A 57,671-nucleotide genomic window follows, 5' to 3' on the forward strand; every position below is an offset into this window, starting at 1 on the left:
CTTGCGTCAATTGTGACGAAAGATACTAATTATGAGTTCCATCTGACGTCGAGTGGTTATATCTATTGGTACTGGCAGGTGAATACCTCTGGGTATCCGGCGTATAATCTTTACAGTGCAGGTACAGTGCCGCTGAATAAGTGGACGCACATTACCGTGACGTACGATGCAAACCGTCCGACTCAAGCAAAAATGTACATAAATGGTCAATTGAGTGCTTACTATTATGTACCTATCCATACACCTAGGTTGCTAACCAACAACTTATCTTTCCAAATTGGTCAAGATAGAGCAAATCGTGGCTTTGATGGTTTTATCGATGAAGTTCAAGTGTTCGATGCGTCTCTTTCCGCGGCTCAAGTTCTCGAGGTCTATAATCAACGTCACCTTTGTGCTGACCAGACGGTGGATCTTGCTCTAAGAATTACGCCCATTCGTGCCTCTGGTTTGGCATGTGACGGCATTCCCATTGATTTTTCTCTTATCGACAACAAGACAGGGAATGTGGTTGATGGACAAGGCCAGAGCCTGTTTGTCGAAACCACACCATTGTCGGGAAGCGACTATGCGTGTTGGAGTAGCAATGGTGATATTTCTTCAGATCGTTGTACCACCGATCATGATTATAACGCGCGTTTTCCCAGTAATGGCCCAGCCACGGTGCGCGGTTATATTCATAGTAAGTTCCTTAATCATTACAACATCACGGCTTATGTCGACAGTGAAGGGCTGTCTGAAACTGCTGGTCCATACATGTTCCTTGCGCGAGAGGCGAGTATAGTGCCCTCGGATGGTGTAGACGGGAATGATACGTTCCAAGTTGCTGGTCGGGAATTCCCATTTAGAATTATGGTTCGAGGAGCGCAAGGAGAAGGTAATCAACTAAACTGCCGAGTCATTGATATTGATGGTAGCGTAGTGGTGGATTTCTCAACTTCTCAAATGCCTACGAGTAGTTCGCATAGATTACAGATAAAGAGTGGTCAGCGAGGCTGGGAAGATGCAAACACGCACTTGCCGATCTCCTTTAAAGATGGAGTAGCGGGGGGGACGGAAACCGCTGCAGATGGCTCGCTGAAACTTCGTTTGGACGATGCGGGCATTGTAGACTTTACAGGATCAGGTGATTCTGGATCTCAAACATTAACCTCGACAAAACGATTCTATTTTCGCCCTTTTGCGACCACGTTTTGTGCGCAAAATGGCGCGTTACCCAACTATACGTCTGAATCGTCAGGTGGGTTTGCACCTGCAGGCTCGAATGTTGATGTGTTCCTAAAAGCGTTCAACTGGCAATCTGGATTAGACAGCAACAATGATGGGGTGCCTAATACCTCGGTCAAAGCGGACAATTTATGTAGCGCTCCTGTGACTGAGAGCTATTTTACCCACAATGGTTACGTGGCTGAATCAACCTTAGCATATGCTCTTCGCTACCCGTCTGGAGGCAGTTTAGGAGATTTAGTCCTTGATGGATTGCCGTTTGCAGGTCAGGTGATTGAGACAACCACGTCCAATATCAATCGTTCGCGAGCGTTAAATTGGAATGAGGTTGGGACTTTATCGATTTCTGCAAAACAAGACAGTTACCTTTCTCAATCTGGCTTTAACGTGCCTGCAGTTGTCGCTGACGTTGGGCGTTTTTACCCCGCGAATTTTTCCATTACTCGTGCTCAATGGCAGGCGGCGATTGGTCAGGGAGGTATCGCTTATTTAGACCAGCCCTATATGAGCGCGGAAGTCGAGGTGGCACCTTATCCGTTAGGCGCGACCACTCCCGTTAGCAACTATCACTTGTTCGACAGTGCATTGCAGGCAGGGTTTGGTTTGAAAGCTGATCCTGATATCCCAAATAGCCTTACTTTGGATACCCCTAGCGGAAGTTGGTCTGCTGCACTTGACGGGACATCGCGTTGGTTAGTGACCGACACGGATGCTGTGTTGGCGCGTCACTATGTTGCGTCATCACCTGCCCAAACTGTGGAAAATGGGCCCTTTAACACAGGTAGCGGTGCGTCAGTGGCCACTAAGTTTGGTCTCAACGTGGTTGCCAGCCATGATCCCGCCTCTTTTGATGCCACATCGAGCGTGAGTGAGCAAAACTTTCCGACCCAGCCGCCCGCTCGTTACGGTCGGATGGTGCTACAGAGTGCAACCACAACGATAGCAGACAGCGTCGCGATTCCGCTTAGGGTTGAATTTTGGAATGGCAGCACATTTACAACGAACAGTGAAGACAACGTGTCAGAGTTGGCCACAATGGCCAACTATGTGTGCAAAACGACCGTCTGGCCATCGGGAACCAACTCAAATTCTAAGCTGAGTGGTTCAGACACTGCCCCTTGGGAGCAAGTGACTAATGGTGAGAGCAATGTGATTCGGGCTGTCCCCGACGACTCTCATTCGATACGAGAGCAAGTACAGTTTTGGATGAGGTTGGGAAGCAATCGCCCTAATGGGGTTGTATCAGGCTGTGGAAGCACGTTGTCGCAACCTTGGCTTCAATACGATTGGCGCGGATTAGGTGATGAAGATCCTTCTTCTGTGGTTACTTTTGGTATTTTCCGCGGCAATGATCGAGTGATCTTCCGTGGTGAGCCTGGGTTATTCGGACAGTAAATTTTGTCATTTATCTGCCTATCGTTAGGAATCTGTTAGAAATTGCGGGTTTCAGCCCATGTTTACGCTTCAATGCCTTGCTGTAGTGGCAAGGCATTGGTACATTTAGTGCAATTTTCTATCTTATAATTCTTTCAGGACGAGCGAAGAATATGTTCAAAAAACTTCGTGGCATATTTTCAAATGACCTATCTATCGATTTAGGTACTGCCAATACTCTTATCTACGTTAAAGGACAGGGCATTGTTCTTGACGAGCCTTCAGTGGTTGCCATCCGCCAAGACCGCAACCGTGCGGGTAAAAGCGTTGCTGCGGTAGGTCATGCAGCAAAACAAATGCTGGGCCGAACGCCAGGTAACATTTCTGCTATCCGTCCAATGAAAGATGGCGTAATCGCTGATTTCTACGTGACAGAAAAAATGCTGCAGCATTTCATTAAACAGGTACACGATAACAGCGTGCTAAAACCAAGCCCACGCGTACTGGTGTGTGTGCCTTGTGGTTCGACTCAAGTTGAACGCCGAGCAATTCGTGAATCCGCACTCGGTGCGGGCGCGCGTGAAGTGTACTTGATTGATGAGCCAATGGCGGCGGCAATTGGTGCTGGCCTACGCGTATCTGAACCAACAGGTTCAATGGTTGTCGATATCGGCGGCGGTACGACAGAGGTTGCGGTAATCTCACTAAACGGTGTGGTTTACTCGTCATCAGTTCGTATCGGTGGTGACCGTTTCGATGAAGCGATCATCAACTACGTTCGTCGTAACTATGGTAGCTTGATTGGTGAAGCGACAGCCGAGAAGATCAAACATGAGATCGGTTCTGCTTATCCAGGTGATGAAGTTGAAGAAATCGAAGTGCGTGGTCGCAATCTAGCGGAAGGTGTACCTCGTAGCTTTAGCCTCAATTCAAACGAAATTCTTGAAGCACTACAAGAGCCTTTAACTGGCATTGTCTCTGCAGTGATGGTTGCACTAGAGCAATGTCCACCAGAGCTTGCGTCAGACATTTCAGAAAATGGTATGGTATTAACTGGTGGTGGTGCACTACTAAAAGATCTAGACCGTTTACTGACCGAAGAAACCGGCATCCCAGTCGTGATTGCTGAAGATCCACTTACCTGTGTCGCTCGTGGTGGTGGTAAAGCTTTAGAAATGATCGACATGCATGGTGGCGATCTATTTAGCGAAGAATAATCGTAGTACCTAGTGACAAGCTAGGGTCATAGAAATAAGGAACTCATATTCAATGAAGCCTATTTTTGGCCGAGGACCTTCACTTCAATTACGTCTGTTTTTTGCCGTTGTTTTATCAGCCAGCCTTATGCTGGCTGATAGTCGTTTAGGTGCGTTTGCTCAAGTACGCTACTTTCTTAATAGCATGGTTGCGCCGATTCAGTATTTAGCTGATGTCCCTCGTGTGATGTTTGACGGCGTTTACGAGCGATTCAATGTTCGCCAAAACTTTGTAGAAAGTAATCTCACGCTAAAACGAGAAGTATTGCGCCTCAAAAATGATCTCCTTCTTCTTGATCAATATCGAGAAGAAAATCAACGTCTCAGAAAGCTGCTGGGTTCCTCTTTTGTTCGTGACGAACGCAAAGTGGTGACCGAAGTGATGGCCGTTGATACTTCCCCTTATCGCCATCAAGTCGTGATCGATAAAGGTCAGATTGATGGTGTTTACGTTGGCCAACCAGTGGCCAATGAAAAAGGTATTGTTGGACAAGTGACCTTTGTCTCTGCCCACAACAGCCGCGTGTTACTACTGACCGACAGTTTGAGTGCGATCCCTGTACAGGTGATCCGCAATGATATCCGAGTGATCGCCTCCGGTAGTGGCAATATGGAGCGTATTAACTTGGATCACATTCCGATCAGTTTGGATATTCAAGAAGGCGATCTGCTCCTGACCTCTGGTTTGGGAGGGGTGTACCCTGAAGGTTATCCCGTTGCCCATGTGGCGAATGTTGAGCGCGACAACGCTCGTGAGTTTGCCCTGATTGAAGCGGAGCCTGTGGTTGATTTTGAACGTTTACGTTACTTGCTTCTGATTTGGCCAAGTGATTTGCGTCAGGAAAAAATTCAACAGGCTGCGCCGGAAAATATGCAAGAGGTAGTCTCGGATGGCGAATAGTATCTTTAAAGGACGCTTGGTTATTCTCTGTTCGTTCCTGATTGCGCTGACCTTGCAAACCATCCCGTGGCCAGGAACGTTAGATCTGATTCGTCCATCTTGGTTATTGCTTGTGACTTGCTACTGGGTATTGGCGTTACCTCATCGAGTAAATGTCGGTAGCGCCTTGATTCTCGGATTGCTTTGGGATCTTTTGCTTGGTTCCACGTTAGGCATTCGAGGTATGATGATGTCGGTCGTTATCTACCTAGTCGCATTGAATTTTTTGGTTATTCGAAACATGGCTCTGTGGCAGCAAGCGATCTTAATTGGTCTCTTTTCCATGCTACTCGACGTGTTAATTTTCTTTGGTGAATACTTAATTCAAGATGTCACCTTCAATCCCGTGTCTTTATGGAGCGGGTTGATTAACTGCATTTTGTGGCCGTGGATGTTCTTACTCATGCGTCGTGTTCGCCGTCATTGGCATGTGAGGTAGCGATGAACAAATCACTTATTTTGGCGTCAGGATCGCCGCGTCGCAAAGAATTGTTAGGCCAACTGGGTTACCCCTTTACCATTGTGGTGACTAACGTCGAAGAGTCACAGCAAGAGAATGAAACCGCGCAGCAATACGTTGCGCGACTTTCAAAAGACAAAGCGATGGCGGCATTAACGCTTCACCCTGATGCAGTGGTGCTGGGATCGGATACGATCGTTGTCTGCGACGAAAAAGTCTTGGAAAAGCCTCTAAACTTAGCAGATGCCAAACAGATGCTGATGATGCTGTCTGGCCGAGAGCATCAAGTGATGACCGCAGTCAGCGTCGTGAGTCAAGAACAACAAGAAACGGTCGTTGTATCGACCGACGTATGGTTCAAAATCCTGTCAGAGAACGAAATAGAACAATATTGGCAAACAGGTGAGCCGTGCGACAAAGCTGGCAGTTATGGAATTCAAGGAATTGGTGGGCGTTTTGTTACCCGTATCGAAGGCAGTTACCACGCTGTGGTAGGGCTTCCATTATTTGAAACTGACCAGCTACTGCAAAAATTTTTATAATTTACATTGAGGTGCGCTCATGAGTGCAGAGTTGCTGATCAACGTGACCCCGAGTGAGACTCGCGTGGCCATGATTGAAGGGGGAACCCTACAAGAAATCCATGTTGAACGTGAAGCCAAACGTGGCATTGTTGGAAACATTTACAAAGGTAAAGTGAGTCGGGTATTGCCCGGAATGCAAGCCGCGTTTGTCGATATTGGTCTAGAGAAAGCGGCGTTTTTGCACGCGTCCGATATTGTCCCGCACACCGAGTGCGTCGCGGAAAACGAAAAGCAGCAGTTTCAAGTCCGCGATATTTCTGAGCTTGTTCGCCAAGGGCAGGACATCGTTGTCCAAGTTGTCAAAGATCCGCTTGGCACCAAAGGCGCACGTTTAACGACCGATATTACCCTACCTTCCCGTTATTTGGTGTTTATGCCGGGAGCCAGCCACGTTGGGGTGTCACAGCGAATTGAAAGTGAAGATGAGCGTCATCGCTTAAAGAAGGTTGTGGGTCATTACTGCGATGAAAATGGCGGCTTTATCATTCGCACTGCAGCAGAAGGCGCGTTAGATAAGGAGCTCTCTCAAGATGCCGCCTTCTTAAAGCGCCTGTGGTCGAAAGTGATGGAGCGGAAAGCTAAGTATAAAAACCGCTCAACCTTATACGGAGAGCTTGGTTTATCACAACGTATCTTGCGCGATTTCGTTGGTACCGAATTAACCAAAATCTTAGTCGACTCGCGCCAAGAGTTCGAGAACCTCAAAGAGTTCACCTCCGAATACGTTCCTGAGCTGACAGAAAAGCTGGAGCTGTACGAAGGGGATAAGCCTATCTTCGATATGTACGACACCGAAAATGAGATTCAGCGTTCTCTTGATCGCAAAGTGGAGCTCAAGTCGGGAGGCTATCTGATTATCGATCAGACCGAAGCGATGACCACGGTTGATATCAACACTGGGGCTTTCGTTGGCCGTCGTAACTTAGAAGAGACCATCTTTAATACCAATGTCGAAGCCACTCAGGCGATCGCTCGCCAACTGCGTTTGCGCAACCTTGGCGGCATCATCATCATCGACTTTATTGATATGGCCTCAGATGAACACCGTAAGCGTGTACTTACTTCATTAGAAGCCGCATTAGATAAAGACCGCGTCAAAACCAATATTAACGGTTTTACTCAGCTTGGTCTCGTCGAGATGACGCGCAAGCGCACACGTGAAAGTATTGAACATATCCTTTGTTCTACGTGTCCAACTTGTGAAGGGCGTGGAAGCGTGAAGACGGTAGAGACGGTTTGCTACGAAATTCTACGTGAAATCACTCGAGTTAACCGAGCCTACGACGCAGATAAATTTGTTGTATACGCTTCCCCGGCTGTTGCGGATACTCTCCATGGCGAAGAGTCACATGCTCTTGCTGAGCTGGAAGTATTTATTGGTAAGCAAGTTAAGATTCAAGCTGAGCCTTTGTATATTCAAGAGCAGTTTGACGTCGTTATGATGTAAAGGTTGTATGTGAGCTCAGCAACAACGCGTTTAGCAAGGTTTGTATTATGGGTAGTCGTCACAGTGCTAGTGTTACTCGCTATCACGGTGACGGCTTTGCGTATTACGTTACCTCAACTTAACCATTTCCAAGAGCCGATAAAAAATTGGGTCAGCGACAGTACGGGTTTTGATCTCGAAATTGCTGAAATCAATGGTTTTTGGCGCAATACGCACCCTTCTATTTCGTTGCAAGGCGTCGAAGTGCATACCCCAAAAAGTAGCGGGATTGCCTTCAGTGCCAATCGGGTTGAAGTTGAATTAGACCTTTTCCAGTCTCTCGTTCGGCGCCAGCCTGTTGTTGCCGATCTGATCATTCATCAACTTGTCCTCGATATCACCTCAATTGAAACGGTAAAAACTGACGACGACAAAACGGTTCTAGAACCGAAAGGGTCACAAAAGAATGTGGTTGAGCAGCTCGATTCATTGCTGCTAAGGCAAATGGATGATTTTTCTCTGCTTGACTCGAGCATTCTCTTTCAAGGGGTTGATGGCTCAGAGCGTCAGCTAGAAATCGCTAAGCTGCGTTGGCAAAATAATGGCCGTCATCACCTTGCTGATGGTGAAGTGAGCTTTGCTGATAGCAGTATTAACTCTGCCAAAGTCAAAGCGAATTTCGTCGACTATGGATCGCTCAGTGATGTGAGTGGAGAGTTTTATTTATCGGCGCAAAATGTTTTGGTGACGCCTTGGTTGACCAAATACCTGAAGACAGAAACCGGGATAGAAAAAGGCCAGCTGAGTTTCAATAGCTGGCTCACGTTACGACACTCCAAACCCGTTGGCGCTTATCTAGAACTAGAAGCGTCAGAGCTGATTTGGCAAGAAGGTCAGCGCCATGATTTGATGATTGAATCGGGCGTATTTGAGCTAGAACCGACAAATGAAGGTTGGCAAGTAAATGCTCACTCACTAGAGCTTCGCACTGACGATATTCCATGGCCAGAATTGGACATGGCGTTCGATTGGCAGCCACAGCAGTGGCGATTAAACATTTCACAGTTGGATATCGCTGCGATCACGCCGTTCGTTAAGCTTGCGCCAGAATCCGTTCAAACGACCAAACTGTTAGAAACCTTGGCTATTGGTGGGCTGATTGAAGATGTGCGCATTTCAATGGGCGCAGATCTCGATAGTCTCAGATACTCGGCGGAACTGTCCAATGGCTCGATCTCTCAATGGGACCTGCTGCCAGGCTTGCATCATCTCTCAGCTTCCGTGAGCGGAAATCTTAATCAAGCGCGTGCGAAGTTAAATTTGATTGATGACACCTTACCATATGGTGACGTCTTTCAAGCGCCGCTGAATATTAAGCAGGGCGAAGTGGATATCGTTTGGCAACAAGACGATTCAGGCTGGCGTCTGTGGGCAGATAAAGTCACCGCAGCCACCCCCGATCTGCAGGTCTTGGGCGCGTTTCGACTCGACTTTCCTAGAGAGCGCAGTCCATTTCTTTCATTCTACGCTGAAGCCGATCTTTATAATGCGGGGGAGACTTGGCGTTACCTGCCGACGTTGGCGTTAGGACAAGATCTCACTGACTACCTTTCGACTGCAATCCAAGCGGGTAAAGTGGATACCGCCAAGTTGCTTTGGTATGGCGAGCTGGCGAACTTCCCCTATAAAAACAATGACGGCATGTTCCAAGCTTGGGTTGGGTTAAAAGACGCGAAGTTCAGTTTTGACACGGCTTGGCCGCCAATCACTGACTTGCAATTGGACCTCCTTTTCCAAAATGATGCGATGTATTTGGATTCAAGCAGCGCAACGCTTCAGGATGTGAAAGCGAGTCGAATTACCGGTCGCATTCCAGAGTTAGCCGAGGGCGGGCACATTGAAATTGAAGCGAGTGCTGTTGCTCAGGGCAATGCCGTTCGTGACTATATGAACACTACTCCATTGGTTGATTCAGTGGGTGCTGCGCTAACCGCGATTCAAGTTCAAGGTCCTGTCACATCGAGCTTTCAGCTCAATATCCCGTTTGACACCGACCTAGATGCACGAGCATGGGGTTACGCCGATCTTGCTGGTAATCATGTTGAAATAGACGCCCCGCCAATGAGCCTTGCAAATGTGACTGGACGTATCGAGTTTGATAATGATGTGGTCAAAGCGGCTGGCCTCTCTGCACAACTGCTCGATCAAGACATTGCCATCGACTTTAGCGGTGAAAATGTCGCTCAAGGTTATGGTGTTGATATTGATGTGGTAGGCGATTGGGACATCAAACCGATTGGCCCGTACATTGGTAGAAAATGGACTGATCCTTTACAAGGTCACGCGCCATGGCGAATGGGCGTCGACATCCAGCTCAACGACGTCGGTTTTACCTACCAAATTGACACAACGGCGGATTTACGTTGGATTGCTAGCGATTACCCATACCCACTTAACAAGCCAACTCAGCAGTCGGGTAAAGCTAGGTTGCAGGCATCGGGTAACCAAGAAAGTATTACCGCGCGCCTACAATTGCCTAACTTAAAGTATCAAGCTGAGATTGATATTCGCCCTGACACTCCGGTCTTAAGAGCGACCAACTTGGTGCTTGGTAAGGGGAGTTTTAAAATCAGTCCTGTTGCAGGTCATCATGCTCAAGTTAGGACCAATCACTTCGATCTCGATGGTTGGATTGAGTTTATGAACACGCCTGAGCCTGTCGCTCAGTCGGCAATCAGCGACATGAACACGCCTGAAATTCCAAAGCCGCAACGTATTGAGATAAATACCAAAGAGATGACCTTGGCGGGCATTGAGTGGAACGACGTCGATTTCTCTGCAAAGAAAAAGGGACTTGGCTGGTACATGAACCTTGAAAGCCAAGAGGCATCCGGTGAGGCAAGCTACTTAGCACCTTATGATCTTTCCGTCGCACTTGATCGACTGCATCTTTATATTCCGGCCTTGGACACCGAGTATAAAGACAAATCGTTGTTTCAACCTGAGGCAAAAGATCTACCATTAATCAGTGAGTTTGACCGGAGTTTCCATGAACTCTTGCCTAATATTACATTGACCATCGATGACTTTTGGTTGCAAGGGTATAAAGTGGGCAAAACCCATATGGATGTTCAGCGCCAAGGCGATTCGATCGAATGGAAAAAGCTCTCTTTTGAGAGTGGGACTAACAAAGCGGAAATGAGCGGTCGTTGGACGCTCGACGACACTCGCAGCCATACGCAGTTAAATATTCAAATATCGGGCGAGAACAACAGCGATGTGATGGAACGCTTTGGTGTCTCTTCAGGTATTCAGCGCGCACCATTCGACATCAGTTCGAACGTCGAGTGGGATGGGGCGCCATGGTCGATGAAAGTGGAATCTCTCCAAGGCGATGTGAACACGCGATTGGGCAAAGGGATGATCTCCGATGTCAGTGGGGCGGCAAGATTACTTGGATTGTTCAGCCTCGATTCGATTATTCGAAAGATGCAGCTCGATTTTACCGACGTTTTTGACAACGGTATGGCGTTTAACTCCATTACCGGCAGTGGTCAGATTAAAAATGGGGTTTTCCTAACGAATGACATCAAAATGGATGCGGTGGCGGGGGAGATGACGATTCGTGGTCTTGCCAACTTAAACAGTCAAACCGTTGATGCTGAAGTCAACTTCGTTCCAGATATCACATCAGGGATCCCAGTGCTTACCGCCTTTGCAGTAACCCCGCAAACCGCGCTGTATGTGCTGGCGATAACCACGGTTATCTCACCGGTGGTCGAGGTATTCACCCAAGTGAACTACGAAGTTAAAGGGCCGTTAGATTCGCCAGTGGTTAAAGAGCTTTCGCGTAGCAAAGGCGAGTTTGCGTTACCCGAAAAATTACGAGGATCCTTGGAATAGGAAGAGTACTCATGGAAAGAGTCGGTTTAATTCAGATGACCTCTGGGCCCGACGTCACTAGTAACTTGGAGTATATAGCCACTCAAGTTGCGGTGCTGGCTGATGCAGGAGCGTCACTCATCATCACACCTGAAAACTGTGTCGTATTTGGTGGTCGAGTGGATTATCACCACAATGCAGAAATCATGGGAGAGGGTATTGCTCAGCAGCGTTTCTCTCAACTGGCCGAGCAGCATCGCATCTGGCTGGTGATTGGAAGCATGCCGATTAAGCGTGCCCAAGGTGTGACGACAACAACACTGGTGTTTGACCCGAATGGAGAGTGCGTTGCTCACTACGACAAGCTGCACATGTTTGACGTCGACGTTGCTGATGGTCACAGCCGTTACCGTGAATCAGAAACCTTTACTCCTGGGTCACACATTGTTTCATTGCCAACACCTATCGGTCATCTAGGTCTTACAATCTGTTATGATGTCCGGTTCCCGCAGCTGTACAATGAACTGGCGCAGCGAGGTGCCAACATGATGCTGGTTCCTGCAGCGTTTACAGCGGTGACTGGGGAAGCGCATTGGGAAGCATTGCTCAGAGCGCGCGCCATAGAGAGCCAAAGCTGGATCGTGGCAGTCAATCAATGCGGTGTTCACCCATGTGGCCGAGAAACGTGGGGGCACTCCATGGTCATTTCCCCTTGGGGTGACGTGGTTGCAAGCCTTACGAATCAGCCCCAAAATCTTGTGGTGGATGTTGAACTTGCTCAAGTAGAAGAGCTAAGAACGACGATGCCAGTGCTACAGCACTCACGATTTCACAATCAATTAAAAGTATAAGAGCGAAGTATGACAATTAATCATGTAGAGGATGCGTTGCTAGGTGCAGCAGGTCTGACCGAGCAAGATGTAGCGGATACCCTTGCGAGTATAGCAACGCGTCAGATCGACTACGCAGACATCTATTTCCAGTCAAGCTGGCACGAGTCTCTGGTACTGGAAGACAGCATTATTAAAGATGGTTCTTTCAACATTGATTGTGGTGTTGGGGTTCGAGCGGTAACCGGTGAGAAAACAGGCTTCGCTTACTCCGATCAGATTCAGTTAGATGGGTTGAAGCAAAGCGCTATTGCGGCTCGTGGTATTGCCCAACAAGGTCAAAATGGTCAAGTTCAGGCGTTTAAACGCACGGATAACCAGACCGTTTACGGCGCCGTTAATCCTCTGGAAAGCTGGCAAAAAGAGCAAAAAACTAAGCTACTTAAAGAGCTGGATGCCTACATCCGAACCAAGGAACCATTGATCAAAGAAGTGTCGATCAGTTTAAGTGGCGTACATGAGCAAATGCTGGTGGCCGCGACAGACGGTACTTACGCGGGAGATGTTCGTCCACTGGTTCGTTTGTCTATTAGCGTGCTCGCTCAGCGCGGAGAACGTCGAGAGCGAGGCAGTTCTGGCGGTGGCGGTCGTTTTGGCTACGACTTCTTCTTATCCGAATCGCAAGGTAGCCAAGTTGCGTATCAGTTTGCGGATGAAGCGATTCGAATGGCGCTTGTGAATCTTGAAGCAGAAGCGGCGCCCGCCGGTGCAATGCCTGTCGTTCTTGGTTCTGGTTGGCCAGGAGTCCTTTTGCATGAAGCCGTTGGCCATGGTTTAGAAGGTGACTTCAATCGTAAAGAGTCGTCGGTATTCAGTGGTAAGGTGGGTGAAAAGGTCACCTCTGAGCTTTGTACGATTGTTGATGATGGCACGCTAAAAGATCTACGTGGCTCGCTCAACGTCGATGACGAAGGGGTTGTGGGTCAATACAATACGTTGATCGAAAATGGTGTGCTGAAAGGGTACATGCAAGACAAACTCAACGCGCGCCTGATGGGTGTTAATCCAACGGGTAATGGTCGTCGTGAGTCTTATGCTCACCTACCGATGCCACGTATGACCAACACCTACATGCTACCAGGACAGCATACTCCGGAAGAGATCATTTCAACCGTCAAGAAAGGGCTTTACGCACCGAATTTTGGTGGCGGCCAAGTGGATATCACCTCGGGTAAGTTTGTTTTCTCAGCGTCTGAAGCCTACTTAATTGAAGATGGCAAAATTACACGCCCAGTTAAAGGCGCCACATTGATCGGTTCGGGTATTGAAGCGATGCAACAAGTCTCTATGGTGGGTAATGATCTGAGCATCGATCGCGGTGTCGGCGTGTGTGGTAAAGCAGGTCAAAGTGTTCCGGTTGGTGTCGGTCAACCGACCTTGAAACTAGACTCTCTAACCGTAGGCGGTACAGAGTAAGTCGGCTATACGGCTCGCTATAAAAACAAAAAGGGTTGATGTGAATGCATCAACCCTTATTTTTTGCGTTGTGATTGACCCTAGATGCCATCGCGTTCGATTGGGCAACTCATACAACGAGCACCACCTCGGCCGCGACCAAGTTCGTTACCAGGAATGGTGAGAACTTCGATGCCCGCTTTGTCATACTTCTCGTTGGTATAAACATTACGTTCATAACCAATGACGACTCCAGGCTTGACCGTAAGAACGTTGTTCGCATCGTTCCACTGCTCTCGCTCTGCTTCGTAGCTATCACCACCTGTGGTAATGATCTTGAGGTAATCGACCTCGAGCGCTTCTTCAATTGCATGAATGTAACTTGGTACTTGCTCAACCTTCATGTCACCATCATCTTTGGCCGTTAAGCGCCAAGTGTCCAAGTCTTTTCGCATGATTTCTGGGTAGACAGAGAAAGTATCAATGTCCATGTGCGTCATCACAGTATCAAGGTGCATGCACGAGCGATGCTTGGGTAGATCAATTGCGATCACCTCTTTTGCCTGACCGTGTTTGAACAGATTGGCGGCTAAGTTTTCAACCCCTTGTGCTGTTGTACGCTCTGACATACCAATCAGCACTGACTCTTTACCGATAACCAACACGTCACCGCCTTCAATATTGGCGTTGTCATAATGGAGATCTTCATCGCCAAAGTACTTAATGAAATCTTGGCCTGCGAACACAGGGTGCCAGCGATAAATCGCGCGTAAGTGATTGGTCTCACGTTGACGAGCTGGCTTCATCATCGGGTTAAGTGATACACCGCCATACACCCAGCATGACGTGTCTCGAGTAAATAGATGATTAGGGAGTGGTTCAATGACAAAATCGAGAGGGCGATGCATTTTAGGCAGCATCGACGCAGATTTAATAGGGAGTTCAGAATAGGCTAAACCACCGAGTAGCACTGTTGCTAGGTGTTCGTTATCCATATCGGATAAGTAACTACGCAGGTCTCGGGCAAAGATAGGGCCGTAGCGTAGATCTGATATCTGCGTGTTGAGTAGCCATGTTTTGGCTTCTGAAACCGCTAAGGTCTCAACAAGTAGGTTGTGGAGAAGCAGAACTTCAACGCCTTGCTCGGTGAGGGTTTGGGCAAACTTATCGTGCTCTTCCCCCGCAGCTTCCACTGCAAGTACATCATCAAACAACAGTTCATGGCAGTTAGAGGGCGTTAAGTGAGTCAATGCTCGCTCTGGACGATTTAGCAATACACGTCGCAATTGGCCAACTTCAGAGCCTACATACAGCTTACTCATTTTGTATCCTTACACTATGTTCCAGCCAGTATTTATGACAAGGTTGTTATCAATATGCAAGCGTTCAACTTGGTCTTTAAAACTAACTTATGTGGTTTTGTTGGTTTTATATTTTGTTTATTGTGTTATTTTCTTGATTAAATTTCATTTGGATGAGTTTTGTGGCTTTGCCTTGGAGTGATTCCCTATTCGATAAAAAGAGTCTAACAATTCGTAGTTCATGGCGCATTACGGCATAGCTATTCACCTTAAGGCTAAAGCGGCGCACCAAAGTCATTTTTTATGCAATATTGCTTTGCTTCACAATATGCAGTAGAAAAAAATAAAAACGCAGAATGTTGTGGTGGGAACCTCCGAGCATCACAAAAGAAAGTTCTGAATCGTCAATTTGATAAAAAATTGTTAAATGAGTCAGGTTGTGAGCTTGATCGTTTTAGGGGCAAGGATAATCCGCGCAGAAAGATCAGGATCTCAGTGTATTCTAGGTAGTAATTTCGGTGGATCCATGCGATAGTCCGTTGCGTTAAATTACGATCATTTTTGTCACTATCTGGAGCACTATTTATGTCTCATGAAGATGAATATCTATCAGTCGAAGAATTAATTGAGATTCAAAAGGAAGAGACTCGCGACATCATCCAAGCCTTAAGAGAAGATGGCAGTGATCCAGACGCGTTGTATGAAATTGAACACCACTTATTCGCTGAAGATTTTGATACGCTAGAAAAAGCCGTGGTTGAAGCATTCAAAATGGGTTTTGAAGTGTTAGAAGCGGAAGAGACGGAAGATGAAGATGGCAACAAGCTATTGTGCTGCGATGCGACCATGGAATCTGCGCTTGATGCCGAAGCGATTGATGCTCAAGTAGAAAAACTGATTCATCTAGCGGAAAAATACGACATCATTTACGACGGTTGGGGGACTTACTACGAAGGCGAAGATGCCTTGTACCCTGAAGAAGATGACGAAGAGTAATTCGCGAAATGTGTTACAAATGCCAGCCTCAGAGGCTGGCATTTTTGTATCTTTCTTTTATTGCCTTGACTATAATCAGCTCTAATTTGATCTAGCGCAATTTTTGACTGGTACACTCTTTTATGCAGCTCTCTCTCGCCGGCCTTTGGCAAATCTCACCGCTGACCGATCTCTCTATCCCTCAAGATGATATTACCTTTCCGGCGCCGCTCAGCGATAAGCTTCCTGACTCTATGACAGAGCAACAAATCGCCGAGCAAGAGTGGCATCTAATGCATGATATTGAAGTGGATGATGCGATGCTGGCATTTCCTTCGGTAGATTTAGTTATTGGTGGCGTCGATTTTCACGCTGAAGTGCGTTTGAATGGCGTGGCCGTGTTCGATTGTGATGGCACTCAAAGTGAGTACAAAAAGGATATTCGTCCTTATATGCAAAGAGGTCGCAATCGCTTCGAGATTCTGTTTTTGGAAGAAGAGGAAGACCTTTTGTTTGACGATGAGCGAGCTGAACTGTGCTCATTGGGAGGCGAAGAAGTTGAACAACATGACTCGCGAATCGGGGTGTGGAAGACGCCGTATTTGCAGTTTATTCGTCATGTACGCTTAGAACATATCTCGACTGAACAGATTTGGCATCATGGTGGTGGCTGTGAGTTTCTCGTTGATCTCCATTACAAAACCTATTCTCCAGGTCTTGTATCGGCTTCAGTCAAATTCAATGGTATGACATTCCACTTACCCATTGATGTTCGTAGCAGTCACACCAGTGCATTGTTTCAAGTTGAAGCGCCCATTTATGCTGACACCAAGCAACCCAAGCCTGCGGACCTTTATCTATTGGAAGTGACGTTAGATGGTCAGACTCAGCGCTTCAATATTGGTCTTAGTAAAGACTTGTGTGTTACTCATTTCCCATTGTGAGATTCAGTTACCACTAGGCGTGAGCACCATGCCAACACGCAAGGTGTTGAGCGTGCTTACGTTGCCATACCTTTTCATGAAAGTAGTAGGCCACCGTATTAATGGTTGGCTCGATAGCTGCCATTACACCACCTACAAACGCATCACCTGTCAGTAAGTAGACCACGCCAAAAGCGACGCTGAAGTGCACCACTGCAAAGCTAGTGGTTTTGACTTTGGCCGAGCGAGCAAGCGCTTGCAGTGATTGACTACGGCTCCATACTCGCTCATGAAAGTAAAAGGCTACCGTGTTGACGGAAGGTTCAATCATCGCGATCAGACTACCAAGCAAGATGTCACCCGTCAGGATATAAGCAACGCTAAACGCAATGGTAAAGTGAAGTGCAGCAAAAGTGAGTGTCTTTTTCATCGGATAGTCCAATCGTGTTTGTTTCGATAAGACTATTATTGAGAATTATTCGTATTAAATAAATTGGATTGATTCTATCAGTTTGATAGGTGAAGACGATGAAAAAGGCGCTCATTGAGCGCCTTGTTGAAGTTGTTTTGATTAGCCTTGAGGCTTAATCACCATCACATTGATGGGAGAGTTTTGTACCACTTTACTTGCCACAGACCCAAGAACAACTTTGTCAATCTTTGAGCGCTTATGACTTGGCATAATAATCAAATCGGCACCAAGTTTTTCTGCGTAGTCGAGAATGGTCGAGTACGCTTTACCTTCGGCAACGTGCGCTTTGTAAACCACCTCTTCAGGGATGTGCGAAGAGGCAAATGCTTTGAGCTGTTCTTCGACATCAGAACGCATTTTTTGCGCGGCATCTTTAGGAAAGTAAGTGGCGACCATCGACATGTGGATACCAGGAAGAACGTTCAACAAATGAATTTGTGCGTTCGCGTGTTTCGCATGCCAGACAGCTTGCTCGATCGCTTTGTCAGAAAAGCCTTTGTCATTAAGATCGACTGGAACAAGAATTTGCTTATACATTGATTATTCTCTTTATCATCGCTTATGAGAAGCGGAATAACTGCATCCTTAGCTTAAGTATAGCCCCGCTGGAGTGGCGGGGCTGATTAACTTACGCGCTCAATTCGTCCCTACGAGCTCGTCTTCTTTGGTTCATTGCTAGACCAATCAGGATAAGAAGTGCAGGCACAAATACCCACTCTTTCATTGGTCGGTCTGCGTCAACAACAACCGAACGGATCTCCCAATCAAAATCAACACCAGCCGATTCTGCAGGGCTACCAAACTCAACCATATCGACAATCATGCGACCATTCGTATCGTTGAGCATCAGACCCATAGATGAGATACGCTCATCGGCGGTTGTTGCGTTATCGTCAAACGGCAAACGAACCGTTTTCGAAATGTAATCCCCTTCAAGGTTTTCACCCGCAACTAACAACTCGATTTCTTGACCAACGGGCAGAGTTTCGGCAATTGCGGCGATTTCAGTGCCCGGGTGCAGTACTTTTGCAGGGTAGATCTGATCCCACCAGAAACCAGGGCGGAAGAAGGTAAAGGTAAGCACAAGCAGTGCAACGGTTTCCCACCATTTATTCTTCGTAAACCACCAACCTTGAGTTGCTGCTGAGAATATCAGCATTGCGATAACCGAAGATATGATCGTGAGCATCAAATGCCACCAACTGTCGATCCCCATCAACAATAACTGGGTGTTGAAGATAAACATGAATGGCAAGATTGCGGTTCGAATATCATAGGTAAAACCTTGGATACCCGTACGGATAGGATCCGATTTTGCGATCGCCGCTGCGGCAAAGGCAGCAAGACCAACTGGTGGGGTGTCATCCGCGAGAATACCGAAGTAGAACACGAATAAGTGAACGGCAATCAATGGAATGATCAAGCCACTTTGTGCACCTAACGTCACAATGACAGGAGCCATCAAAGTTGATACGACAATGTAGTTTGCTGTTGTCGGTAAGCCCATGCCTAAGATCAAACTGATCACCGCGGTGAATAGCAGCATCAGAATGATGTTACCGCCAGAGATAAACTCGACGAAGTCTGTCATCACAAGGCCGATGCCCGTTAGTGTAACTACGCCAACTACTGTACCCGCCGCTGCAGTTGCAACACCGATACCGATCATATTACGCGCGCCTGTCACGAGGCTTTCTAGTAGATCAATGAAGCCTTGCTTGGTCTGCTCTGCAATAGAGCCTTGCTTCGACATCACTGCCATTAGTGGGCGTTGGGTAATCAAAATGAAGATCATAAATACCGTTGCCCAGAATGCCGAGAGACCTGGAGAGAAACGCTCAACAGTTAGACACCAAACCAGTACCACGATAGGTAATAGGTAATGCAGACCAGATTTGATTGTTGGACCAGGCTCGGGAACTTCCGTGAGCTCTGCGTCAATCTCGATCGCGCCTTCTTTAGCGTATCTAGCTGAAATACTCACAAGTCCAACGTAAGCAAGCAGAAGGGCAACGGTTACGATTGGTGTTGCGGCATCGCCAAACACATCTTTCGTCCAACCTACACCGTAGTATACCGCAGCGCTAATAACACATAGGCCGAGTATTGTTCCTGTAAATGACAATAGGCTTTGAACCACCGTTGGCACTCGGCGACGAGGTAGCCCCGTCATTCCCGCTTTACATGCTTCGAGGTGAACAATGTAAATAAGCGCAATGTACGAAATCAGCGCGGGTAAGATAGCGGCTTTGATAACCTCAACGTAGGAAATGCCCACATACTCAACCATTAGGAAAGCGGCTGCCCCCATGATTGGCGGTGTTAGCTGGCCGTTAGTAGACGCTGCAACCTCAACTGCACCTGCTTTAGTGCCTGGGAAGCCAACACGCTTCATTAACGGAATCGTAAATGTACCGGTTGTCACTACGTTAGCAATTGATGAACCAGACACTAAGCCAGACAAGCCAGAAGCGACAACCGCAGCTTTTGCTGGGCCACCTTTCATGTGACCAAGTAGTGAGAAAGCGACTTTGATGAAGTAAGCCCCTGCGCCAGCTCGCTCTAACATTGCACCAAACAGTACAAACAAGAAAACGAAAGAGGTCGAAACGCCCAGAGCAACACCAAATACCCCTTCAGTGGTCAGCCATAGGTGAGACATGGCTTTGTTTAGGCTAGCTCCTTTATGCGCGATAACGTCTGGCATGTGTGGGCCACCAAAGGTGTAAAGCAGGAATACGGCTGCGACAACCATAAGAGGTGGACCTAAAGCGCGACGTGTCGCTTCAAGGAGTAACACCATACCCATCACGGCAACCACGATATCCATGGTGGTAGGCGCACCAGAGCGACCCGCAAGTTGGGTATAGAAAAGATAGATATAGGCGGCAGCAAAGCTTCCTGCTAAAGCCAAAACCCAATCCACAGCGGGAATGCGATCGCGTGGCGAGTTTTTTAAAGCTGGATAGGCAGTGAAAGCTAGGAAAACGGCGAACATCAGATGGATAGAACGCGCTTCAGTATCATTAAGTACGCCAAAATCAAAAATGAACGGCAGAGGAGATGCGTACCAAAGTTGGAACAGTGACCAACATAGCGGCACAAACCATAAGATGCGACCAGGAATTCCACTTGGAGAACGGGCACCAGTATCGGCTTGAGCGACCATATCTTGCACATCTTGAGACGGAGATGTTGTCTTCGACATGTACTTTATCCTTGTTATATGTGGTTCACGTACTATTTGAGTTATGAACCTCTATTTTGCATCTTTCAGTTTAGTGAATAGATGAAATATTGCTCAATCGTGTGTTTTTCTTAGGTATAAAACGGAGAAGAGTTTCAAACATTGAAACTCCAAATAGGTGGTGACGGGTTCGTCACTTAGGTATTGACTAGGGAAGCCGATGCTTCCCTAGTTCAAAGAGCGCTTACTTAAGTAGGCCGATCTCTTTGTAGTATTTCTCTGCACCTGGGTGTAGAGGGATAGAAAGACCTGCTTGAACCATGTCTTCTTTCTTCAAGTTTGCAAACGCTGGGTGCAGACGTTTGAACGTGTCGAAGTTTTCGAATACTGCTTTTGCAACGTTGTAAGCAACATCGTCAGAAACGTTAGCTGTTGTTACCATTGTTGCCGCAACACCGAAGCTGTTCACGTCTTTGTCTGTGCCACGGTACATACCTGCAGGTACTGTGCTGTACGCGTAGTATGGGTTGTTTGCTACGATGTCGTCGATCTTAGCACCCGTTGCTGAAACCAGTTTTGCGTCACAAGAAGTCGTCGCTTCTTTGATTGATCCATTTGGATGACCAACCACGTAAACGAAGGCGTCAATTTTGTTGTCACAAAGTGCTTGCGAACGCTCAGAACCTTTAAGCTCAGACGCTAGCTTGAAGCTATCATTTGTCCAGCCCATCGCTTCCATCACAACACCCATTGTCGCACGGTCACCAGAGCCTGGGTTACCGATGTTTACGCGCTTACCTTTAAGGTCAGAAACGTTTTCGATACCAGCATCGCTACGAGCAATAATGTTGAAAGGTTCTGTGTGTAGAGAGAACATAGCGCGTAGGTCTTTATACGGGCCTTGTTCAGCAAACTTACTTGTGCCGTTGTAGCCGTGGTACTGCCAGTCAGACTGAACGATACCGAAATCAAGTTCGCCTGCGCGGATAGTATTCACGTTGTAGATCGAACCACCAGTCGACTCTACAGAACAGCGAATGTTGTGTTCTTTACGGCCTTTGTTAACTAGCTTACAAATCGCACCACCAGTTGGGTAGTAAACACCAGTTACAGAACCAGTGCCGATAGTTACGAATTCTTGCGCGTTAACTGCGCCAGCGCCCATTACAGCAGCTGCAATAGCGCCAACTTTAATAAGTTTGTTCAATGCCATGAATTTCCCTTCCTTTATTCATTATTAACCCCATTGCAAGTTTAGTTGCTTTGGGAGTTTCCTATTAATGGAAACGGCATCTTTTTCAATCCGTATGTTGAAAAAGTGGCTGAATAATACCAAAAAAACGGCAGATAATTACACGATTGTTAACGAATGTAGTAAAAAAGACTGAATATTAAATCCATGTGTATGAGGGTTTAATGCTTTTAAATTCTTTTAAATCAATATCTTACTGGTTAACTATTGAGCGTCGAAGATTTGTTTAAGATGTGATCTGAATCACGCCATAATATTGGCGGCGTGATTCTTATTTTTGAGATGAATGTGACTTAGCCTGCGTACTCAAACAGGTCACAAACCGAGTCGAAAAGTTGTTCTGTTGTGACGGACAGTGTTGGAGTAATGAAGATCGTATCGTCGCCAGCAACCACACCTAAAATACCTTCCGCTTTGCCAAGTGAATCGAGCAAGCGTGCAATCAACTGCGCAGCTCCTGGACCAGTATGAATGACAACAATCGCATTGTTGTGATCGATATCTAGAACAAGTTCACGAAGTGAGCTAGATACGGTAGGTACACCAAGTTCAGCTGGTAGGCAGTACACCATCTCCATTTTGGCATTTCGCGTACGTACCGCGCCAAACTTGGTCAGCATACGAGAGACTTTAGACTGGTTGATATTTTCAAAGCCTTCATTTTTTAGAGCTTCAACAATATCGCCTTGTGAGCCGAAACGCTCTTCTTTTAATAGGGCTTTAAAAGCGCGAACGAGATTATCTTGTTTTTCTGAATGGCGCATGGTTATTTCACCAGTAGTTTATAAAAAGCGAGTGAATATTCTCGCATAGCTATGCATTCTACGCCAAGACTAGAAGCCAATTATGTCTAAGATATCACTGTAAACTTACTTTTTATTGATAACAAAAATGGTAGTTAAACCTTTGTCATTAAAGGCAAACAAGAGGATAATGCGCACCCCATTTGTGGCACGTTTTTGTCGGATTGCGCAAGGTCGCAAAGCTGACGTTAATTGATTGTAATCAGGTTGTGATTGGTTTAGTTTTGTCACAGCAAATTACATTTCGCCCTACAAGATATATATAAGAGAATCATCTCAAGGAGAACTACGATGAAAGTAGCCGTTATTGGTGCCGCTGGTGGCATCGGTCAAGCCCTAGCTTTACTACTTAAGAACCGCCTTCCAGCAGGTTCTGATCTAGCCCTGTACGATATTGCCCCTGTTACACCGGGTGTTGCTGCAGACCTTAGCCACATCCCAACGCCAGTTTCTATTAAAGGTTTCGCGGGTGAAGACCCAACGCCTGCACTAGAAGGTGCGGATGTTGTTCTTATCTCTGCGGGTGTAGCTCGTAAGCCTGGTATGGATCGCGCTGACCTGTTCAACGTTAATGCGGGTATCGTTAAGTCTTTGGCTGAGAAGATTGCTGTTGTATGTCCAAAAGCACTTGTGGGTATCATCACTAACCCAGTAAACACAACGGTGCCAATTGCTGCTGAAGTATTGAAGAAAGCAGGCGTTTACGACAAGCGTCGCCTATTCGGTGTAACAACACTTGACGTGATTCGTTCAGAAACCTTTGTTGCTGAGCTGAAAGACAAAGATCCAGGCGAAGTTCGCGTTCCTGTTATCGGTGGTCACTCAGGCGTAACAATCCTACCGCTACTTTCTCAAGTAGAAGGCGTTGAGTTCTCTGATGAAGAAGTTGCTGCTCTAACTAAGCGTATCCAAAATGCAGGTACTGAAGTTGTAGAAGCGAAAGCGGGTGGAGGCTCTGCAACTCTATCTATGGGTCAAGCTGCTTGTCGTTTTGGTCTTGCACTTGTTAAAGCTCTTCAAGGTGAAGAAGTGATTGAATACGCTTACGTTGAAGGTGACGGTGAGCATGCCCCATTCTTCGCGCAACCAGTGAAGCTAGGTAAAGAAGGCGTTGAGGAAGTACTAAGCTACGGTCCTTTAAGTGACTTCGAAAAGGCTGCGCTTGACGGTATGCTAGAAACACTTAATGGTGATATCCAAACGGGTGTCGACTTCGCTAAGTAAGCATCTATTAGCGAGATGAATTTAAGCCGGCTTTCGAGTCGGCTTTTTTGATCGTTTTTATGGCTGACTCGTAACTCAATAAAAAGAGGAGAGTCGTCATGGATATTGGTCGCATCAAAAAAGGCATGTTGGTTGAGAGCAAGTATGGGGTAGGACGTGTGTTGGTGGTAGATGAAACGACCCAAGCCGTTCTGCTTGAAGGGCGCGAGTCTCAGCAACAATTTGCCGCTCATATTGATGAACTATTGGATAATCCGCAACTACACCAAGGGTGTGATAAGTACTACTAGTACCGAGACCGTTAAATAGAAAAAAGCGAGCCAAGGCTCGCTTTTTTCGTTTTGCTAAGACAATTACTTACGAACAGCAATCGCTTCGATTTCAATACCCACATCTTTTGGTAGGCGCGCTACTTCGACACATGAGCGTGCAGGGTAGTTAGCTACTTTGTGCTCATCGAAGAATGCACCGTACACCTCGTTTACCGTACCGAAATCGTTTAGGTCTTTAACAAATACTGTCATCTTAACGATATCAGTGACAGATAGGCCAGACGCTTCAACGACAGCTTTTACGTTTTCAAGAGACTGACGAGCTTGCTCTGCGATGTCAGCTGATACTTCACCTGTTGCTGGGTTAACAGGGATTTGGCCAGAAGTCAGAACCATGTTGCCTAGGTCTACACCTTGTACGTAAGGGCCGATTGCTGCTGGTGCTGATTCAGTGTGAAGTACTTTAGTCATTGTTATGTTCCATCTGTTTAGGGTTAGTGGACAGGAAACTCAGTTTGCCGTGATTTACGTGCTGGGTAAAGCAAAAATCCCCGCTGGAATAGGCGGGGATGGGTGAAAACGTGAGCTATTACCGCAGCTTATGCATTAACGCTCAGTCACAATTTCACGAGAGAAGACTTTTTCGCAGTATTTACATTTCAAACGAATATCGTCTTTCTTTTCGAATACTTTAAAGCTGCTCTCTACAGGCTCACCATGAGTAATACAGTTGGTATTTGGACATTCAAATACGTTGTTCACTTGTTCTGGTAATTCTAGCGCCAGTTTCTTTACCACTTGGTAGTTTTCAATCTGGTTGACCGTGGCGTGTGGCGCATACAAGGCAAGTTTGCTCGCTTGCTCTTCGGTAATAAAGATGTTTTCAATCTTGAGCAAATCTTTATGACCAAGTGCCGATGACGGTAAGTTCAGACCAACAGTGACACGCTGCTCTGATTTGTGCATCGAGAAAAGCTTAAGCACTTTAATACCAATTTGCGCTGGAATGTGGTCGATAACGGTACCGTTTTTAATTGCTTCAACCTGCAATTGAGTTTCTTTAGACATGGTAATTTTCCTCTCGATCACAGTGTTTCGTTAAGAACAAGCGCAAGCAGTGCTTGACGTGCATAGACGCCATTTTCCGCTTGTTCGAAGTAATAAGCGTAAGGTGTTTTATCAACGTCGACGGTGATTTCATCCACACGTGGTAGAGGATGAAGTACCTTTAGGTTGTCGCGCGCATCTTCCAGCAAAGCGGCGGTTAGGATGTAAGCTGACTTAATGTGTGCGTATTCTGATTCATCGAAACGCTCTTTTTGTACACGTGTCATGTAGAGCACGTCGAGTTCTGGGATAACGCTTTCCATGTCGGTGTGTAGGCTAAATTCTATGCCTGCTTCGTCTAACTCTTCACAGATGTAATCTGGCATCGCTAACGCTTCCGGTGCGATAAAGAAGAAGCGAATGTTGTTGAATTTTGCGAGTGCCTGAGTCAGTGAGTGAACGGTACGACCATATTTAAGGTCGCCGACAAACGCGACGTTGAGGTTGTCTAAACGACCTTGAGTTTCCGCAATCGAGAAGAGGTCGAGCAAGGTTTGGGTTGGGTGTTGGTTGGCACCGTCACCGCCATTGATGACTGGAACGCCATTGGAAAATTCAGACGCTAGGCGCGCTGCACCTTCTTGAGGATGGCGCATAACGAAAGCATCGACGTAAGAAGAGATCACTTGCACAGAGTCAGCCAGTGTTTCGCCTTTTTTAGCAAGGGATGTGTTACCGCCGTTATCGAAACCAATCACATCACCACCGATGCGTTGGATTGCCGTTTCGAATGACAAACGTGTACGGGTTGATGGTTCAAAGAAGCAGCTTGCGACCACTTTGTTTTTGATCAGCTCAGGCCTAGGCTCAGCTTTAAGCTCACCCGCTGTTTTGACAATCAATTCTAGCTCTTCACGAGAAAGCTCAGGAATTGAGATAATGTGCTTGTTGTAAAGCGTGTTTGTCATAATCATCTTCCCAGTCATGAATTTTAGGCACAAAAAAGCCCCCCATTACGGGAGGCCTTAGAAATCGGTGGAAATAGTAAAATAGAGCGCCGATAAGCTCATTGGCTTACCCAGTGTAATACGCTTTGTAGAGCACGAATTACGTGGCATATTTTTACTACCTCCAGACAAATTGCCGAGCATTATACGCTGAAGATTTGTTAACGCAAGCGATTACATCGAGGGTTTTCCTGTCGATATTCTACCTTGTTTAGCTACCGAGTGTGGCCACCATCACAGCTTTAATTGTGTGCATTCGGTTTTCTGCTTCATCAAACACAATGGAATGCTCGGATTCAAACACTTCGTCCGTGACTTCTAAGCCATTCATGCCGTACTTTTCTGCGACTTCTTTACCTATGGTGGTTTCATCGTTATGGAATGCCGGTAAACAGTGCATGAACTTAACTTGCGGATTGCCCGTTTTAGCAATGACGTCCATATTGACTTGATATGGTTTCATCATGGCGACGCGTTGATCCCACGCTTCTGGTGCTTCTCCCATAGAGACCCAAACGTCGGTGTAGAGGTAATCACAACCTTGTACGCCTTCATCAACATTCTCTGTTAGGGTGATTTTAGCACCAGTGCTGTTGGCGATAGCTAGGCAGGCGTTGACCAGTTCTTCTTCCGGCCAGTAGGCTTTTGGCGCGACGAGGCGGATGTCCATCCCCATTTTCGCTGCGCCCACTAACAATGAGTTGCCCATGTTGTTACGCGCATCGCCAAGGTAAGCAAACTTGATTTCGTGCAGCTGCTTACCGCGGCCATGTTCAAGCATGGTGAGAAAATCTGCCAAGATCTGTGTTGGGTGAAACTCATCGGTTAGGCCGTTCCAGACAGGCACACCCGCGTAAGCGCCAAGTTCTTCAACGATCTCTTGACCAAAGCCACGATACTCAATGCCGTCGTACATACGCCCCAAGACACGCGCCGTATCTTTCATCGACTCTTTGTGACCAATTTGAGAGCCAGATGGACCGATGTAAGAGACTTGGGCGCCTTGATCAAACGCAGCGACTTCAAACGCACAGCGTGTGCGCGTTGACGCCTTTTCAAAGATCAGAGCAATGTTTTTACCCACCAGTTTTTTTTGCTCGGTCCCTGCGTATTTGGCTTTTTTAAGATCAGCAGAGAGATCAAGTAAGAATTGGATCTCTTTGGGAGTGAAATCGAGTAGCTTTAGGAAGTTTCGGTTACGTAGATTAAAGGCCATGCTCCAGTCCTTGAATGTTCATTCTTTCAATGGAGTTAGTTAAACATATTTAACCAATGTTTGTGAATAATTATTTTAAATAAATGCCGAGATATGAATTATATCTCGGCAGAAGTGACTATAAATTCTCTTCGGCATATTCTGCAAGGCGACTGCGAACCACACCATTTAGGTGAATGTTGGCGCTGCCTTCGAAGTTCTTGAAGCGTTCGACCATGTAAGTCAAACCTGATGTCACAGGGGTTAGATAGTGGGAGTCGATTTGAGCCAAGTTGCCTGAGCAGACGATCTTCGTCCCTTCACCACAGCGGGTAATGATGGTTTTGATCTGAGAGGCTGTGAGGTTCTGACATTCATCAAGCAGAACGAAAGCATTTTGGATCGAACGACCGCGCATAAAGTTGATCGATTTGAATTGAATATTGGCTTTATCACAGATGTATTTGAGCGATCCTTCGGTGCAGTGATCATTCTTATGCAGCGCTTCGAGGGTATCGGTGACAGCGGCAAGCCAAGGCATCATTTTCTCTTCTTCACTGCCGGGTAAGAATCCAATTGCCTCGCCAATATCAGGCGTATTTCGCGTAACAATGATCTTATCAAATATGCCTTTCTCGATGGTCTGCTCCAGCGCTGAAGCAAGAGCGAGTAAGGTTTTACCACTACCAGCGGCACCGGTTAAGATCACTAGATCGATATCAGGATCGAGTAGCGCATCTAACGCCATACCTTGGTAAATATTTTTCGGCGTGATGTCCCAAGCTCTTCGGTGCATCATGCGCTCTCGGCTGAGATCCTTGATGGTGATTTTGTCTTGTTCGATCTCCTCAACTCGTCCAGCAAAATCACTCTCTTCATCAATGACGTATTGATTAATGTAGGTGGGTTCAAAGGGCGCGCGATCGAGTGTGTGGTAAGTACGGCCGGCAAGATTCTTACTTTCGACTTGTTCGACGTTACTCCAAAAATCCCCTTCAATTTGTTGGAAACCTTTTGTTAGGTATTGGACGTCATCGATCAATTGGTCTGTTCGGTAGTCTTCGACAAATCGAACTCCGGCACCTTTGGCACGCAAACGCATGTTAATGTCTTTCGTCACCAAGATGACTTCACGAGGTGCTCGTTTATTTTGCAGGTAAAGCACCCCGTTTAAGATTCGGTTATCGCCAGCTTTATCAGCGAAAGCTTTGACGGTTTCTTGCAATTCGAAATCGGCCAGAATGGCGATATGTCCAGTATTCTCTGAGTCTTTGTTAATCGGGATCCCTTCAGAGATTTCATCGGGGGTGGCGTCTTTAAACATGGCTTCGAGCGCTCGGATGGCGACTCGGGCATCACGTGCGACATCGCGTTTGCTGTCTTTAATTCGATCGAGCTCTTCTAATACAGTCATCGGGATGACGACATCGTGTTCTTTGAAGGAATAGATGGCTAAAGGTTCGTGAAGAAGGATGTTGGTGTCTAGAACAAAAAGTTTCCGGTCTGTGTCACCCATAAGCGTCTCCTTGCCGACATGCGGCTTGCTTACCCCTCATACTCTTGTATGAAGTGGTCTACCTGCGGATGCTTGCAGAAATGTAGCCCGGTAATCAGAGATCGCTGATGGTTTGACTACAAAAACTGCAAACCCGTGTTGATCGTCACCCTAATGAAATGCATCTCTTGTGCCAGCCAAATTGTTGACGGCGCAAGTGCATGTTCACCATTAAGTATAAGCCTGTTTTTCAACACTCCTAATTAGAAGTGCCACTGATTTCTTACACTTTGATGTCATGTACAGCTTTGATAAAAAATTGTTGGTTTTTGAGGCCTTTGTACGTGACCAATGTCACAGCTTCGAGTAAGATTAGCGACCTTTTTCTGCGCTGTAGCTGGCCACTCTTTTTCCTCGTCAGCTGCCTTTCAAGTTGCGCAAGAACAGCTAAGATTTATAGACCCATTTTTGAATTAAACAGATGAGGTAGTCGATTCATGACATTTGCTTTGGGCCAGCGCTGGATTAGCGATACGGAAAGCGATCTAGGTTTAGGAACCGTTGTAGCATTGGATGCTCGTACTGTGACATTAATGTTTGCAGCTTCTGAAGAAAATCGAGTGTACGCTCGTAATGATGCGCCCGTAACCCGAGTAACCTTTAACAGTGGTGACGTTATTGAATGCCAGCAGGGTTGGTCACTGAAAGTTGAGCAAGTTGTCGAAGAACAAGATCTGTTTACTTACATCGGTACGCGTGAAGATACAGGTGAAGAAGGTGTGATGCTTCGTGAAATCATGCTAAGCAACCAAATTCGATTCAATAAGCCTCAAGACAAGTTGTACGCAGGTCAAATCGACCGCATGGACAACTTTGTGCTGCGTTACCGTGCATTGATGAACCAATATGAGCAGCACAAGAGCCCAATGCGTGGCTTGTGTGGCATGCGTGCAGGTTTGATTCCTCATCAGTTATATATTGCGCACGAAGTGGGTCGTCGTCATGCGCCTCGCGTTTTGCTGGCTGATGAAGTTGGTTTGGGTAAAACCATCGAAGCGGGCATGATCATTCACCAGCAAGTGCTGGCAGGTCGTGCTGAGCGTATTCTGATCGTGGTACCTGAGACGCTGCAACACCAGTGGCTGGTGGAAATGATGCGTCGTTTCAACCTCCATTTCTCTATCTTCGATGAAGAACGCTGCATCGAAGCGTTTGCTGACTCTGATAACCCATTTGATACTCAGCAATATGTACTCTGTTCTCTCGATTTCTTACGCAAGAGCCGCAAACGTTTTGAACAAGCACTAGAAGGTGAATGGGATCTATTGGTTGTCGATGAAGCGCACCACTTAGAGTGGAGCCCTGAAAAGCCAAGCCGCGAATACCAAGTGGTTGAAGGTTTAGCGGAGCGTACGCCAGGTGTTCTACTGCTAACGGCAACGCCAGAACAGCTTGGTCGTGAGAGTCACTTTGCGCGTCTACGTCTGCTTGATTCAGACCGCTTCTTTGATTACCAAGAGTTCGTCAAAGAAGAAGAGCAATATGCGCCCGTTGCCGATTCAGTTAGCGCTCTATTCTCAGGTCAAAAGCTAGAGAACGACGCGAAAAACCAGATTACAGAACTACTTTCTGAACAAGATGTTGAGCCGTTGTTTAGAATCATCGAGAGTGATTCAGGTGAAGAAGAGAAAGCCGCGGCGCGCCAAGAGCTGATCGATAACCTAATGGACCGTCATGGTACTGGGCGTGTCTTGTTCCGTAACACACGTGCGGCAATCAAGGGCTTCCCTAAACGCAATGTAAACTTACTACCGATGCCTATTCCGCAGCAGTACACCACATCAATGCGTGTATCTGGCATGATTGGCGGCAAAATGAGTGCTGAAGCACGCGCTGTGAAAAACTTATATCCAGAAGAAATCTTCCAAGAGTTTGAAGGTGAAGATTCAAGCTGGTGGCAGTTTGATAGCCGAGTGAACTGGCTACTTGAGAAAATTACCGAAAAGCGTAGCGAGAAGATTTTAGTGATCGCTTCTCGCGCAAGTACCGCTTTGCAGCTTGAGCAAGCGCTGCGTGAGCGTGAAGGTATTCGTGCAACGGTATTCCATGAAGGTATGTCGATTCTTGAGCGTGATAAAGCGGCGGCTTACTTTGCGCAAGAAGAGGGCGGCGCACAGGTGCTGATCTGTAGTGAGATTGGCTCTGAGGGTCGTAACTTCCAGTTTGCCAATCAACTTGTGATGTTCGATCTGCCATTTAACCCAGACCTACTAGAGCAGCGTATCGGTCGTTTGGACCGTATTGGCCAAAATCGCGATATCGATATTCATGTTCCTTATCTGCAAGGCACTTCGCAAGCCATTCTTGCGCGTTGGTTCGATGAAGGTCTCAATGCGTTTGCCGAAACCTGCCCGACTGGTCGCACGGTTTACGACAAATACGCTGACCGCTTAATTGAAATGCTCGCTTCTGGTGATACAACAGAGCTTGATGATGTGATTGCTGAATCTGCAGCCATGAACAAAGAGCTGAAAGCGCAGCTGGAACAAGGTCGTGACCGCTTACTTGAGATGCACTCAAATGGCGGCGAAAAAGCGCAAGCGATTGTCGATAAGATCGCCTCAACAGATGGCGATACCAATCTAGTTACGTTTGCGTTGAGCCTGTTTGATACCATTGGCCTCGATCAAGATGACAAAGGTGAAAATGCTCTAGTGGTAACGCCATCTGAGCACATGTTGGTACCAAGCTATCCTGGCTTGCCTTACGAAGGGGCAACCATCACGTTTGACCGTGATACAGCGCTTTCTCGCGAAGACATGCACTTCATCAGTTGGGAACACCCAATGATTCAAGGCGGTATTGATCTGCTTATGAGTGAAGGCGTGGGAACGGCTGCGGTTTCGCTACTGAAGAACAAAGCGCTACCAGTAGGCACCATGCTGCTTGAACTTATCTACAAAGTGGATGCACAGGCACCGAAGCGTAGTGGTATCAGTCGTTTCTTACCAACGACACCAATTCGCTTGATGCTGGATGGCAAAGGTAATGACCTGTCTGCTCAAGTCGAGTTTGAAAGCTTTAACCGCCAACTGAGCCCTGTGGGTCGTCATATCGCGACTAAGTTAGTCTCTTCTGTGCAAGCTCAGGTGCACCAGTTAGTTGCGGCGGGAGAGACGCTTATCGTTGAGAAAGTGGAAGCGATTCGTAATCAAGCTCAGCAAGAGATGCAAGCTAGCCTTAACAGTGAACTAGAGCGCTTGCAGGCATTGAAAGCGGTCAACCCGAACATCCGTGATGAAGAGATTGATGCCATTGATGAGCAAATCAAAGAGCTAACGGGCTACATCGGCCAAGCTCAGTATCAACTCGATTCGTTACGAATGATCGTCGTATCACATAATTGATGCGGTCTTAGAACTCTTTAAACTAAACCCAGCGTAATGCTGGGTTTTTATTGGATGAACACAATGGCTATGACCGAATACAACCCGCCGCGCGAACCTTGGGTTGATATTGTATTTGAAGACGAACACATCTTGGTGGCAAACAAGCCGTCTGGATTATTGTCGGTGCCAGGCAGGTTGGAAGAACACTATGACAGCTTGTGGTCACGCTTAGTCGCAATTTACCCAGATATCCAAGTGGTGCACCGCTTAGATATGGATACCTCAGGGCTGATGTTGCTCGCAAAGCACAAAGAAGCCGAGCGTTCGCTCAAAAAGCAGTTTCAATATCGCCTTACTCACAAAGTCTATTACGCTCGCGTTTGGGGTCACCCAACCAATGAGCACGGAGAAGTCGATTTACCACTGATTTGTGACTGGCCAAATAGACCGAGACAGAAAGTGTGTTTCGACGACGGTAAGCCGTCAAAAACCTTGTATCAGGTCGTTAAGCGAGAGGAACGAACATCGATTGTACGTCTATTGCCGATTACAGGGCGCTCGCATCAACTGCGCGTGCATATGCAGGCGTTAGGGCACCCAATCGTCGGTGATGAGTTTTACTCAGAAGGGGAAGCGTTTGAGTTTTCTGATAGGTTGGAGCTGCATGCCGCAGAGCTCAGTTTTTATCACCCACACAGTGAAGCGTTGCAATGTGCGTTTGTTCCCTGTGACTTCTATCTTGAAGCAGAGGCAATGATCTTTAACTATTTTTCGCCTATGCGAGAATTACCGGATTATAAAACGCTGCCACGCCCATAACTGACTTACCAATAACTTGGCAGTGAAAGGAGATCCTATGTCGCTGCCAACTTCTGCTACCCCAACCGTTGTTTTTCTTGATCGTGCCACGATCCCCACTCAAATTGAGTTACCCGAACTGGCAGTAGAGCATAAGCGGATCGACTATGACTTTACCTCACCAGAGCAAGTTGTTGAGAGACTTCAAGGCGTTCAGATCGCCATTACCAACAAAGTCATTTTGGACCGCGAGTGTTTACGTCAGTTGCCTGAACTTAAGTTGATTGCGGTATCGGCGACGGGGTTTAACAATATCGATATCGACTATTGTGCCGACCATGGTGTTGCGGTGACCAACGTACAAGGCTATGCGACTCAGTCGGTGCCGGAACACGTTATCGCGATGATCTTTGCCCTTAAGCGCAATCTATTTGCCTACCATAATGATATCGCCGCTGGGGAATGGCAGCGTAATAAACAGTTTTGTTTCTTCACTCACCCTATCGGGGATGTCGCGGGCTCGACGCTGGCCATCATTGGCTCTGGCGCGCTGGGTCAAGCAACCGCAACTCTGGCTAAAGCGGTCGGCATGAAAGTCTTGTTTGCTGAGCGCAAAGGTGCCCCTAATTGTCGAGATGGCTTTGTGCCGTTTGAGGTGTGCTTGCAACAAGCGGATGCCATCTCTTTGCACTGCCCTTTAAATGAACAAACACTGAATCTGATTGGAGAGGGCGAGCTGGCAATGATGAAGTCTAGCAGCCTGCTGATCAATACGGGGCGAGGGGGGCTCGTTGATGAAGCTGCCTTGGTTAACGCGTTGAAGCAAAGAATCATTGCCGGAGCTGGGGTCGATGTCTTTACTCAAGAACCTGCAGATAGCTCTAATCCGCTGTTGGCGAACATGTCGCTACCTAATTTGCTGCTTACTCCACATGTTGCTTGGGGAAGTGACTCATCGATTCAGAATCTGGCTAATATTTTGATGGATAACATTACGGCATTTATCAAAGGCGAGAAACAGAACCGCATTGTGTAATTGAATTGCAGTACGGTGATTTTAACTTATTGACTTTAAAGTAAATAATCAACTGTGAGCTATGTCTATGCTTGGTTATTATTCTGACTCAATTTATAGACGGGATAAATAAAATGTAAGAAATTACGACATCAAAATAATTTATAAATCACGTCAGGAATTTTAGGCATGGACCAAAAACAGTTAACCAATCCCGTTTCATTTCATGGTAGGGGTGGGGAATTTTTCGGTATATGGATAGTTAATATCCTCCTTTCTATTGTTACATTAGGTATTTATTCGGCATGGGCCAAAGTAAGAACAAAGCGCTACTTCTACGGTAACACTCATATTAGCGGTGATAACTTTGAGTATCACGCCAAACCAATACAGATCCTTAAAGGTCGCATTGTGGCACTCGTCGTGGTTCTTATTTGGTCTATTAGTAGCCAATTTTTCCCTGTTGCAAGTATGGCGCTACTGTTAGCATTTTATGCTGCACTGCCTTGGCTACTTTGGAGCAATGCTCGTTTCGATTCCGCAATGACGAGCTACCGAAACGTTCACTTCTCCTTCACGGCTCCGCTTAAGAGCGCATACGTTACGCTACTTGGACGTGGCGTAGGTGCATTGCTCATCCTTGCGGTCTACATAGGTATTTCAATCGCAGTTGGTTCCGTTTCTACCGCAGCAGGAATCGCGATGTGGTTCGGTCTTTTTGCTGTTATGGCAGTGGTTTACGCGTGGGTTGTTGCTGGTGCTCACCGCTTTTTTGCTAATGGCTATCAATATGGTGATTGGAAGTTTAGCGCAGAAATTACAACAGGTTTCTTTTTGAAGACCTACTGCAAGGCGATGATCATCGGTGTGTTGTCTGCGCTGGCATTTGCTGTCGTTGCTATGCTCGTTGTGTTTGGTGGTGTTGAATTTAGTCAGCTGCATCTTTCTGATCTTTCTCAAGTCGGTCATAGTGCAGGGGCGTTTGCGGGTGTTGTCATTGTGTACGCGGCGATGATTGTTTTAACTATCGCGTTGACGGCATATACAACGACTCGTGTGCGTAACTATGTTTTCTCTCAACTGGTCGCTCAACAAGAAGAGCAATCAGAAACGGCCTTTAGATTCGCTTCAACCATGAGTGTCAGTAGCTACATGGGCTTAGTGATTTCTAACTTCTTGCTGCAAGTGATCACATTAGGTCTTGCGCGTCCATGGGTGATGGTGAGAACCAGCCGCTATCTAGCAGAGAGAACTGCGGTGGTGGGTAACATGACTTTATTAGTGGCGGTTGACCAAGATTCCGATGTGAAATCAGCGGTCACGGATGAAGTTGCTCAGGCATTTGACCTCGGTATCGGCATCAACTAATGCGTTTTCAAGGCAGTGCATTTCCGCCGAATAGCTCAGTTCGACTCGCAGCTGAGCTAGATGCGTCCAGTTCAACATCACTTTGTATCGTGACCGAAGAAGAAACGGTTTACTGCGAAGTGGCATGGGTTGAAGTCAGCGCCCCTGTTGGCAACTTGCCCATCCGTTTTAAGTTTGCCGATGGCTGGATGTTTGTCGCAGATAGGACGCCACAAATCAACGAGTGGCTAAAGCGAAACAAGCGCTCTAGCTTCGTCGAGAAGATGGAAACTAAATGGTTCGCTTGGTTGTTATCGGTAGTGTGTTGTATCGGTGTTATTGTCGGCAGTTATGTTTATCTGCTGCCTTGGCTCAGTGAAAAAGTTGCTCATGCCGTTCCAGATACGGTTGCTGTCGCGCTAGGGGATAAGGTGTTGGCGAGCTTGGACGAGCATTGGGCCCCCAGTGAACTGAGTACTTTGGAGCAGGAGCAAATTCGCACAAGAGTGTTCCATTATTTGTCGCAGATCGAGCCATTACCTTACTCAGTCGATATTGTATTTCGCTCTTCAGAGATGGGAGCGAATGCGTTCGCTTTGCCTGGTGGGAAAATTGTCGTTCTTGATCAAATGGTCAAGTTCGCGGCCAATGAGCAGCAGCTTGATAGCATTATTTTGCACGAGCTTGGCCACGTTCATCATCGTCATATGTTAAAGCGTCTTGTTCACTCAAGTATTCTTTCTGTTGGTGTCTCTTTGCTGACAGGTGAGAGCTCAGGAGTGATCGACAACATGGCTGGTGTCGGCGTCTTTTTCTTGTCAAATGGCCATTCACGGGAAGCCGAGATGGAAGCGGATGAGTATGCGAAACACAATATGCGTGTGATTTATGGCAGCAGTGAAGCAATGGCAGAAATGTTTGAGCAATTTAGTCAGCAAGAAGAGTTTGCTATACCGGAGTGGCTAAGCTCACACCCTGACTTCGATGAGAGAATTGAAGCTGCGAGAAATTAGCCACTAGCAAGAATAAAAAAAGCTGGTCGAGTGACCAGCTTATTTGTTTTTACTAGAGGCGAAGATTACAGCGCTGCAATCGTCGCTTTTTGCTCTTCTAGTTTCACTAGAGTCTCTTTGTAGCCTTCTAGCTTCTCACGCTCTTTAGCAACTACCGCTTCCGGTGCTTTAGCAACAAAGCCTTCGTTACCTAGCTTGCCTTCGATACGCTTGATTTCACCGTGAGTCTTCTTGATTTCGCCGTCTAGACGAGCAAGTTCCGCGTCTTTGTCGATAAGACCCGCCATTGGGATCATCAGCTCAGACTTAGCAACCAGTGCCGTTGCGCAAGCTGGTGTTTCTTCACCTGCTTCCAGTACGCGGACAGACTCAAGTTTCGCTAGAGAAACCAGAACTTGCTTGTTCGCTTCTAAGCGTGCTGCATCTTCTGCGCTCGCGGCTTTTAGCATCACTTCAAGCGGCTTACCTGGGTTGATGTCGTATTCAGCACGTAGGTTACGGATGCTAGTGATGAATGACTTCACCCACTCGATGTCATCAAGAGCTGCTTGGTTGAAGTTCGCTTCGTCGAACTGAGGCAGTGCTTGAAGCATGATTGTGTCACCTTCAACACCGTCAACCAGCGGCTTAACGCTCTGCCAGATAGTTTCTGTGATGTATGGGATCACTGGGTGCGCTAGACGAAGTGTCTTCTCTAGAACGGTGATTAGCGTGCGACGAGTACCACGTTGCTGAGCTTCGTTACCTTTCCAAAGAACTGGTTTGGTTAGCTCTAAGTACCAGTCACAGAATTGGTTCCAGATAAATTCGTAAATCGTGTTTGCTGCCATATCCAGACGGAAGTTATCAATGTGACCATTGAACTCTTTTGCTGCTAGTTCAAACTGAGACTCGATCCACTTGTCCGCTAGTGAGTACTCGATCTCACCACCGTTGAAGCCACAATCCTGCTCTTCTGTATTCATTAGTACGTAACGGCTTGCGTTCCATAGCTTGTTACAGAAGTTACGGTAACCTTCCAGACGCTTCATATCCCAGTTGATGTCACGGCCAGTAGAAGCCATAGCAGCAAGAGTGAAGCGTAGTGCGTCAGTACCGTATGGTTCGATACCGTTTTCAAACGTTTTGCGCGTGTTTTTCTCGATCTTCGCTGCAAGTTGAGGCTGCATCATGTTACCAGTACGCTTCTCAACAAGAGACTCAAGGTCGATGCCGTCAATCATGTCGATTGGGTCAAGAACGTTACCCTTAGACTTAGACATCTTGTCACCGTTCTCGTCACGGATTAGACCAGTAACGTATACCGTCTTAAATGGTACTTGTGGCTTACCGTTCTCATCTTTACAGAAGTGCATCGTCATCATGATCATACGAGCAACCCAGAAGAAGATGATGTCGAAACCAGTAACGAGTACGTCTGAAGGGTGGAATGTCTTCAGATCATCTGTGTTCTCAGGCCAACCTTGCGTACCGAAGGTCCAAAGTGCAGAAGAGAACCAAGTATCCAATACATCGTCGTCTTGGCGTAGAACCACAACTGGCGCTAGGTTGTTGTTTGCACGAACTTCTTCTTCAGTGCGACCTACGTATACATTGCCATCGTTGTCGTACCATGCAGGGATGCGGTGACCCCACCAAAGCTGACGAGAGATACACCAGTCTTGAATGTCGCGCATCCAAGAGAAGTACATGTTTTCGTATTGCTTAGGAACGAATTGGATTTCACCATCTTCAACCGCTTTAGTTGCCGTTTCAGCAAGAGGTGCGGTGCGAACGTACCATTGGTCAGTCAGCATTGGTTCAATCACCACGCCGCCACGGTCACCGTAAGGAACCGTTAGATCGTGATCTTTGATTTCATCAAGCAGGCCTAGCTCATCAAACTCAGCCACGATCGCTTTACGTGCAGCAAAACGCTCCATACCGTGGTACTTAGCAGGTAGCTCAGTTGAGTACGCGTCACTCGCTTCGCCGTTGGTGTTGAACACTTCAGCGGCATCACGGATGTTGGCATCAAAGGTTAGGATGTTGATCATTGGTAACTGGTGGCGTTTACCAACTTCGTAGTCGTTGAAGTCGTGCGCAGGTGTGATTTTTACACAGCCAGTTCCTTTCTCCATATCGGCGTGCTCATCGCCCACGATTGGGATACGACGATCAACGATAGGAAGTAGAATTTCTTTGCCGATAAGATCTTTGTAACGTGGATCTTCTGGGTTAACCGCAACACCCGTATCGCCTAGCATGGTTTCAGGACGCGTGGTGGCAACTACGATGTAGTCTTTGCCTTCTGCTGTTTTAACGCCGTCTGCTAGCGGGTAGCGGAAGTGCCACATGTGGCCTTTTTTGTCTTTGTTTTCAACTTCAAGATCAGAAATTGCTGTGTGCAGTTTAGGATCCCAGTTTACTAGACGCTTACCGCGGTAGATTAGGTCATCTTCGTATAGGCGAACAAAAACTTCTTGAACCGCGTTAGATAGACCGTCATCCATTGTGAAGCGCTCACGGTCCCAGTCTACCGATGCACCTAGACGACGAAGCTGTTTAGTGATGGTGCCACCAGACTCGCCTTTCCATTCCCAGATTTTGTCGATGAACGCATCACGACCGTAATCGTGCTTGGTTTTACCTTCTTCAGCAGCGATCTTACGCTCAACAACCATTTGAGTTGCGATACCAGCGTGGTCTGTACCGACCTGCCAAAGGGTGTTTTTACCTTTCATACGCTCTGCGCGGATCAGAGTATCCATGATCGTATCTTGGAACGCGTGGCCCATGTGTAGGCTACCAGTGACGTTCGGTGGTGGGATCATTATTGAGTATGATTCTTTGGTCGTGTCACCGTGTGGCTTGAAGTAGCCTTTCTCTTCCCAAGCTTGATATAAAGCTTGTTCAATTGAAGTTGGGTTATATGTCTTTTCCATAGCTATAGATATTCTGCTGATAGGTCTGGTTTAATTCTAAGTCAATCTTTATAAGTGAGGGATCTCTGACAAGATCGCCTTAGCTATAAGGATTGACCGGTTATTGGTGCGGTGGTGCTAGCTGTGTTCGATCTCGATCGTTTGTAGCTGATAGCCCGCTTGACGGTAGATTTTATATCTTTCTCGCGCCAGTTGCTTGGCTTTTTCTTCGCAAGGGACGAAGTCTACCACCTCAGCAAACTTGTTCGCAAAGGTTGTCTCATTTTCCGCCAAATTTATTACTATTTGCCGATTCCATGAGGGCTTGACAGCTTGGTAGCCTATTTCCACCTTGGTGCCATATTTTGGACCTTCGCCAACCAAGTTGTGGGCAATAAAGTGATGGGGCTCGGCTTGCCAAAAAGTCTCAGCAATCTGTTCTGCGTGCGATTTGTCGTGGCAATTCAGATACACCTTGGCACCTTGTGAGGCAAAATGTCTGGCAAGAAACAGCACATAGTCGCCAAAACCCACGGCATTCGATTGCGGGGAGTCTGGCTTGATAATGTAAAACGTTGCGTTTGCCATTTTATTTAGCTCACTATTGCTTCAGATACAAAAAAGGGCCTTGCGGCCCTTTTGACGAAGTTGAGGTTTATTCCTCTGTGTCTTGGCCACTGCGGTTAAGCAGGAATTGGACAAGCATTGAGACAGGGCGGCCCGTAGAGCCTTTTGCTGCGCCTGACTTCCAGGCTGTACCTGCGATGTCGACGTGTGCCCAGTGGTATTTCTTGGCAAATTTAGACAGGAAACAACCCGCTGTGATCGTGCCTGCAGGACGACCACCGATGTTTGCCATATCGGCAAATGGGCTCTTCAACTGCTCGTGGTACTCGTCAGCCATAGGGAGACGCCATGCGCGGTCACTAGATTGCTCAGATGCGTTGATCAACTCGTGTGACAGCGGGTTATGGTTAGAGATAACCGCACTGATATGGTGGCCTAGAGCCATGATACATGCGCCAGTTAGAGTCGCTACGTCAACCACACACTCTGGCTCGTAACGTTCAACGTAAGTTAATGCATCACACAGTACTAGACGGCCTTCAGCGTCAGTATTAAGTACTTCAACCGTTTGACCAGACATTGTCGTCAAAATGTCGCCTGGACGGTAGGCATTGCTGCCTGGCATGTTCTCACATCCTGCTAGAACGGCAACCACGTTGATTGGTAGGTTCAATTTCGCAAGTGCTTTCATTGTGCCAAATACCGATGCAGCACCACACATGTCGTACTTCATCTCGTCCATGCCTTCGCCTGGCTTAAGTGAAATACCGCCTGAATCGAAGGTTAGACCTTTACCCACAAGAACGATTGGTTTTGCTTCTGGATCTGGGTTGCCCTTGTACTCCATGATAGACATCATAGATTCGTTCTTAGAACCACGGCCAACGGCTAGGTATGACGTCATACCCAGTTTTTCCATCTCTTGCTCGCCAATGATCTTAGTCGTTACTGTCTCATAGTCATCCGCTAGGCGACGTGCTTGAGAAGCAAGGTAAGCTGGGTTGGCGATGTTTGGTGGCATGTTGCCTAGGTCTTTCGATGCTTTCACACCAGACGCGATAGCAAGACCATGTGCGATTGCTTTTTCGCCAAGGTTTAGCTCACGACGTGTTGGTACGTTGAATACCAGCTTACGAAGTGGACGGCGAGTTTCTGGTTTAACGCTCTTAAATTGGTCGAACGTGTAAAGACCATCTTTTGTTGCTTCAACCGCTTGGCGTACTTTCCAATAAGTGTCACGACCTTTAACGTGCAGTTCTGTTAGGAAACATACTGCTTCCATTGAACCTGTTTCGTTGAGCGTATTGATGGTTTTTTGAATGATTTCTTTGTATTGGCGCTCGCCAAGCTCACGCTCTTTACCACAACCGACAAGCAAAACGCGTTCAGACAGTACTCCTGGTACTTGATGAAGCAGTAGCATCTGCCCTGGTTTACCTTCCAGATCGCCACGGCGAAGTAGAGAACTGATATAGCCATCGCTGATTTTGTCGAGCTGTTCAGCGACCGGAGAAAGACGGCGTGGTTCAAACACACCTACAACGATACATGCGCTGCGCTGTTTCTCAGGGCTGCCACTCTTTACACTGAACTCCATGCGTACTCCTACATCCTGAAGACAAATAGAACTAAATGTTAGATAATGCCGTCTTACTTGTTGATTCCTTACTCGGAACTATCCTTAAATAAGCGCGTTAACAGTTAGCCAAAAAATTTAAAAATAAAAGGTTCAACGGGAAATTATAGTGATTCAATTAAAAAAACAAGTTTTGTATAGGTAATTTCAGCGTGATTATTGTTAGATATTTGATCCGCGAGACACTCAAAAGCCAATTAGCGATATTTTTTGTGCTTTTACTCGTCTTTATAAGTCAGACTTTTATCAAAGTTTTAGGCGATGCGACGGACGGTGATATCCCTGCTCGACTGATCTTAGCTATCGTTGGATTAAATATTCCCCAAATGGGGCTTCTGATGCTGCCGATGAGCTTATACATCGGTATCTTGCTCACTTTTGGCCGTTTATACAGCGAAAGTGAAATTACCGTCATGAATGCGACAGGCATGGGCAGTAAGTTTTTGATCCGTGCGGCGATGTCACTTGCGTTTATCACCACGGCACTGGCTGCATTCAACACGCTTTATTTAGCACCATGGAGTCAAGAAAAAGAGGCTCAGTTGATAGAGCAAGTTGCGGCTGAAAACAGTGTCGACTTGCTAAAAGCGGGTCAGTTTCAGCGTACACCGGATGGCTCTTCGGTCGTCTTCATTGATGAAATCCGAGACAACAAGCTCAACAACGTGTTTGTGGCTCAAGTGCGCCCGCGCGATGCGATTTTACCGAGTGTGATGTTCTCTAACTCGGGTGAAGTGCGTGAGCACGATGATGGTCGCCAAATGATTGTGATGCATGATGGTACGCGATACGAAGGCATTCCTACTCGCTTGGATTACATGGTGACAGAGTTTGAGCAGTACAGCGGTTTGATTGGTCAACGTGAAGTCCAAGCTAAGCGCCGTAGCTGGGGTGCGGTACCAACACTAGACTTGATTGAGAGTACCGATTTGTCTGCAAAAGCCGAGCTTCAATGGCGTATATCGCTCTTTGTTTGTATCCCACTGTTGACCATGCTTGTGGTGCCTCTTTCTGCAGTTAACCCGCGCCAAGGTCGTTTTGCCAAAATGGGGCCAGCGATTCTGGCTTATTTTGTTTACTTTATCTCAATGTCGACGACGAAATCAGCAATCGAGGATGGCAATATTCCAGCAGTGATTGGTATGTGGCCAATCAACTTTGCTCTGTTAGTGGCGGCGATCGGCGTCAACTTTATCGACAGCGTTCCTGTGCGACGCATGAAAGACAAATTTAGACAACGTAAGGTGTCGTAACTCGTGTTTAAAATTCTAGACCTCTATATCGGCCGAACCATTATCGCGACGACCTCTATGGTGTTAGCGACTCTTATCGGCTTATCGAGCATCATCCGTTTTGTAGAGCAATTACGCAGTGTAGGTAAAGGAAGTTACGATTTACTCAACGCATTCTATTTCGTCCTGTTGGGAATTCCACGCGATATTGAACTGTTCTTTGCCATGTCTGCTTTACTGGGTGCATTAATCGGCTTAGGTATTTTGGCATCAAGTTCTGAGCTCGTGGTCATGCAGGCTTCTGGCTACTCCAAACTCGATATTGGTTTATCGGTACTGAAAACCGCAATTCCATTAATGCTGATTATCATGCTTCTAGGGGAGTGGGGGGCGCCTCAAGCGCAAAAAATGGCGCGCGAGCTGCGTTCATTCTCGATTTCTGGCGGCCAGATAGTGTCAGTGAGAGCAGGGGTCTGGGCGCGAGATGTGGATGACTTTATCTTCATCGGCAAGGTGGAAGACGACACGCTCTATGGTGTGAAGGTGTGGCGATTCGATGATGAGAAGAAACTCTATCAAGTGATGTTTGCCCCTGAAGCGGACTACTTAGGTGATAACCAGTGGCTCATGAAAAATGCGGAAATTACCGACATGGCCGACAAGGTAGAGCTGGCTAAGTCTAAGGTGAAGGAATACGCGTGGAAAACGACGTTAGTTCCTGACAAGTTGGCTGTGGTAAAAGTAGAGCCTGAAGAGTTGGCGATGAGTGGTTTGTATGACTACGTCACTTACCTTAAAGCCTCAGAGCAAGACGCCTCTCGCTATGAACTGGCCCTTTGGCGTAAAGTCACTCAGCCGATATCCATTGCGGTTATGATGTTGCTCGCGCTGTCGTTTGTCTTCGGCCCGCTGCGAAGTGTAAGCATGGGGGCGAGGGTTTTATCCGGTGTGGTTGCTGGCTTTACTTTCTATATTTCGAGTGAGTTTTTTGGCCCACTGACTTTAGTTTATGGAATTCCTCCCGCAGTGGGGGCGGTAATGCCGAGTTTGGTATTTTTAACCTTGGCACTGATGCTGCTGCGAAGAAAATTGTAAAAAATGGCTGCCTTTTGGCAGCCATTTTTCATTGAAGACTAAAGCAGTTTTTTAAGTCTATATAGCTCTTCCAAAGCCTGACGTGGAGTGAGATCGTCAGGGTCAATATTGGAAAGCGCTTCTTCAACTTCACTTGGTTCTGGAATAAGACTTAATTGATTAGCGATGTCCACACCGCTACTTGGCGTGGATGATGCTTCTATTTGACCGATTTGTTCGAGTTGGGTCAGCTTAGCGCGTGCATTTTTGATTACGCTCTTTGGTACACCAGCAAGTCCCGCGACAGCAAGACCGTATGATTTGCTCGCCGCGCCTTCTTGAACGGCGTGCATAAAGGCAATGCTATCGCCATGTTCAACCGCATCAAGGTGAACATTGGCTAAGGTCGGTATTTGGTTTGGCAACTCAGTGAGCTCAAAGTAGTGGGTCGCAAACAATGTCATTGAACCGAGCTGTTTTGCCAACCATTCCGCGCTCGCCCAAGCCAAAGATAGGCCGTCGTAAGTACTGGTTCCACGCCCAATCTCATCCATTAGCACTAGGCTATTTTGAGTTGCGTTGTGCAAGATGTTAGCGGTTTCCGTCATCTCAACCATAAAGGTAGAACGGCCTGATGCCAGGTCATCTGAAGCACCAATACGAGTAAAGATACGATCCACCGAACCAATGGTTGCTGACTCTGCAGGGACGTAAGAACCAATGTGAGCCATCAGTGCGATCAATGCGGTTTGGCGCATGTAAGTCGATTTACCGCCCATGTTTGGACCAGTAATGATTAACATCTTACGTTGGGCATTGAGCTCGATTGGATTGGCAATGAACGGCTCGTCCATCACTTGCTCAACAACTGGATGGCGGCCAGCTTGGATATGAATACCAGCCTCTTTGGTTAAGTTCGGGCGACAGTAATCTAAGCTGTCTGCACGTTCTGCTAGGTTTTGCAAAACGTCAATTTGAGAGACTGCAGAGGCGACATTTTGCATTTGCTCTAAATGTGGAAGAAGCAAATCAAACAGCTCTTCCCAAAGTTGTTTCTCTAGCGCTAGCGCTTTTGATTTTGAGTTGAGGACTTTATCTTCATGCTCTTTTAACTCAGGGATGATGTAGCGCTCTGCGTTCTTAAGCGTCTGGCGACGTACGTAGTGTGGCGGCACTAAGTGGCTTTGTCCTCTGCTGACCTGAATAAAGAAACCGTGGACATTATTGTAGCCCACCTTGAGTGAATCAATGCCGTGACGCTCACGCTCGTCTTGCTCCATTTGCTCAAGATATTCGGTCGCACCATCTGCCAATTTACGCCATTCATCAAGTTCAGCGTTGTACCCTTCTGCGATCACACCGCCATCACGAATAACTACAGGCGGATTCTCCTTGATAGCACACTCTAGCAGCTCGCACACCTCATCCATTGGCGCCGCGTATTGCGCTAACTTAGAGAGGTAAGGATGGCTAAGTGAGCTCATTAACTCAGATAGCTCAGGTAGCTGCTGCATCGCATAGCGTAGACGAGCCATATCACGTGGGCGAGCACTACGCAGCGCCAAACGAGCCAGAATACGTTCGATATCGCCAATCTGCTTAAGTACTGGGTGTAAGTCACCAAATAAGGCTTCATCTTTTAGCTCAGCAATAGCATCTAGACGGTGGTTTAGCGTATCAATGTCGCGCATCGGCTGATGCAACCAGCGTTTGAGCATACGGCTACCCATGGCGGTCGCTGTATGATCCAAAACTTCAGCAAGGGTGTTGTCTGTACCACCTGCAAGGTTTTGGGTGATCTCTAAATTTCTGCGTGTTGCCGCGTCAAGAATCACCGAATGATCTTGGCGATCGAAGGTCAAAGAGCGAATGTGCGGCAGTGCTGTTCGTTGGGTATCTTTCACATATTGAATCAGACAGCCTGCTGCGCATAATCCGAGCTTGGCGTGTTCGACTCCAAACCCAACTAAATCACGTGTGCCAAATTGTTGGTTTAACTGCTGTTTTGCCGTATCTAGCTCAAACTCCCATACTGGGCGGCGGCGGTTGCCATTGCGAGAAGACATCAAATGTACGGGTTCGAAATCTTCTGGGAACAGCAGCTCGCGTGGCGCGGTACGTTGCAACTCGGCTGCCATTGCTTCTTCTGTTTCCGGTTCCATTAATTGGAATCGGCCTGAAGTCACGTCGAGAGTCGCGTAGCCGAATTTACCATCGTGGTGATAGATAGCGGCGATAAGGTTATCGATACGCTCGGAAAGCAGGGCTTCATCAGTAACGGTGCCAGGGGTGACAATACGCACCACTGCACGCTCTACTGGACCCTTACTCGTCGCAGGATCGCCAATTTGTTCACAAATCGCAACGGACTCGCCAAGCTGCACCAATTTGGCTAAATAGCCCTCTACGGCATGGAAGGGGACGCCCGCCATTGGAATCGGCTCGCCGGCAGATGCGCCGCGTTTAGTAAGAGAAATATCGAGTAGTTGTGACGCGCGTTTGGCATCATCATAGAAAAGTTCGTAAAAATCGCCCATTCGATAGAACAGCAAGATGTCAGGGTTCTCGGCTTTTAACTTGAGATACTGCTGCATCATTGGGGTATGTTTTTGCTTATCTTTTTCAGGTAACGCTTTCACGGGTAACTTCTTTCGTTTATGTCTATTGCGGCTTAGGATACGTGAATCGACATTGGGCGAAAAGATGCAAGAGGGTATTTAGATATGGAATCACAACAAAACCTGTCAGCGCGATTGGGTGAAGCACTATTACATCACCAACAGGTGCTCGCAACCGCAGAATCTTGCACAGGTGGCGGGGTGTCCGCTGCGATTACCGATATAGCAGGCAGCTCCGCATGGTTTGATCGTGCGTTCATCACTTACAGCAATGAAGCTAAGATGGAAATGCTAGGTGTAAATGAAGAAACGCTTGACGCTCACGGGGCGGTGAGTGAAGCAACCGTGGTTGAAATGGCGCAAGGTGCAATTCGACATTCGCGTGCCACGATCTCGGTTTCTATAAGTGGTATCGCAGGTCCTGGTGGTGGCTCGGATGAGAAACCTGTTGGAACGGTGTGTTTTGCTTGGGCAGACGATAAAGGTTGGCTAAAAGTGGCCACTTATTGCTTTGAGGGGGATAGACGATCAGTACGTCGACAAGCTGTTATCAAAGCGCAACAAGTACTGTATGAGAAGCTGAGTGTCGCAGAGCAATGAATAAGTAATGAATTAAAAGTTTCGATAAATTAGATAGATATCATCAAAATTCAAAAAAAATCCACACAGGTGTGGACACTGTATGAATCAACAGTATAATGACTTTCATTGATGGTTCAGTGCTTGGCGCTGGATAAAAGAATTTGATTGATATTCATCAGCACAAGATGAGTCTTTTGGAGAAAGTGATGGACGAGAACAAACAGAAAGCGCTCGCCGCTGCGCTAGGTCAGATTGAAAAGCAATTCGGTAAAGGTTCAATCATGCGCCTGGGTGATAACCGCGCAATGGATGTAGAAACAATCTCTACGGGTTCACTTTCTCTTGATATCGCACTGGGTGCTGGTGGCCTTCCGATGGGTCGTATCGTAGAAATCTACGGTCCTGAATCATCGGGTAAAACAACGCTAACTCTTGAGTGTATCGCTGCGGCGCAAAAACAAGGTAAAACCTGTGCATTTATCGATGCAGAGCACGCACTTGATCCTGTTTACGCGAAGAAGCTTGGTGTTGATATTGATGCACTTCTTGTTTCTCAGCCAGACACTGGTGAGCAAGCGCTTGAAATCTGTGATGCGTTGGCTCGTTCAGGTGCTATCGACGTAATGGTTGTTGACTCGGTTGCAGCTCTAACGCCTAAAGCGGAAATCGAAGGCGAAATGGGCGACAGCCACATGGGTCTTCAAGCGCGTATGCTTTCTCAAGCAATGCGTAAGCTAACCGGTAACCTAAAGCAGTCTAACTGTATGTGTATCTTCATCAACCAAATCCGTATGAAGATTGGTGTGATGTTCGGTAACCCAGAAACCACAACGGGTGGTAATGCACTTAAGTTTTACGCATCGGTTCGCCTAGATATTCGCCGTACGGGTTCTATCAAAGAAGGCGATGAGGTTGTGGGTAACGAGACTCGCATCAAAGTTGTTAAGAACAAGATTGCAGCACCATTTAAGCAAGCTGAAACGCAAATCATGTATGGCCAAGGTTTCAACCGTGAAGGTGAACTGATTGACTTAGGCGTTAAGCATAAGCTAATCGAAAAAGCGGGCGCATGGTACAGCTACAATGGCGATAAGATTGGTCAAGGTAAAGCAAACGCAGGCAAGTTCCTACGAGAAAACGTAGAGGCAGCACAAGCTATCGACGCTAAGCTGCGTGAAATGCTTCTGTCGCCAGCAGAAATTCAGCCTGATGACGCAGAACTAGGTCAAATGCCAGAGCAAGAAGAGCTATAACATAGCCTTATGAATTTAAAGCCCTGCTTATGCGGGGCTTTGTTGTATTTAGAATATGAGAATTTAATCCGACATGTTCCAACGAAAACCACCAACACTGTCGAGCAAAGAAGCCGCTATTCAACTGCTCAGTCGTCGTGATCATGGTGAGTATGAAATGTATCAGAAACTTAGCTTGAAAGGTTATGAAGAGGATGCGATTCAAGAAGCGATTAATTTTTGTTTAGATCATAATTACTTAGATGATCTTCGTTATGCCAAAAGCCAAGTGAGGCAGCATGTTTATAAAGGCCATGGAGAGCGCCGAATTCGCCAAGAACTCAATCAAAAGCGAGTGGCTGAGTCAGTCATAGAAAAAGCGATGGAAGAAGAGCCGCAAGATTGGTTCGAATTGGCAAAAAGTGCTGCCGAGAAGAAATTCAAAGGAATGAAAGCGAAAGACCAAAAAGAGTACGCCAAACAGGTGCGTTTTCTTCAATATCGAGGTTATAGCTTTGAACAAATCAGTTATGCGCTCAACTCAGAAACTGAGGATTAACAGCTAAATGAGTCGTTAATTTAATGATTTAGTTTCGTTTCCACAATCCAAATGCTCTTTTCTGCGAGAAAACTAGTCGTAGCGCTAACCATGATCTACAATAGCGCAAAATTCTAACTCGACTATTTTCAGGAAGAGCTGCATGTACATGAGCACTGATGAGGTTCGTAACGCGTTCCTTAAGTTCTTTGAAAGCAAAGGACACCAAATCGTAGACAGTTCATCGTTGGTTCCACATAACGATCCAACCCTGCTATTCACAAACGCAGGTATGAACCAATTTAAAGATTGCTTCTTAGGCGCCGAAAAGCGTGCCTACACTCGAGCAACTACGGCTCAGCGTTGTGTACGTGCGGGTGGTAAACATAACGACCTTGAGAACGTTGGTTTTACAGCTCGTCACCATACTTTCTTCGAAATGCTAGGTAACTTTAGTTTTGGTGATTACTTCAAAGAAGACGCGATCGCGTTTGCTTGGGAATTCCTAACTGAAACGCTACAACTGCCAAAAGAGCGTCTTCTGGTAACGGTATACGAGACAGATGACGAAGCCTTCGATATCTGGAACAAAAAAGTAGGTGTACCTGCTGACCGTATCGTTCGTATCGGTGACAAAGAAGGCGGTAAGCAGTTCGAATCAGATAACTTCTGGACAATGGGTGACACAGGTCCTTGTGGCCCTTGTACTGAAATCTTCTACGATCACGGTGAGCACATCTGGGGCGGTCGTCCTGGTACTCCAGAAGAAGACGGTGACCGTTTCATCGAGATCTGGAACAACGTATTTATGCAGTTCAACCGTCATGCTGATGGCACGATGGAACCGCTACCTAAGCCTGCAGTTGATACGGGTATGGGTATTGAGCGTATTTCTGCAATCATGCAGGGCGTTCATTCAAACTACGAAATCGACGTATTCCAAAAGCTAATCAAAGCTGCTGCAGAGGTTGTCGGTTGCGAAGACCTTTCAAATCAATCGCTACGCGTGATTGCGGACCACATCCGCTCTTGTTCATTCCTAATCGCAGATGGTGTGATGCCTTCAAACGAAGGTCGTGGCTACGTGTTGCGTCGTATTATCCGTCGTGCTGTGCGTCACGGTAACAAGTTAGGTGCAAAAGGCGTATTCTTCCACAAACTTGTCGGTGTACTTGCTGAAGTGATGGGCAGCGCAGCTGACGAGCTTAAGAAGCAACAAGCCGTTGTTGAGAAAGTACTACGCATTGAAGAAGAAAACTTTGGTCGCACACTAGAGCGTGGCATGGTTATCCTCAATGAAGCACTGGATGCACTTGAAGGCAAAGAGCTTGATGGTGAAACAGTATTTAAGCTTTATGATACTTACGGTTTCCCTGCTGACTTAACTAACGACGTGGCTCGCGAGCGTGATTTCACTATCGACGAAGCGGGTTTCGAGAAAGCGATGGAAGAACAGCGTCAGCGTGCACGTGAAGCTGGTCAATTCGGCACGGACTACAACGCAACAATTAAAACAGAAGCTGAAACCGAATTTTGCGGTTACACAGGCACTCAGGGTAAGAGCAATGTGGCTGAAATCTTCGTTGAAGGTGAAGTAGCAGAATCTCTATCGGCGGGCGATAAAGCGATCATCATTCTTGGTGAAACGCCATTCTACGCAGAATCAGGCGGTCAGTGTGGTGATGCTGGTGTACTAAAAACTGAATCTGGTCTATTCAAAGTAGAAGACACGCAGAAGTTAGGTAATGCAATTGCGCACCACGGCGTTCTAGCCGAAGGCGTTCTCGCGAAAGGTGATGAAGTAGAAGCTATTGTTGATGCAGAGCGTCGCGCTTCTATCTCACTAAATCACTCAGCAACGCACCTGCTTCATGCTGCACTACGCCAAGTTCTGGGCGAGCATGTAACGCAGAAAGGGTCACTTGTTAAGCCAGAAAACCTACGTTTTGACTTCTCTCATCTCGAAGCGGTAACGCCTGCTGAACTAAAAGAAGTTGAGCGCTTAGTAAATGCACAAGTTCGTCGTAACCACGTGATTGAAACTAACGTTATGGACATCGAGTCTGCTAAGCAGAAAGGTGCAATGGCCCTGTTCGGTGAGAAGTACGATGATGAAGTTCGCGTGCTATCTATGGGCGAGTTCTCAACGGAGCTTTGTGGTGGTATCCACGCATCAAACACGGGTGATATTGGCCTCTTCAAGATCACTTCTGAAGGTGGTATCGCAGCAGGTATCCGTCGTATCGAAGCGGTAACTGGTGAAGCAGCACTAGATGCAATCGAAGAGCAGCAAGCGAAGTACGAAGAGAAACTGGTTGAGTCGGCACAAAAAGCAAAATCTCTAGAGAAAGAAATTCAGAAACTGAAAGACAAGATGGCTGCCGCAGAAAGCGCAAACATCATGGGTAAAGTTCAAGAAATCAACGGCACGAAAGTGTTGATTGCTGCTCTAGAAGGCGCCGATAACAAAAACCTACGTACGATGGTTGATGACATTAAAAACCAAGTGGGAAGTGGCGTTATCCTATTGGCGAACATTAACGGCGATAAGATTGGTCTCATCGCTGGTGTGACTAAAGACCTTATCGGCAAAGTGAAAGCGGGCGATCTTGTTAAGATGGTCGCTGAGCAAGTTGGCGGTAAAGGTGGTGGTCGTCCTGATATGGCGCAAGCGGGTGGTACTGATGTGGCAGCTCTGCCTGAAGCGATCAAGACTGTTCAGCCTTGGCTAGAAGAACGCTTGTAAAAAATACTGTATAAACTGCGCTCAATCATTTGTTTGATTGAGCGTAATTTTTTTGTCCTAACCAAGTGGTTTAATTGATTGTCCTAGTGATAGTCGAATAGGCCGCTTGGTTTTTGTTATAACTACTGCAAACAATATTCAACACATTGAATGCAGTCCGAATGAGACTTTGGTCTTGGGAAGGTGAAGACTGGTGAAAAAGCCCCTTATCGTGCAAAAGTTTGGCGGAACGTCTGTTGGTTCTATTGAAAGGATCCATACGGTAGCCGAACACATCATAAAGGCGAAAAATGATGGTAATCAAGTTGTCGTAGTCGTCTCCGCAATGTCTGGTGAAACAAACAGGCTGATGGATTTGGCGAAACAGGTCGATAGTGTACCTACGGCGCGAGAACTTGATGTTTTGCTCTCTGCTGGTGAACAAGTGTCGATGGCACTACTTGCAATGACTCTCAATAAATTGGGGTTTGCAGCCCGTTCACTTACCGGAGCACAAGCGAACATTGTGACGGATAATCAACACAATGACGCAACGATTAAACATATTGATACCCAAGCTATCAGAGAGTTGTTAGCACAAGATCACATAGTCATCGTGGCTGGATTTCAAGGGGTCAATGAAAATGGGGATATCACCACGCTAGGTCGAGGTGGATCTGATACAAGTGCGGTGACCTTAGCAGGTGCGCTCAATGCGACGGAATGTCAAATATTTACTGATGTAGATGGCATATACACATGTGATCCTCGAGTGGTCGCGACCGCGCAAAAATTGGACGTGATTGACTTTCCTTCTATGGAGGAAATGGCGCGCAAAGGTGCCAAGGTTCTTCACCTACCTTCAGTGCAGTACGCATGGAAACATAATGTTCCCCTACGAGTGCTTTCTACATTTGATCGCAATCCAGGCAGTTTGGTCAAAGGGGAAGAGTGCCAAAACGCAGTTTGCGGAGTCGCCATTCAGCGAGATATGTGCTTGATCAGAATTGAAAAAGAGATGCTCTCTGCACTTAAGACTCAGTGTCAAATGCTAGGTATTGTCATCTGGAATGTGATCGAGCATACAGAATGGACAGGTGTGGTACTAAAACTGGACGCTTATGCAAAACTGGAACTGGTTTTCGGTGACAAAATCCGTAATAGTGATTCAGTAAGTTTGCTGACTGCCGTCGGCTTACACGTAGAAGGACTGGTGGAAAAGTCTTACGCTTTGCTTACAGAACAAGGCATTTCGGTCGAACATTATGCTGTTAACCCACAGTCGTTGATGCTTGTGCTGTCGCCAGAATGTGTCGACAAAGCAGCTAACATACTGCATGATGCGTACATAACTTCTGCAGAGGCGATCGACTACCTGCAAAAACATGCCTTTTTAGGCTAGATTCGAGCCACAATAGAGTTTACGAAAATATAACTTTTATTGGATAATAGCCTTGTAGCAAGATAATTCAGAGATTACTCAAGGAGCACAGAATGCTAATTTTAACTCGCCGCGTTGGCGAAACTCTAATGATCGGTGATGAAGTAACAGTAACGGTACTGGGTGTAAAAGGTAACCAAGTACGTATCGGTGTTAATGCTCCGAAAGAAGTGTCTGTTCACCGTGAAGAAATTTACATGCGCATTCAGGCAGAAAAAGGTAATGGTAACGTTGCATCTGGCAACTACTAATTACACAGAGAGGCTGGCAAATATTGTCAGCCTTTTTTGTTGCTGGAAAGGGCATATTTTTAGCAAAAAGAGTGAATTAACACCGCTTTGATTAAATAGCCAACGCTTGGAAAAGTTTTTGCCGTTTTTGCCAAGAAAATGTTTGACATATTTTTGGTAAATCGTAATATGTGCCTCCGCAAGACGGTGAGGTGGCCGAGAGGCTGAAGGCGCTCCCCTGCTAAGGGAGTATACGGCTTGATACCGTATCGAGGGTTCGAATCCCTCCCTCACCGCCATTCTTGCTTCTTCTTATAGAAGAACAGTTCTTCGGAACAGCTTTAAAACAACTTTCTGTAGCAAGAAAGTACAGCGCGTCCTTAGCTCAGCTGGATAGAGTACCTGGCTACGAACCAGGCGGTCGGAGGTTCGAATCCTCCAGGACGCGCCATAATTTCCTTACCAGGGAATAAAACGGTGAGGTGGCCGAGAGGCTGAAGGCGCTCCCCTGCTAAGGGAGTATACGGCTTGATACCGTATCGAGGGTTCGAATCCCTCCCTCACCGCCATTAATTGGCTTATGGCCAATTTTTTTGTTTTAAAGCCCTGTTGTTTCAAAGAACTAGTGTGATATACTTCACACCTCTCGTTTTAGAGAACATTGCGCGTCCTTAGCTCAGCTGGATAGAGTACCTGGCTACGAACCAGGCGGTCGGAGGTTCGAATCCTCCAGGACGCGCCACTCTTTAGGTTTCCTTTGAATAAATTGGAATCCTGATATTGACAGACGTTGATATCAAAAATTGCGCGTCCTTAGCTCAGCTGGATAGAGTACCTGGCTACGAACCAGGCGGTCGGAGGTTCGAATCCTCCAGGACGCGCCACTCTTTAGGTTTCCTTTGTATAGATTGGAATCCTGGTATTGACAGACGTTGATATCGAAAACTGCGCGTCCTTAGCTCAGCTGGATAGAGTACCTGGCTACGAACCAGGCGGTCGGAGGTTCGAATCCTCCAGGACGCGCCACTCTTTGAGAAAGCCCTGCTAGAAATAGCAGGGCTTTTTATTAACATTTAATTATCAAATGTTTAACTCTCAATTTACAAGTTAATGTTTCTTAAGGGCTTTTTTGGGAAATATTAACCCTATCGCAGTATTCTCCTCGTATTTGAAATAACGTCTGAAAAACAGCAGTTATTTATCCTTGATTAAACTGATATTGCAGATTTATGTGACTTGTATGACGTATTAACCCTTAGATATGTGCATTATCATCAAGACTGCTTTAAACAAAATTGACAAAGTTTAACCAATCGAGATAATCCTAGACCTCTTGTCGGGATCACAAAGCTCGTCCTGATCGAAGACGTCCAACGAAAAATTGGGCATGTTTAGGTAAATTGGACAAGAAGTCCGCATGGTTTACCTAGTCCCTTGTCAGGATGACAAAGAAAGGATGCAAAAATGGATAATATTGGAAGCCTGCTAGTAGATGCTGCGACCCTGATGCTTACGGGCATGGTTGTGGTGTTTCTATTCCTCACTATTCTTGTTTATCTCGTTCGGCTAATGTCGAAACTGGTGCCTGAAGAAGTACCAGAGCCGATCGCCACCCCAAATCAAAATAATAAAGTTCAACCAACCTCTTCTGCTGTTAGCCCAAAGGTCGTGGCGGCAATCTCTGCTGCAGTACACCAGTATCGTACCTCTACAGCTAAATAGCATTTGAAATGGATTAAAAGGAGTTAATGAGCATGTCAAAACCACTAGCTTTAACCGACGTGGTTCTTCGTGACGCCCATCAATCGCTGTTTGCGACACGTATGCGTCTTGAAGATATGTTACCGATTGCAGCAGAGCTGGATAAAGTAGGCTATTGGTCTCTTGAGACTTGGGGCGGAGCAACGTTTGATGCGTGTATTCGTTTCTTGGGAGAGGATCCATGGGAGCGCCTACGTGAGCTTAAAAAAGCAATGCCGAATACCCCAATGCAAATGCTATTGCGTGGTCAAAACCTATTGGGTTACCGTCACTACGCTGACGATGTGGTAGAGAAGTTTGTTGAACGCGCTCACGCCAATGGTATGGATGTATTCCGTATCTTTGATGCGATGAACGATGTCCGTAACTTTGAAAAGGCAGTCAAAGCCGCCGTTGATGTCGGTGCGCACGCTCAAGGTACGCTCTCTTACACCACAAGCCCAGTGCACAATACTGATACTTGGGTTGATCTTGCCAAACGTCTTGAAGACCTGGGCTGCCACTCTTTGTGTATCAAAGATATGTCTGGTTTGCTTAAACCTTATGAAGCGGAAGAGTTAATTACTCGAATCAAATCTTCTACTGACATCCCTTTAGCGCTTCATTGTCATGCAACAACAGGCTTATCTACTGCGACGGCTGTCAAAGCTGTAGAAGCAGGTGTGGATATTCTGGATACAGCAATCTCATCGATGAGCTGCACCTATGGTCACACGCCAACAGAAACCGTAGTTGCAATGCTACAAGGCACTGAGCGAGATACCAATCTTAAGCTTGACCAAATTGAGCCTATTGCCGCTTACTTCCGCGAAGTTCGTAAGAAGTACGCTAAGTTTGAAGGTCAGTTAAAAGGTGTCGACTCACGTATCTTAATCGCCCAAGTTCCGGGTGGTATGCTGACGAACATGGAAGGTCAGCTTAAAGAGCAAGGTGCGGCGGATAAGCTTGATGAAGTATTGGAAGAGATCCCTCGCGTACGCCAAGATTTAGGTTACATCCCACTAGTGACGCCAACTTCGCAAATTGTTGGTACTCAAGCAGTAATCAATGTTCTAACTGGCGAGCGCTATAAGAGTATTACTAAAGAAACCGCAGGTGTTCTTAAAGGCGAATATGGCGCAGCGCCGGCTGAGGTAAACGCGGCACTTCAAGCAAAAGTTCTTGATGGTGGTGAAGCGATTACATGCCGTCCTGCTGATTTGCTGGATGCAGAGCTTAATACCCTAACGGATGAACTCCTAAGCAAAGCGAAAGAAGAAGGTATTTCTCTGGCTGAAGATACGGTTGATGATGTACTCACGTACGCGTTGTTTCCTCAAGTAGGGCTTAAGTTCCTCAAAAATCGTCGTAATCCTGAAGCCTTTGAGCCAGCACCATGGCTAGAGGAAACACCTGCATCTGCTCCGGTTGCTCAACCTGCACAGGGCGGAATTGAGACTTACAGCGTTAAGGTGGACGGTCAAGTATACGATGTGGAAGTTGGTCCTCAGGGGCAGTTGACGTCAGTCGCTCCGGCTCAAGCGTCGGCACCACAAGCTGCGCCAGCGCCTTCTGCACAAGCCGGAAACTCTGAAGTCGTTCCAGCTCCACTAGCGGGTAACATATTCAAAGTAAACGTCCAAAGTGGATCTCAAGTCGCTGAAGGCGATGTGCTGTTGATCCTTGAAGCGATGAAGATGGAAACAGAAGTACGCGCTGCCCGCGGTGGTATTGTGCAAGATCTTCACGTTAAAGAAGGCGATTCCGTCACTGTAGGCGCGCCGCTGATCAGCCTAGCGTAAGGGAGTACCATGGAAGGATTAATGACCCTTTGGTCAGAAACAGGGATCGCTAACTTTGAGTTTGGCCAGATCTGTATGATCTTGGTTGGCTGTGCTTTGCTATTCTTGGCGATACGTAAGGGCTTCGAGCCCTTACTTCTGCTGCCGATTGGCTTTGGCGCGATTTTAGCGAACATTCCCAACGCAGGATTCACCGAAGAAGGTGGGCTACTTTACTATGTTTACTACGTTGGTATTGAATCAGGTATATTCCCGCTGTTGATCTTCATGGGTGTAGGAGCAATGACGGACTTTGGTGCCTTGATTGCAAACCCGAAAACGCTATGGTTGGGCGCGGCGGCTCAGTTTGGCATCTTTGCCACTCTATTTGGGGCGATTCTACTCAACTATGTACCTGGCATGGAATTTAGTATGCCAGATGCAGCGTCAATTGCGATCATTGGTGGTGCAGATGGACCAACGGCGATCTTCTTGGCAAGCCAATTGTCTCCTGATCTATTGGGTGCCATCGCGGTTGCAGCATACAGCTATATGGCGTTGGTTCCGATCATTCAGCCACCTATTATGAAGGCGCTCACATCACCAGAAGAGCGTAAGATCCAGATGGCTCAACTTCGTCATGTGGGGAAAGTAGAGAAGATCTTATTCCCACTCGCGGTGTTGTTGATGACGATTTTGTTCTTACCTTCCGCAACACCACTGGTGGGCATGTTCTGTTTGGGTAACTTGATGCGCGAAGCGGGTGTCGTGGATCGCCTATCGAAAACCGCTCAGAATGAGTTGATTAACATCGTTACTATCTTCTTAGGTCTTGGGGTGGGCTCGAAGCTACAAGCGGAAGAATTCTTGAATGTTGAGACGCTCGGTATTCTTGCTCTGGGTGCGGTTGCCTTTAGTATCGGTACCGCTGGCGGTGTTTTGATGGCTAAGCTGCTTAACAAGTTCTCTAAAGAGGATATAAACCCACTTATTGGCGCTGCGGGTGTATCGGCGGTACCAATGGCGGCACGTGTGGTGAATAAGGTTGGCCTTGAAGCCAATCCACAAAACTTCTTGCTGATGCATGCGATGGGTCCCAACGTGGCTGGGGTTCTGGGTTCTGCCGTTGCTGCGGGTATCTTGTTGGCGCTTGTCGGCTAATGCTTAGTTAGTTGTTGGTTAATTTGAAATCGATCGGTTAACTTGATAGCAATAAATGGTATATA

Annotated in this window: 44 protein-coding genes and 6 tRNA genes (1 of these 50 only partly in view); 35 read left to right on the forward strand and 15 right to left on the reverse strand. The window is 46.9% G+C overall.

Features of this window, described 5'->3' with window-relative positions; all coding sequences use genetic code 11:
- The 9 genes from RJ47_RS20715 to tldD all read left to right on the forward strand — a co-directional run.
- Window positions 1-2,619, forward strand: the 3' portion of a protein-coding gene (locus RJ47_RS20715; RefSeq protein ID WP_052237995.1) for a DUF6701 domain-containing protein. Its footprint begins 1,299 nt before the window's first position; only the last 2,619 of its 3,918 coding nucleotides appear in the window; its start codon lies off the left edge, out of view; its stop codon occupies window positions 2,617-2,619.
- Between the two features lie 152 nt (window positions 2,620-2,771).
- A complete protein-coding gene (locus tag RJ47_RS20170) occupies window positions 2,772-3,815 on the forward strand; it encodes a rod shape-determining protein (protein WP_004747218.1) in 1,044 nt (347 codons plus the stop codon).
- Window positions 3,816-3,867: 52 nt separating this feature from the next.
- Window positions 3,868-4,755 (forward strand): rod shape-determining protein MreC, encoded by an 888-nt coding sequence (gene mreC / locus RJ47_RS20175; protein ID WP_005472635.1) that lies wholly within the window; start codon window positions 3,868-3,870, stop codon window positions 4,753-4,755.
- Window positions 4,745-5,233 carry a rod shape-determining protein MreD gene (gene mreD, locus RJ47_RS20180; protein ID WP_005472647.1) on the forward strand — a complete coding sequence of 163 codons (489 nt, stop codon included), beginning with the start codon at window positions 4,745-4,747 and terminating at the stop codon, window positions 5,231-5,233. Before mreC ends, mreD begins: the two co-directional genes overlap by 11 nt.
- A 2-nt stretch (window positions 5,234-5,235) precedes the next feature.
- Entirely contained in the window at window positions 5,236-5,796 is a 561-nt protein-coding gene (locus RJ47_RS20185) for a Maf family protein (protein ID WP_039486506.1), read from the forward strand.
- A gap of 19 nt (window positions 5,797-5,815) precedes the next feature.
- On the forward strand, window positions 5,816-7,285 hold the full coding sequence (gene rng / locus RJ47_RS20190) for a ribonuclease G (RefSeq protein ID WP_005472701.1): 1,470 nt from the start codon (window positions 5,816-5,818) through the stop codon (window positions 7,283-7,285).
- A gap of 9 nt (window positions 7,286-7,294) precedes the next feature.
- On the forward strand, window positions 7,295-11,167 hold the full coding sequence (locus RJ47_RS20195; RefSeq protein ID WP_039486507.1) for a YhdP family protein: 3,873 nt from the start codon (window positions 7,295-7,297) through the stop codon (window positions 11,165-11,167).
- Window positions 11,168-11,178: 11 nt separating this feature from the next.
- Complete coding sequence (locus RJ47_RS20200; protein ID WP_039486510.1) at window positions 11,179-11,997, forward strand: carbon-nitrogen hydrolase family protein; 819 nt, start codon at window positions 11,179-11,181, stop codon at window positions 11,995-11,997.
- Window positions 11,998-12,006: 9 nt separating this feature from the next.
- Window positions 12,007-13,452, forward strand: coding sequence for a metalloprotease TldD (gene tldD / locus RJ47_RS20205; RefSeq protein WP_038216272.1), 1,446 nt, complete (start codon window positions 12,007-12,009; stop codon window positions 13,450-13,452).
- An 80-nt stretch (window positions 13,453-13,532) separates the two neighbouring features.
- Here tldD and arcA read toward each other — a convergent pair whose 3' ends face one another.
- Entirely contained in the window at window positions 13,533-14,753 is a 1,221-nt protein-coding gene (gene arcA / locus RJ47_RS20210) for an arginine deiminase (protein WP_038140402.1), read from the reverse strand.
- Between the two features lie 564 nt (window positions 14,754-15,317).
- On the opposite strand from arcA, the gene rraB reads away from it, so the two are divergent.
- Together rraB and RJ47_RS20220 are read left to right on the forward strand one after the other, a co-directional pair.
- A complete protein-coding gene (rraB, locus tag RJ47_RS20215) occupies window positions 15,318-15,728 on the forward strand; it encodes a ribonuclease E inhibitor RraB (RefSeq protein ID WP_005472754.1) in 411 nt (136 codons plus the stop codon).
- 122 nt (window positions 15,729-15,850) lie between these two features.
- A complete protein-coding gene (locus RJ47_RS20220) occupies window positions 15,851-16,651 on the forward strand; it encodes a glycosyl hydrolase 2 galactose-binding domain-containing protein (RefSeq protein WP_039486514.1) in 801 nt (266 codons plus the stop codon).
- Between the two features lie 13 nt (window positions 16,652-16,664).
- Here the strand turns inward: RJ47_RS20220 and RJ47_RS20225 are convergent, their stop codons facing one another.
- The 5 genes from RJ47_RS20225 to argR all read right to left on the reverse strand — a co-directional run bounded on the left by RJ47_RS20225 (window position 16,665) and on the right by argR (window position 22,305).
- Entirely contained in the window at window positions 16,665-17,060 is a 396-nt protein-coding gene (locus RJ47_RS20225; protein ID WP_038216269.1) for a DUF2061 domain-containing protein, read from the reverse strand.
- Window positions 17,061-17,201: 141 nt separating this feature from the next.
- Entirely contained in the window at window positions 17,202-17,639 is a 438-nt protein-coding gene (locus RJ47_RS20230) for a universal stress protein (protein WP_039486517.1), read from the reverse strand.
- Window positions 17,640-17,730: 91 nt separating this feature from the next.
- Window positions 17,731-20,310 carry a TRAP transporter permease gene (locus tag RJ47_RS20235; protein WP_038191639.1) on the reverse strand — a complete coding sequence of 860 codons (2,580 nt, stop codon included), beginning with the start codon at window positions 20,308-20,310 and terminating at the stop codon, window positions 17,731-17,733.
- 223 nt (window positions 20,311-20,533) lie between these two features.
- On the reverse strand, window positions 20,534-21,502 hold the full coding sequence (locus RJ47_RS20240; protein WP_005472741.1) for a TAXI family TRAP transporter solute-binding subunit: 969 nt from the start codon (window positions 21,500-21,502) through the stop codon (window positions 20,534-20,536).
- A 332-nt stretch (window positions 21,503-21,834) separates the two neighbouring features.
- Window positions 21,835-22,305, reverse strand: a complete 471-nt coding sequence (gene argR / locus RJ47_RS20245) for a transcriptional regulator ArgR (RefSeq protein WP_005472752.1) — start codon at window positions 22,303-22,305, stop codon at window positions 21,835-21,837.
- A 330-nt stretch (window positions 22,306-22,635) separates the two neighbouring features.
- Here argR and mdh point away from each other — a divergent pair, with 330 nt between their 5' ends.
- Together mdh and RJ47_RS20255 are read left to right on the forward strand one after the other, a co-directional pair.
- Window positions 22,636-23,568: a malate dehydrogenase gene (mdh, locus tag RJ47_RS20250; RefSeq protein WP_005472715.1), complete on the forward strand. Its 933-nt coding sequence runs from the start codon at window positions 22,636-22,638 to the stop codon at window positions 23,566-23,568.
- A gap of 98 nt (window positions 23,569-23,666) precedes the next feature.
- On the forward strand, window positions 23,667-23,858 hold the full coding sequence (locus RJ47_RS20255; protein WP_005472763.1) for a hypothetical protein: 192 nt from the start codon (window positions 23,667-23,669) through the stop codon (window positions 23,856-23,858).
- 63 nt (window positions 23,859-23,921) lie between these two features.
- Here the strand turns inward: RJ47_RS20255 and RJ47_RS20260 are convergent, their stop codons facing one another.
- The 5 genes from RJ47_RS20260 to RJ47_RS20280 all read right to left on the reverse strand — a co-directional run bounded on the left by RJ47_RS20260 (window position 23,922) and on the right by RJ47_RS20280 (window position 28,605).
- The gene (locus tag RJ47_RS20260) at window positions 23,922-24,311 is read right to left on the reverse strand and encodes a RidA family protein (protein WP_005472743.1); all 390 of its coding nucleotides are present in this window, start codon (window positions 24,309-24,311) and stop codon (window positions 23,922-23,924) included.
- A 135-nt stretch (window positions 24,312-24,446) separates the two neighbouring features.
- Window positions 24,447-24,908: an aspartate carbamoyltransferase regulatory subunit gene (gene pyrI / locus RJ47_RS20265; protein WP_038140359.1), complete on the reverse strand. Its 462-nt coding sequence runs from the start codon at window positions 24,906-24,908 to the stop codon at window positions 24,447-24,449.
- 17 nt (window positions 24,909-24,925) lie between these two features.
- Entirely contained in the window at window positions 24,926-25,855 is a 930-nt protein-coding gene (gene pyrB / locus RJ47_RS20270) for an aspartate carbamoyltransferase (RefSeq protein WP_039486521.1), read from the reverse strand.
- Between the two features lie 250 nt (window positions 25,856-26,105).
- Complete coding sequence (locus RJ47_RS20275) at window positions 26,106-27,110, reverse strand: ornithine carbamoyltransferase (protein ID WP_039486523.1); 1,005 nt, start codon at window positions 27,108-27,110, stop codon at window positions 26,106-26,108.
- A gap of 118 nt (window positions 27,111-27,228) precedes the next feature.
- Window positions 27,229-28,605, reverse strand: coding sequence for a PhoH family protein (locus RJ47_RS20280; RefSeq protein ID WP_005472638.1), 1,377 nt, complete (start codon window positions 28,603-28,605; stop codon window positions 27,229-27,231).
- A gap of 476 nt (window positions 28,606-29,081) precedes the next feature.
- On the opposite strand from RJ47_RS20280, the gene rapA reads away from it, so the two are divergent.
- From rapA to RJ47_RS20305, 5 genes are all read left to right on the forward strand, one after another.
- Window positions 29,082-31,991 carry an RNA polymerase-associated protein RapA gene (gene rapA, locus RJ47_RS20285; protein ID WP_005472723.1) on the forward strand — a complete coding sequence of 970 codons (2,910 nt, stop codon included), beginning with the start codon at window positions 29,082-29,084 and terminating at the stop codon, window positions 31,989-31,991.
- A gap of 63 nt (window positions 31,992-32,054) precedes the next feature.
- Window positions 32,055-32,792 carry a bifunctional tRNA pseudouridine(32) synthase/23S rRNA pseudouridine(746) synthase RluA gene (gene rluA, locus RJ47_RS20290; RefSeq protein ID WP_039486527.1) on the forward strand — a complete coding sequence of 246 codons (738 nt, stop codon included), beginning with the start codon at window positions 32,055-32,057 and terminating at the stop codon, window positions 32,790-32,792.
- Between the two features lie 37 nt (window positions 32,793-32,829).
- Window positions 32,830-33,807: a D-2-hydroxyacid dehydrogenase gene (locus tag RJ47_RS20295; RefSeq protein WP_039486530.1), complete on the forward strand. Its 978-nt coding sequence runs from the start codon at window positions 32,830-32,832 to the stop codon at window positions 33,805-33,807.
- Between the two features lie 168 nt (window positions 33,808-33,975).
- On the forward strand, window positions 33,976-35,154 hold the full coding sequence (locus tag RJ47_RS20300) for a YjgN family protein (protein ID WP_039486533.1): 1,179 nt from the start codon (window positions 33,976-33,978) through the stop codon (window positions 35,152-35,154).
- Window positions 35,154-36,146: a M48 family metallopeptidase gene (locus tag RJ47_RS20305; protein ID WP_039486535.1), complete on the forward strand. Its 993-nt coding sequence runs from the start codon at window positions 35,154-35,156 to the stop codon at window positions 36,144-36,146. The genes RJ47_RS20300 and RJ47_RS20305 overlap by 1 nt, the downstream gene beginning before the upstream one ends.
- A 65-nt stretch (window positions 36,147-36,211) precedes the next feature.
- Here RJ47_RS20305 and RJ47_RS20310 read toward each other — a convergent pair whose 3' ends face one another.
- The 3 genes from RJ47_RS20310 to pepA form a co-directional block, all read right to left on the reverse strand.
- A complete protein-coding gene (locus RJ47_RS20310) occupies window positions 36,212-39,070 on the reverse strand; it encodes a valine--tRNA ligase (RefSeq protein WP_039486537.1) in 2,859 nt (952 codons plus the stop codon).
- Between the two features lie 117 nt (window positions 39,071-39,187).
- Complete coding sequence (locus tag RJ47_RS20315; protein ID WP_005472629.1) at window positions 39,188-39,637, reverse strand: DNA polymerase III subunit chi; 450 nt, start codon at window positions 39,635-39,637, stop codon at window positions 39,188-39,190.
- A gap of 67 nt (window positions 39,638-39,704) precedes the next feature.
- Entirely contained in the window at window positions 39,705-41,213 is a 1,509-nt protein-coding gene (gene pepA, locus RJ47_RS20320; RefSeq protein WP_005472699.1) for a leucyl aminopeptidase, read from the reverse strand.
- Window positions 41,214-41,404: 191 nt separating this feature from the next.
- On the opposite strand from pepA, the gene lptF reads away from it, so the two are divergent.
- Both lptF and lptG read left to right on the forward strand, forming a co-directional pair.
- A complete protein-coding gene (gene lptF, locus RJ47_RS20325; protein ID WP_038140346.1) occupies window positions 41,405-42,505 on the forward strand; it encodes an LPS export ABC transporter permease LptF in 1,101 nt (366 codons plus the stop codon).
- Between the two features lie 3 nt (window positions 42,506-42,508).
- Window positions 42,509-43,579: an LPS export ABC transporter permease LptG gene (gene lptG / locus RJ47_RS20330; RefSeq protein ID WP_005472677.1), complete on the forward strand. Its 1,071-nt coding sequence runs from the start codon at window positions 42,509-42,511 to the stop codon at window positions 43,577-43,579.
- A gap of 38 nt (window positions 43,580-43,617) precedes the next feature.
- Here the strand turns inward: lptG and mutS are convergent, their stop codons facing one another.
- A complete protein-coding gene (gene mutS, locus RJ47_RS20335; protein WP_052237996.1) occupies window positions 43,618-46,155 on the reverse strand; it encodes a DNA mismatch repair protein MutS in 2,538 nt (845 codons plus the stop codon).
- A 126-nt stretch (window positions 46,156-46,281) separates the two neighbouring features.
- On the opposite strand from mutS, the gene pncC reads away from it, so the two are divergent.
- The 15 genes from pncC (at window position 46,282) to RJ47_RS20410 (ending at window position 57,606) form a co-directional block, all read left to right on the forward strand.
- Window positions 46,282-46,776: a nicotinamide-nucleotide amidase gene (pncC, locus tag RJ47_RS20340; protein WP_039486542.1), complete on the forward strand. Its 495-nt coding sequence runs from the start codon at window positions 46,282-46,284 to the stop codon at window positions 46,774-46,776.
- Between the two features lie 188 nt (window positions 46,777-46,964).
- Window positions 46,965-48,011 (forward strand): recombinase RecA, encoded by a 1,047-nt coding sequence (gene recA / locus RJ47_RS20345; protein ID WP_038140340.1) that lies wholly within the window; start codon window positions 46,965-46,967, stop codon window positions 48,009-48,011.
- A 73-nt stretch (window positions 48,012-48,084) separates the two neighbouring features.
- Window positions 48,085-48,549, forward strand: coding sequence for a recombination regulator RecX (gene recX, locus RJ47_RS20350; protein WP_005472727.1), 465 nt, complete (start codon window positions 48,085-48,087; stop codon window positions 48,547-48,549).
- Window positions 48,550-48,691: 142 nt separating this feature from the next.
- The gene (gene alaS, locus RJ47_RS20355) at window positions 48,692-51,274 is read left to right on the forward strand and encodes an alanine--tRNA ligase (RefSeq protein WP_039486544.1); all 2,583 of its coding nucleotides are present in this window, start codon (window positions 48,692-48,694) and stop codon (window positions 51,272-51,274) included.
- 193 nt (window positions 51,275-51,467) lie between these two features.
- Window positions 51,468-52,655 carry an aspartate kinase gene (locus RJ47_RS20360; RefSeq protein ID WP_038140334.1) on the forward strand — a complete coding sequence of 396 codons (1,188 nt, stop codon included), beginning with the start codon at window positions 51,468-51,470 and terminating at the stop codon, window positions 52,653-52,655.
- Between the two features lie 92 nt (window positions 52,656-52,747).
- Complete coding sequence (gene csrA, locus RJ47_RS20365) at window positions 52,748-52,945, forward strand: carbon storage regulator CsrA (RefSeq protein WP_004415691.1); 198 nt, start codon at window positions 52,748-52,750, stop codon at window positions 52,943-52,945.
- 185 nt (window positions 52,946-53,130) lie between these two features.
- Window positions 53,131-53,223, forward strand: a tRNA-Ser gene (locus tag RJ47_RS20370).
- 75 nt (window positions 53,224-53,298) lie between these two features.
- A tRNA-Arg gene (locus RJ47_RS20375) sits at window positions 53,299-53,375 on the forward strand.
- A gap of 25 nt (window positions 53,376-53,400) precedes the next feature.
- Window positions 53,401-53,493, forward strand: a tRNA-Ser gene (locus RJ47_RS20380).
- Between the two features lie 96 nt (window positions 53,494-53,589).
- A tRNA-Arg gene (locus RJ47_RS20385) sits at window positions 53,590-53,666 on the forward strand.
- 65 nt (window positions 53,667-53,731) lie between these two features.
- Window positions 53,732-53,808, forward strand: a tRNA-Arg gene (locus tag RJ47_RS20390).
- Between the two features lie 65 nt (window positions 53,809-53,873).
- Window positions 53,874-53,950, forward strand: a tRNA-Arg gene (locus RJ47_RS20395).
- 438 nt (window positions 53,951-54,388) lie between these two features.
- Window positions 54,389-54,646, forward strand: coding sequence for an oxaloacetate decarboxylase subunit gamma (locus tag RJ47_RS20400; protein ID WP_008081883.1), 258 nt, complete (start codon window positions 54,389-54,391; stop codon window positions 54,644-54,646).
- Window positions 54,647-54,678: 32 nt separating this feature from the next.
- Entirely contained in the window at window positions 54,679-56,466 is a 1,788-nt protein-coding gene (oadA, locus tag RJ47_RS20405; protein WP_039486549.1) for a sodium-extruding oxaloacetate decarboxylase subunit alpha, read from the forward strand.
- Window positions 56,467-56,475: 9 nt separating this feature from the next.
- A complete protein-coding gene (locus RJ47_RS20410; protein WP_005475535.1) occupies window positions 56,476-57,606 on the forward strand; it encodes a sodium ion-translocating decarboxylase subunit beta in 1,131 nt (376 codons plus the stop codon).
- The last annotated feature ends 65 nt before the right edge of the window (window positions 57,607-57,671 follow it).

Origin of the sequence: Vibrio sinaloensis (assembly GCF_000808535.1) — a bacterium.
Classification (GTDB): domain Bacteria; phylum Pseudomonadota; class Gammaproteobacteria; order Enterobacterales; family Vibrionaceae; genus Vibrio; species Vibrio sinaloensis_D.

Excerpts from the sequence above, each read along its gene's own strand:
- RJ47_RS20170 (WP_004747218.1), top strand. The coding sequence starts at position 2,772 with ATGTTCAAAAAACTTCGTGGCATATTTTCAAATGACCTATCTATCGAT.
- mreC (WP_005472635.1), top strand. The coding sequence starts at position 3,868 with ATGAAGCCTATTTTTGGCCGAGGACCTTCACTTCAATTACGTCTGTTT.
- mreD (WP_005472647.1), top strand. The coding sequence starts at position 4,745 with ATGGCGAATAGTATCTTTAAAGGACGCTTGGTTATTCTCTGTTCGTTC.
- RJ47_RS20185 (WP_039486506.1), top strand. The coding sequence starts at position 5,236 with ATGAACAAATCACTTATTTTGGCGTCAGGATCGCCGCGTCGCAAAGAA.
- rng (WP_005472701.1), top strand. The coding sequence starts at position 5,816 with ATGAGTGCAGAGTTGCTGATCAACGTGACCCCGAGTGAGACTCGCGTG.
- RJ47_RS20200 (WP_039486510.1), top strand. The coding sequence starts at position 11,179 with ATGGAAAGAGTCGGTTTAATTCAGATGACCTCTGGGCCCGACGTCACT.
- tldD (WP_038216272.1), top strand. The coding sequence starts at position 12,007 with ATGACAATTAATCATGTAGAGGATGCGTTGCTAGGTGCAGCAGGTCTG.
- arcA (WP_038140402.1), bottom strand. The coding sequence starts at position 14,753 with ATGAGTAAGCTGTATGTAGGCTCTGAAGTTGGCCAATTGCGACGTGTA.
- rraB (WP_005472754.1), top strand. The coding sequence starts at position 15,318 with ATGTCTCATGAAGATGAATATCTATCAGTCGAAGAATTAATTGAGATT.
- RJ47_RS20220 (WP_039486514.1), top strand. The coding sequence starts at position 15,851 with ATGCAGCTCTCTCTCGCCGGCCTTTGGCAAATCTCACCGCTGACCGAT.
- RJ47_RS20225 (WP_038216269.1), bottom strand. The coding sequence starts at position 17,060 with ATGAAAAAGACACTCACTTTTGCTGCACTTCACTTTACCATTGCGTTT.
- RJ47_RS20230 (WP_039486517.1), bottom strand. The coding sequence starts at position 17,639 with ATGTATAAGCAAATTCTTGTTCCAGTCGATCTTAATGACAAAGGCTTT.
- RJ47_RS20235 (WP_038191639.1), bottom strand. The coding sequence starts at position 20,310 with ATGTCGAAGACAACATCTCCGTCTCAAGATGTGCAAGATATGGTCGCT.
- RJ47_RS20240 (WP_005472741.1), bottom strand. The coding sequence starts at position 21,502 with ATGGCATTGAACAAACTTATTAAAGTTGGCGCTATTGCAGCTGCTGTA.
- argR (WP_005472752.1), bottom strand. The coding sequence starts at position 22,305 with ATGCGCCATTCAGAAAAACAAGATAATCTCGTTCGCGCTTTTAAAGCC.
- mdh (WP_005472715.1), top strand. The coding sequence starts at position 22,636 with ATGAAAGTAGCCGTTATTGGTGCCGCTGGTGGCATCGGTCAAGCCCTA.
- RJ47_RS20255 (WP_005472763.1), top strand. The coding sequence starts at position 23,667 with ATGGATATTGGTCGCATCAAAAAAGGCATGTTGGTTGAGAGCAAGTAT.
- RJ47_RS20260 (WP_005472743.1), bottom strand. The coding sequence starts at position 24,311 with ATGACTAAAGTACTTCACACTGAATCAGCACCAGCAGCAATCGGCCCT.
- pyrI (WP_038140359.1), bottom strand. The coding sequence starts at position 24,908 with ATGTCTAAAGAAACTCAATTGCAGGTTGAAGCAATTAAAAACGGTACC.
- pyrB (WP_039486521.1), bottom strand. The coding sequence starts at position 25,855 with ATGACAAACACGCTTTACAACAAGCACATTATCTCAATTCCTGAGCTT.
- RJ47_RS20275 (WP_039486523.1), bottom strand. The coding sequence starts at position 27,110 with ATGGCCTTTAATCTACGTAACCGAAACTTCCTAAAGCTACTCGATTTC.
- RJ47_RS20280 (WP_005472638.1), bottom strand. The coding sequence starts at position 28,605 with ATGGGTGACACAGACCGGAAACTTTTTGTTCTAGACACCAACATCCTT.
- rapA (WP_005472723.1), top strand. The coding sequence starts at position 29,082 with ATGACATTTGCTTTGGGCCAGCGCTGGATTAGCGATACGGAAAGCGAT.
- rluA (WP_039486527.1), top strand. The coding sequence starts at position 32,055 with ATGGCTATGACCGAATACAACCCGCCGCGCGAACCTTGGGTTGATATT.
- RJ47_RS20295 (WP_039486530.1), top strand. The coding sequence starts at position 32,830 with ATGTCGCTGCCAACTTCTGCTACCCCAACCGTTGTTTTTCTTGATCGT.
- RJ47_RS20300 (WP_039486533.1), top strand. The coding sequence starts at position 33,976 with ATGGACCAAAAACAGTTAACCAATCCCGTTTCATTTCATGGTAGGGGT.
- RJ47_RS20305 (WP_039486535.1), top strand. The coding sequence starts at position 35,154 with ATGCGTTTTCAAGGCAGTGCATTTCCGCCGAATAGCTCAGTTCGACTC.
- RJ47_RS20310 (WP_039486537.1), bottom strand. The coding sequence starts at position 39,070 with ATGGAAAAGACATATAACCCAACTTCAATTGAACAAGCTTTATATCAA.
- RJ47_RS20315 (WP_005472629.1), bottom strand. The coding sequence starts at position 39,637 with ATGGCAAACGCAACGTTTTACATTATCAAGCCAGACTCCCCGCAATCG.
- pepA (WP_005472699.1), bottom strand. The coding sequence starts at position 41,213 with ATGGAGTTCAGTGTAAAGAGTGGCAGCCCTGAGAAACAGCGCAGCGCA.
- mutS (WP_052237996.1), bottom strand. The coding sequence starts at position 46,155 with ATGATGCAGCAGTATCTCAAGTTAAAAGCCGAGAACCCTGACATCTTG.
- pncC (WP_039486542.1), top strand. The coding sequence starts at position 46,282 with ATGGAATCACAACAAAACCTGTCAGCGCGATTGGGTGAAGCACTATTA.
- recA (WP_038140340.1), top strand. The coding sequence starts at position 46,965 with ATGGACGAGAACAAACAGAAAGCGCTCGCCGCTGCGCTAGGTCAGATT.
- recX (WP_005472727.1), top strand. The coding sequence starts at position 48,085 with ATGTTCCAACGAAAACCACCAACACTGTCGAGCAAAGAAGCCGCTATT.
- alaS (WP_039486544.1), top strand. The coding sequence starts at position 48,692 with ATGTACATGAGCACTGATGAGGTTCGTAACGCGTTCCTTAAGTTCTTT.
- csrA (WP_004415691.1), top strand. The coding sequence starts at position 52,748 with ATGCTAATTTTAACTCGCCGCGTTGGCGAAACTCTAATGATCGGTGAT.
- RJ47_RS20400 (WP_008081883.1), top strand. The coding sequence starts at position 54,389 with ATGGATAATATTGGAAGCCTGCTAGTAGATGCTGCGACCCTGATGCTT.
- oadA (WP_039486549.1), top strand. The coding sequence starts at position 54,679 with ATGTCAAAACCACTAGCTTTAACCGACGTGGTTCTTCGTGACGCCCAT.
- RJ47_RS20410 (WP_005475535.1), top strand. The coding sequence starts at position 56,476 with ATGGAAGGATTAATGACCCTTTGGTCAGAAACAGGGATCGCTAACTTT.